General features: G+C 71.6%; 47 protein-coding genes and 1 pseudogene (2 of these 48 cut by a window edge). 28 read left to right on the forward strand and 20 right to left on the reverse strand.

What is annotated here, in order from left to right; genetic code table 11:
- Positions 1-490 carry the end of a ricin-type beta-trefoil lectin domain protein gene (locus ACIPYQ_RS07905; RefSeq protein WP_361770393.1) on the forward strand. It extends 1,013 nt beyond the left edge of the window, so 490 of the gene's 1,503 nt are visible here — the last part of the coding sequence; its start codon lies beyond the left edge, outside the window; the stop codon is at positions 488-490.
- A gap of 59 nt (positions 491-549) precedes the next feature.
- Here the strand turns inward: ACIPYQ_RS07905 and ACIPYQ_RS07910 are convergent, their stop codons facing one another.
- Entirely contained in the window at positions 550-1,317 is a 768-nt protein-coding gene (locus ACIPYQ_RS07910) for a glycerophosphodiester phosphodiesterase family protein (protein ID WP_361770396.1), read from the reverse strand.
- 53 nt (positions 1,318-1,370) lie between these two features.
- Between ACIPYQ_RS07910 and ACIPYQ_RS07915 the strand changes: the two genes are divergently transcribed.
- Positions 1,371-1,727 (forward strand): hypothetical protein, encoded by a 357-nt coding sequence (locus ACIPYQ_RS07915; protein ID WP_401247278.1) that lies wholly within the window; start codon positions 1,371-1,373, stop codon positions 1,725-1,727.
- On the opposite strand, the gene ACIPYQ_RS07920 is transcribed toward ACIPYQ_RS07915, so the two are convergent.
- Both ACIPYQ_RS07920 and ACIPYQ_RS07925 read right to left on the reverse strand, forming a co-directional pair.
- A complete protein-coding gene (locus ACIPYQ_RS07920; RefSeq protein WP_401247281.1) occupies positions 1,728-2,336 on the reverse strand; it encodes a hypothetical protein in 609 nt (202 codons plus the stop codon). It abuts the gene before it with no gap.
- A 138-nt stretch (positions 2,337-2,474) separates the two neighbouring features.
- Positions 2,475-4,139, reverse strand: coding sequence for a fumarate hydratase (locus tag ACIPYQ_RS07925; protein ID WP_401247284.1), 1,665 nt, complete (start codon positions 4,137-4,139; stop codon positions 2,475-2,477).
- A gap of 148 nt (positions 4,140-4,287) precedes the next feature.
- Here ACIPYQ_RS07925 and ACIPYQ_RS07930 point away from each other — a divergent pair, with 148 nt between their 5' ends.
- Both ACIPYQ_RS07930 and ACIPYQ_RS07935 read left to right on the forward strand, forming a co-directional pair.
- On the forward strand, positions 4,288-4,959 hold the full coding sequence (locus ACIPYQ_RS07930; protein WP_401247286.1) for a DUF1707 domain-containing protein: 672 nt from the start codon (positions 4,288-4,290) through the stop codon (positions 4,957-4,959).
- A 134-nt stretch (positions 4,960-5,093) separates the two neighbouring features.
- Positions 5,094-5,462 carry a WhiB family transcriptional regulator gene (locus ACIPYQ_RS07935; RefSeq protein ID WP_030713891.1) on the forward strand — a complete coding sequence of 123 codons (369 nt, stop codon included), beginning with the start codon at positions 5,094-5,096 and terminating at the stop codon, positions 5,460-5,462.
- A 155-nt stretch (positions 5,463-5,617) separates the two neighbouring features.
- Here the strand turns inward: ACIPYQ_RS07935 and glpX are convergent, their stop codons facing one another.
- Entirely contained in the window at positions 5,618-6,649 is a 1,032-nt protein-coding gene (gene glpX / locus ACIPYQ_RS07940) for a class II fructose-bisphosphatase (RefSeq protein ID WP_401247290.1), read from the reverse strand.
- A 238-nt stretch (positions 6,650-6,887) separates the two neighbouring features.
- On the opposite strand from glpX, the gene ACIPYQ_RS07945 reads away from it, so the two are divergent.
- A complete protein-coding gene (locus ACIPYQ_RS07945; RefSeq protein WP_401247713.1) occupies positions 6,888-7,406 on the forward strand; it encodes a DUF4245 domain-containing protein in 519 nt (172 codons plus the stop codon).
- A gap of 199 nt (positions 7,407-7,605) precedes the next feature.
- Here ACIPYQ_RS07945 and ACIPYQ_RS07950 read toward each other — a convergent pair whose 3' ends face one another.
- The 4 genes and pseudogenes from ACIPYQ_RS07950 to ACIPYQ_RS07965 all read right to left on the reverse strand — a co-directional run.
- Positions 7,606-8,196 (reverse strand): malonic semialdehyde reductase, encoded by a 591-nt coding sequence (locus ACIPYQ_RS07950; protein ID WP_327416096.1) that lies wholly within the window; start codon positions 8,194-8,196, stop codon positions 7,606-7,608.
- Positions 8,197-8,293: 97 nt separating this feature from the next.
- The gene (locus ACIPYQ_RS07955) at positions 8,294-8,512 is read right to left on the reverse strand and encodes an exodeoxyribonuclease VII small subunit (RefSeq protein WP_319723379.1); all 219 of its coding nucleotides are present in this window, start codon (positions 8,510-8,512) and stop codon (positions 8,294-8,296) included.
- Positions 8,513-8,607: 95 nt separating this feature from the next.
- Entirely contained in the window at positions 8,608-9,822 is a 1,215-nt protein-coding gene (gene xseA, locus ACIPYQ_RS07960; protein WP_361771137.1) for an exodeoxyribonuclease VII large subunit, read from the reverse strand.
- 582 nt (positions 9,823-10,404) lie between these two features.
- Positions 10,405-11,769, reverse strand: a pseudogene (locus ACIPYQ_RS07965) (APC family permease); the annotation flags it as partial.
- 86 nt (positions 11,770-11,855) lie between these two features.
- On the opposite strand from ACIPYQ_RS07965, the gene ACIPYQ_RS07970 reads away from it, so the two are divergent.
- Together ACIPYQ_RS07970 and ppgK are read left to right on the forward strand one after the other, a co-directional pair.
- Positions 11,856-12,848 carry a 4-hydroxy-3-methylbut-2-enyl diphosphate reductase gene (locus tag ACIPYQ_RS07970; RefSeq protein WP_401247294.1) on the forward strand — a complete coding sequence of 331 codons (993 nt, stop codon included), beginning with the start codon at positions 11,856-11,858 and terminating at the stop codon, positions 12,846-12,848.
- Positions 12,849-12,869: 21 nt separating this feature from the next.
- Complete coding sequence (ppgK, locus tag ACIPYQ_RS07975; RefSeq protein ID WP_401247297.1) at positions 12,870-13,619, forward strand: polyphosphate--glucose phosphotransferase; 750 nt, start codon at positions 12,870-12,872, stop codon at positions 13,617-13,619.
- On the opposite strand, the gene ACIPYQ_RS07980 is transcribed toward ppgK, so the two are convergent.
- Positions 13,616-14,014, reverse strand: a complete 399-nt coding sequence (locus tag ACIPYQ_RS07980) for a DUF6542 domain-containing protein (protein WP_361760492.1) — start codon at positions 14,012-14,014, stop codon at positions 13,616-13,618. The genes ppgK and ACIPYQ_RS07980 overlap by 4 nt on opposite strands.
- Positions 14,015-14,269: 255 nt before the next feature.
- Here ACIPYQ_RS07980 and ychF point away from each other — a divergent pair, with 255 nt between their 5' ends.
- Positions 14,270-15,358 (forward strand): redox-regulated ATPase YchF, encoded by a 1,089-nt coding sequence (gene ychF / locus ACIPYQ_RS07985; RefSeq protein ID WP_401247301.1) that lies wholly within the window; start codon positions 14,270-14,272, stop codon positions 15,356-15,358.
- An 84-nt stretch (positions 15,359-15,442) separates the two neighbouring features.
- Here the strand turns inward: ychF and ACIPYQ_RS07990 are convergent, their stop codons facing one another.
- From ACIPYQ_RS07990 to ACIPYQ_RS08000, 3 genes are all read right to left on the reverse strand, one after another.
- Positions 15,443-15,706, reverse strand: coding sequence for a type II toxin-antitoxin system RelE/ParE family toxin (locus tag ACIPYQ_RS07990; RefSeq protein ID WP_401247304.1), 264 nt, complete (start codon positions 15,704-15,706; stop codon positions 15,443-15,445).
- The gene (locus ACIPYQ_RS07995) at positions 15,699-15,968 is read right to left on the reverse strand and encodes a type II toxin-antitoxin system Phd/YefM family antitoxin (protein ID WP_060180502.1); all 270 of its coding nucleotides are present in this window, start codon (positions 15,966-15,968) and stop codon (positions 15,699-15,701) included. Before ACIPYQ_RS07995 ends, ACIPYQ_RS07990 begins: the two co-directional genes overlap by 8 nt.
- 269 nt (positions 15,969-16,237) lie before the next feature.
- Entirely contained in the window at positions 16,238-16,852 is a 615-nt protein-coding gene (locus tag ACIPYQ_RS08000) for an antibiotic biosynthesis monooxygenase (protein ID WP_401247307.1), read from the reverse strand.
- A 333-nt stretch (positions 16,853-17,185) separates the two neighbouring features.
- On the opposite strand from ACIPYQ_RS08000, the gene ACIPYQ_RS08005 reads away from it, so the two are divergent.
- The 3 genes from ACIPYQ_RS08005 to ACIPYQ_RS08015 all read left to right on the forward strand — a co-directional run bounded on the left by ACIPYQ_RS08005 (position 17,186) and on the right by ACIPYQ_RS08015 (position 18,208).
- Positions 17,186-17,332, forward strand: a complete 147-nt coding sequence (locus ACIPYQ_RS08005) for a hypothetical protein (RefSeq protein ID WP_401247310.1) — start codon at positions 17,186-17,188, stop codon at positions 17,330-17,332.
- Between the two features lie 343 nt (positions 17,333-17,675).
- Positions 17,676-17,957, forward strand: coding sequence for a type II toxin-antitoxin system Phd/YefM family antitoxin (locus ACIPYQ_RS08010; RefSeq protein ID WP_401247313.1), 282 nt, complete (start codon positions 17,676-17,678; stop codon positions 17,955-17,957).
- Positions 17,954-18,208: a Txe/YoeB family addiction module toxin gene (locus tag ACIPYQ_RS08015; RefSeq protein ID WP_401247316.1), complete on the forward strand. Its 255-nt coding sequence runs from the start codon at positions 17,954-17,956 to the stop codon at positions 18,206-18,208. Before ACIPYQ_RS08010 ends, ACIPYQ_RS08015 begins: the two co-directional genes overlap by 4 nt.
- A gap of 124 nt (positions 18,209-18,332) precedes the next feature.
- On the opposite strand, the gene ACIPYQ_RS08020 is transcribed toward ACIPYQ_RS08015, so the two are convergent.
- Positions 18,333-18,554, reverse strand: a complete 222-nt coding sequence (locus ACIPYQ_RS08020; protein ID WP_401247319.1) for a type II toxin-antitoxin system RelE/ParE family toxin — start codon at positions 18,552-18,554, stop codon at positions 18,333-18,335.
- Positions 18,555-18,787: 233 nt separating this feature from the next.
- On the opposite strand from ACIPYQ_RS08020, the gene ACIPYQ_RS08025 reads away from it, so the two are divergent.
- A complete protein-coding gene (locus ACIPYQ_RS08025) occupies positions 18,788-19,294 on the forward strand; it encodes a DinB family protein (RefSeq protein ID WP_362238952.1) in 507 nt (168 codons plus the stop codon).
- Between the two features lie 68 nt (positions 19,295-19,362).
- Here ACIPYQ_RS08025 and ACIPYQ_RS08030 read toward each other — a convergent pair whose 3' ends face one another.
- The 3 genes from ACIPYQ_RS08030 to gntD form a co-directional block, all read right to left on the reverse strand.
- A complete protein-coding gene (locus ACIPYQ_RS08030) occupies positions 19,363-20,823 on the reverse strand; it encodes a condensation domain-containing protein (protein WP_401247322.1) in 1,461 nt (486 codons plus the stop codon).
- Positions 20,820-24,008 (reverse strand): amino acid adenylation domain-containing protein, encoded by a 3,189-nt coding sequence (locus ACIPYQ_RS08035; protein ID WP_401247324.1) that lies wholly within the window; start codon positions 24,006-24,008, stop codon positions 20,820-20,822. Before ACIPYQ_RS08035 ends, ACIPYQ_RS08030 begins: the two co-directional genes overlap by 4 nt.
- Before the next feature lie 233 nt (positions 24,009-24,241).
- Positions 24,242-25,261 (reverse strand): guanitoxin biosynthesis L-enduracididine beta-hydroxylase GntD, encoded by a 1,020-nt coding sequence (gntD, locus tag ACIPYQ_RS08040; protein WP_401247327.1) that lies wholly within the window; start codon positions 25,259-25,261, stop codon positions 24,242-24,244.
- Between the two features lie 423 nt (positions 25,262-25,684).
- Between gntD and ACIPYQ_RS08045 the strand changes: the two genes are divergently transcribed.
- The 3 genes from ACIPYQ_RS08045 to ACIPYQ_RS08055 all read left to right on the forward strand — a co-directional run bounded on the left by ACIPYQ_RS08045 (position 25,685) and on the right by ACIPYQ_RS08055 (position 29,663).
- A complete protein-coding gene (locus ACIPYQ_RS08045; protein ID WP_361760443.1) occupies positions 25,685-26,998 on the forward strand; it encodes an MFS transporter in 1,314 nt (437 codons plus the stop codon).
- Positions 26,995-29,358: a M20/M25/M40 family metallo-hydrolase gene (locus tag ACIPYQ_RS08050; RefSeq protein ID WP_401247331.1), complete on the forward strand. Its 2,364-nt coding sequence runs from the start codon at positions 26,995-26,997 to the stop codon at positions 29,356-29,358. The genes ACIPYQ_RS08045 and ACIPYQ_RS08050 overlap by 4 nt, the downstream gene beginning before the upstream one ends.
- A 125-nt stretch (positions 29,359-29,483) precedes the next feature.
- Positions 29,484-29,663: an MbtH family NRPS accessory protein gene (locus tag ACIPYQ_RS08055; RefSeq protein WP_361760437.1), complete on the forward strand. Its 180-nt coding sequence runs from the start codon at positions 29,484-29,486 to the stop codon at positions 29,661-29,663.
- Positions 29,664-29,746: 83 nt separating this feature from the next.
- Here the strand turns inward: ACIPYQ_RS08055 and ACIPYQ_RS08060 are convergent, their stop codons facing one another.
- A complete protein-coding gene (locus tag ACIPYQ_RS08060) occupies positions 29,747-30,475 on the reverse strand; it encodes a hypothetical protein (RefSeq protein ID WP_401247335.1) in 729 nt (242 codons plus the stop codon).
- Between the two features lie 185 nt (positions 30,476-30,660).
- Here ACIPYQ_RS08060 and ACIPYQ_RS08065 point away from each other — a divergent pair, with 185 nt between their 5' ends.
- The 6 genes from ACIPYQ_RS08065 (at position 30,661) to ACIPYQ_RS08090 (ending at position 41,416) form a co-directional block, all read left to right on the forward strand.
- Positions 30,661-31,437 carry a 4'-phosphopantetheinyl transferase family protein gene (locus ACIPYQ_RS08065; protein ID WP_401247337.1) on the forward strand — a complete coding sequence of 259 codons (777 nt, stop codon included), beginning with the start codon at positions 30,661-30,663 and terminating at the stop codon, positions 31,435-31,437.
- A gap of 133 nt (positions 31,438-31,570) precedes the next feature.
- On the forward strand, positions 31,571-32,365 hold the full coding sequence (locus tag ACIPYQ_RS08070) for a thioesterase II family protein (protein ID WP_401247340.1): 795 nt from the start codon (positions 31,571-31,573) through the stop codon (positions 32,363-32,365).
- Positions 32,366-32,466: 101 nt separating this feature from the next.
- Positions 32,467-37,071: a condensation domain-containing protein gene (locus ACIPYQ_RS08075; protein WP_401247343.1), complete on the forward strand. Its 4,605-nt coding sequence runs from the start codon at positions 32,467-32,469 to the stop codon at positions 37,069-37,071.
- A gap of 5 nt (positions 37,072-37,076) precedes the next feature.
- Positions 37,077-39,395, forward strand: a complete 2,319-nt coding sequence (locus ACIPYQ_RS08080) for an amino acid adenylation domain-containing protein (protein WP_401247716.1) — start codon at positions 37,077-37,079, stop codon at positions 39,393-39,395.
- A 30-nt stretch (positions 39,396-39,425) separates the two neighbouring features.
- Positions 39,426-40,697: a cytochrome P450 gene (locus ACIPYQ_RS08085; RefSeq protein ID WP_361760422.1), complete on the forward strand. Its 1,272-nt coding sequence runs from the start codon at positions 39,426-39,428 to the stop codon at positions 40,695-40,697.
- Positions 40,694-41,416: a thioesterase II family protein gene (locus ACIPYQ_RS08090; protein WP_401247346.1), complete on the forward strand. Its 723-nt coding sequence runs from the start codon at positions 40,694-40,696 to the stop codon at positions 41,414-41,416. Before ACIPYQ_RS08085 ends, ACIPYQ_RS08090 begins: the two co-directional genes overlap by 4 nt.
- A gap of 303 nt (positions 41,417-41,719) precedes the next feature.
- Here ACIPYQ_RS08090 and ACIPYQ_RS08095 read toward each other — a convergent pair whose 3' ends face one another.
- The 3 genes from ACIPYQ_RS08095 to ACIPYQ_RS08105 form a co-directional block, all read right to left on the reverse strand.
- Complete coding sequence (locus ACIPYQ_RS08095; RefSeq protein WP_401247348.1) at positions 41,720-46,867, reverse strand: amino acid adenylation domain-containing protein; 5,148 nt, start codon at positions 46,865-46,867, stop codon at positions 41,720-41,722.
- A 456-nt stretch (positions 46,868-47,323) separates the two neighbouring features.
- Entirely contained in the window at positions 47,324-50,731 is a 3,408-nt protein-coding gene (locus ACIPYQ_RS08100) for an amino acid adenylation domain-containing protein (protein ID WP_401247351.1), read from the reverse strand.
- A gap of 98 nt (positions 50,732-50,829) precedes the next feature.
- Complete coding sequence (locus ACIPYQ_RS08105; protein ID WP_401247354.1) at positions 50,830-51,594, reverse strand: thioesterase II family protein; 765 nt, start codon at positions 51,592-51,594, stop codon at positions 50,830-50,832.
- 164 nt (positions 51,595-51,758) lie between these two features.
- On the opposite strand from ACIPYQ_RS08105, the gene ACIPYQ_RS08110 reads away from it, so the two are divergent.
- From ACIPYQ_RS08110 to ACIPYQ_RS08140, 7 genes are all read left to right on the forward strand, one after another.
- Entirely contained in the window at positions 51,759-51,896 is a 138-nt protein-coding gene (locus ACIPYQ_RS08110; protein ID WP_361760408.1) for a hypothetical protein, read from the forward strand.
- A gap of 405 nt (positions 51,897-52,301) precedes the next feature.
- The gene (locus ACIPYQ_RS08115; RefSeq protein WP_361760405.1) at positions 52,302-53,249 is read left to right on the forward strand and encodes a chlorinating enzyme; all 948 of its coding nucleotides are present in this window, start codon (positions 52,302-52,304) and stop codon (positions 53,247-53,249) included.
- Positions 53,250-53,351: 102 nt separating this feature from the next.
- Positions 53,352-53,621, forward strand: a complete 270-nt coding sequence (locus ACIPYQ_RS08120; RefSeq protein WP_361760402.1) for an acyl carrier protein — start codon at positions 53,352-53,354, stop codon at positions 53,619-53,621.
- 35 nt (positions 53,622-53,656) lie between these two features.
- Positions 53,657-54,406 (forward strand): thioesterase II family protein, encoded by a 750-nt coding sequence (locus ACIPYQ_RS08125; protein ID WP_401247358.1) that lies wholly within the window; start codon positions 53,657-53,659, stop codon positions 54,404-54,406.
- Positions 54,381-55,967, forward strand: coding sequence for an amino acid adenylation domain-containing protein (locus ACIPYQ_RS08130; protein WP_401247360.1), 1,587 nt, complete (start codon positions 54,381-54,383; stop codon positions 55,965-55,967). Before ACIPYQ_RS08125 ends, ACIPYQ_RS08130 begins: the two co-directional genes overlap by 26 nt.
- Positions 55,964-56,437 (forward strand): YbaK/EbsC family protein, encoded by a 474-nt coding sequence (locus tag ACIPYQ_RS08135; protein ID WP_401247363.1) that lies wholly within the window; start codon positions 55,964-55,966, stop codon positions 56,435-56,437. The genes ACIPYQ_RS08130 and ACIPYQ_RS08135 overlap by 4 nt, the downstream gene beginning before the upstream one ends.
- Positions 56,434-56,664, forward strand: partial view of an acyl-CoA dehydrogenase family protein gene (locus ACIPYQ_RS08140; RefSeq protein ID WP_401247366.1) — the beginning only. Its footprint extends 936 nt past the window's final position; only the first 231 of its 1,167 coding nucleotides appear in the window; it begins with the start codon at positions 56,434-56,436; its stop codon lies off the right edge, out of view. Before ACIPYQ_RS08135 ends, ACIPYQ_RS08140 begins: the two co-directional genes overlap by 4 nt.

Below are 56,664 nucleotides of genomic sequence, written 5' to 3' on the forward strand. Positions count from 1 at the left end.
CGCCTTCGCGTCCTGTCTGACCCAGCTCTACAACTCGGGCCTGCGCGAGGCCTCCTGCGCCGACCCGGCGAGCACCGGGACGCCCGTCCTGCAGGCCGGGGCCTGGGACGACAAGTTCAAGCCCCTGAAGAACGAGGCGACCGGCAACTGCCTCGACTCCTTCGGCGGCTCCAGCGCCAACGAGACGAAGATCGTGGGCTGGGACTGCCACGGCGGCCGGAACCAGGGCTGGTGGTACGACGCCGCCCGCAAGTCCGTCCACATCGAGCTGACCCAGGACCGCTGCCTCGACGCCCCCGGCGCCAACTACGGCTCCGGCACCGGCCTGATCATCTGGAACTGCCACGGCGGAGCGAACCAGCAGTTCGTCCGCGACGGCGCCACCCTGCGCCCCGCCGCCGCCCCGGGCCAGTGCCTCACGGTGGCCGCCGCCCACGAGCCGCTGCGCCTGCAGCCCTGCAACGGTTCCGCGAACCAGCGCTTCGTGTAATCCCGCCCCGATCCGCCCCTACGACCCCCCACGCCCGGCCGGCGCACCCCGGCCGGGTGTCACATGTCGCGCAGCAGCTTGCGCACCTCGCGCGGCCGGTTGGTGATCAGCGTGTCGACGCCGAGGCGCAGGCACAGCTCCACGTCCTCCGGCTCGTCCACGGTCCACACCCGTACGGACAGCCCCTTGGCCTTCAGCCGGGCCACCAGCCCCGGGTCCCGGCGCACGAGATCGATGCCCGGGCCCGCGTGCGTCGCGTACGGGGGCCGGACCGGGCGCAGCCGCCGCTCGATCAGGTAGACGGCGGGCAGGCCGGGCGCGAGCCGGTGCAGCCGGGTCAGCGCGCTCCGCGAGAAGCTCATCACCTCGACACGGCCGCTCGCTCCGTCGGCCAGCCCGTACTCCCGGAGCATCCGCACCAGTTCCGTCTCCAGGCGGCCGCCCGCGCGCGTCGGATGCTTGGTCTCGACGGCCAGCCCCACGGGCCGGGGTGCGGCCAGCGCCTCCCGGAGCAGGTCCTCGAAGAGGAGCACCCGGGCCCCGCGGTGCTCCTCGCCCTTCCACCCGCCGAAGTCGAGGGCGCGCAGTTCCTCGTACGTCATCTCCGAGACGACCCCGCGCCCGTCGGAGGTCCGCTCGACGCGCCGGTCGTGCACGCACACCAGCCGCTGATCGGCGGTGAGCCGCACATCGCACTCCAGCGCGTCGGCCCCGTCGGCGATGGCCTGCCGGTAGGCGGCGAGGGTGTGCTCGGGGTGCTCGTGGGAGGCCCCGCGATGGGCGATGACGCGCACGTCGCGGGCGGTGGGGGGCTGCATCTGCGTCATGCCCCAGACGTTATCCGGATGCGCGGGACGCCCCGGCACCGCATCCTGCCCTGATGGCCGAACAGCAGGTGTACGCGACCCTTCACTGCGAGCCGTGCGAGGAGTGCGTCCGGGAGGACTGGCAGTTCATCCGGGACGGCGAGCTGCAGTGGGCTGGGTTCTACCACTGTCCGCGGTACGAGATCTACGCCTGCGACGAAGGACGGGGCGTACCGCCGCCGTCGGTCCGGGAGCGCATCGTGGCCCGGGAGGGCACGGTCCACCTGCCGGTCGGCGGGCCCGACGGGGTGCCGATCGCGCTGCTGCGCCGGGTGTACCGGCTGACCATCGCCGAGGTGGCGGCCGCGCGGAAGACGGGGTACCGGGCCACCCCCGTTGAGGCCCGGTACCTGTTGTCTCCGACGCCGTGACTACGACTTCGGTTGCGGGGACAGCGGGGCGGGATTGACCTTGAAGCCGCCCTTGGTGACCTCCGTGAAGGGGGCCGGGGCCATGCAGGTGCCCACCGTGCCCTCGGCGACCGTGCCGTCCGGCTTCACGTCGACGTTGGCGATGTCCCAGGAGAACCCGACGCGGTCCGGCTCGCCGCGCCGGCCGTCCTGGACGCTGATGCCGATCCGCTTGCCGTCCCAGCCGACGTTCGAGCTCTTGACCACGGCGGTGAGCGTGGCGGTCTTGCCACCCGTGACCAGGCAGTCCACCTCCGCCTCGCCGGTCGCGGTGAAGTCGGTCTCCGTGTAGTGGTGGGAGATGGTCACCCGGCCCCGGGCGTCCGTCGGCAGGCCCTTCTCGCCTCCCGGGGCCGGGAACGGCCTGGTCCACGGGGTGGACTCGGCATCGACGGTGAAGCGGATGTCGTCCTTGGCGGAGTAGGGGTAGAAGATCGTGCCGCCCCCGTGCACGGAGGCGAGCTTCGGCGCGGCCGCAGGCGCGGCCGGGGCCGGAGCCGCAGCGATCAGCGTGGCCGCGAGGGCGGCGGCGGTTCCGGCGAGGATGAGGGCGCGCCTGCGGTTCTTCATCGTGAACTCCCGTGTTCCAAAGGCTGTTTGGTTACGGGGAAAGCCTCGCCGGGAGCCCGCCGTCCTGCCATCTGCCGATGGGCGGAGCTGCGCGAGGGCCCCTCCCCCGAACGGGGGAGGGGCCCTCGGTCGCACGCGCTACAGGCCCGGGCCGCGGACCGGGATGTGGGTGAACGTCGGCTCCGGGGCCGGGTTCTGGAAGAAGTCGTTGCCCTTGTCGTCGACGACGATGAAGGCCGGGAAGTCCTCGACCTCGATCTTCCAGACCGCCTCCATGCCGAGCTCCTCGTACTCCAGGACCTCGACCTTCTTGATGCAGTCCTGGGCCAGGCGCGCCGCCGGGCCGCCGATCGAGCCCAGGTAGAAGCCGCCGTGCGTGCCGCACGCGTCCGTCACCTGCTGGGAGCGGTTGCCCTTGGCCAGCATGACCTTGGAGCCGCCCGCCGCCTGGAACTGCTCCACGTAGGAGTCCATGCGGCCGGCCGTGGTCGGGCCGAAGGAACCGGAGGCGTAGCCCTCGGGGGTCTTCGCCGGGCCGGCGTAGTACACCGGGTGGTCCTTCAGGTACTGCGGCATCGGCGCGCCCGAGTCCAGCAGCTCCTTGATCTTGGCGTGCGCGATGTCGCGCGCCACGACCAGCGGGCCGGTCAGCGAGAGGCGGGTCTTGACCGGGTGCTTGGTCAGGGTCGCCAGGATCTCGTCCATCGGCTGGTTCAGGTCGATGGAGACCACGTCCGCGGACTCGTCGAGGTGCGAGTCCGTGGTGTCCGGCAGGAAGCGCGCCGGGTCCGTCTCCAGCTGCTCCAGGAAGACGCCCTCTGCGGTGATCTTCGCGGTCGCCTGGCGGTCGGCCGAGCAGGACACGGCGATCGCGACGGGCAGCGAGGCGCCGTGGCGGGGCAGGCGGACCACGCGGACGTCGTGGCAGAAGTACTTGCCGCCGAACTGCGCGCCGATGCCGATCTTCTGGGTCAGCTCGAAGACCTGCTGCTCCAGGGCCTCGTCGCGGAAGCCGTGGCCCAGCGGGGAGCCCTCGCGGGGCAGCTCGTCCAGGTAGTGCGCCGAGGCGTACTTGGCGGTCTTCAGCGCGTGCTCGGCGGAGGTGCCGCCGACGACGATCGCCAGGTGGTAGGGCGGGCAGGCCGCCGTACCGAGCGAGCGGATCTTCTCCTCCAGGAACTTCATCATGGAGGCCTCGTTGAGGACCGCCTTGGTCTCCTGGTAGAGGAAGGACTTGTTGGCGGAGCCGCCGCCCTTGGCCATGAAGAGGAACTTGTACGAGCCGCCGTCGGTCGCGTACAGCTCGATCTGCGCGGGCAGGTTCGAGCCGGTGTTCTTCTCTTCCCACATGGTGATGGGGGCCATCTGCGAGTAGCGCAGGTTCAGGCGGGTGTACGCGTCGTAGATGCCGCGCGACAGCGCCGCCTCGTCGCCGCCCTCGGTGAGCACGTTCTGGCCGCGCTTGCCCATCACGATCGCCGTGCCCGTGTCCTGGCACATCGGCAGGACGCCGGCCGCCGCGATGTTCGCGTTCTTGAGCAGGTCGAGCGCGACGAACTTGTCGTTCGAGGAGGCCTCGGGGTCGTCGATGATGCGGCGCAGCTGCGCGAGGTGCGCGGGGCGCAGGAAGTGCTGGATGTCGTGGATGGCCTCTTCGGCGAGCTTGCGCAGCGCCTCGGGCTCGACCTTGAGGAACGTACGGCCGTCCGCCTCGAAGGTGGACACGCCCTCGGCGGTCACCAGCCGGTACGGCGTGGTGTCCTCGCCCAGGGGCAGCAGGTCGGTGTAGGCGAACTCCGGCATCGTGTGGCCAATCCTCACTCGGCAGACAGCGCTGGCGACCATTTGGCAGCGCAGTCCTCCAGCGTAGAACCTCCCGCCGGGGACGTGTCTGTGAGGTAAGGCTCACTCGGTAGTATCGCGATCTATCGTGTCTCGCTATGCTGGGCCCGTGGACCTGGAAAAGCAACCCGCCGCCCCCGCAGCCGCAGCCTCTCCCGCCGAGCTGCGCGCCTCCGATGCCGACCGGGACCGGATCGCGCAGATCCTCGGCGACGCCCTCGCCGAAGGCCGGCTGACCTCCGACGAGCACTCCGAGCGCCTGGACTCGCTGTACGCCTTCAAGACGGTCGGCGAGCTGGAAGGCCTCGTACGGGATCTGCCCGCACCCGGCGGCTCCCATGCCCCGTTCGCGCCGGCGGGCCCCACCGGCCCGGCCGGCGCGGGGGTGCCCGCCGAGACGATCGTCGCCGTGTGCAGCAGCTCCGCCCGCAAGGGCCGCTGGCGGCCGGGCGCGCACACCCGCGCGGTCTCCGTGATGGGCGACATCAACATCGACCTCACCGAGGCCGTCTTCGAGCAGCAGGTCACCGAGATCAACGTGACCTGCGTCCTCGGCAACGTCGAGGTCCTGGTCCCGGAGAACGTCACCCTGCGCGGCTACGGCAGCGGGGTCCTCGGCAACTTCGAGGTGCGCGGCGAGGGCCGCGGGGAGAGCGACCCGCAGGCGCCGGTGGTGATCGTCCGGGGCTTCGCCCTGCTCGGCAACATCGAGGCACGGCCCAAGATGGGCGCCCGCCTGGTCGATCTGGCACGCAAACTGCGCAAGCGCCTGGACGGCTGAAAGCCGCTCACGGCGGGGGTCGCGTTTCGGACGAACCCCCGGCGCCCGGTGGCACCCGGTGCATAGGGGCGCGTGCAGCGGGTAGGGACAGGTGCATCGTCTCTCGCTCGCGTACCCGTCGTCAGGAGTAGACCGTGCCGCATCCGCCGCATCAGTCCCTGAAGGTTGCCGCCGTGCCGAAGCCGCGGGTGCCGGCGAGGGCTGAGGACGGCCCATGGCATGCGGAGGCGGTGTGCCGCAGGGACGAGGCGGGGCTGTTCTTCGCGCCCTCCAAAGAGCCCACGGCGGCCCGGCTCTCCCGCGAGGAGGCCGCCAAGCGCGTCTGTGCCCGCTGCCCGGTCATGGTCGCCTGCCGGGAGCACGCACTCCTCCAGCCCGAGCCGTACGGGGTCTGGGGCGGCCTCACCGCCGCCGAGCGCCGGGTGGTCCTGGCGCGCATGCGCCGCAGGTCGGCCGAGCTGCGCCAGGCTCCGGCGGCCGGCCCCGTCGCGGCCGCGGGCTAGCTCCCGCCTGCGGCCGGCCGGGGGCGCGCGCAGCCCCGTACGAGCCGCGTGGACACGGCAGGGCCGGCCGTGTGGACGCAGCGAGAGGGGCGGTCACCGCCGCACACGGTGACTGCCCCTCTCGCTGTGGACGCGCGCTTCGGCCTGCTGCAGGCCTACTGCGCGCGGTCGAAGTCGATCGCGCTGTACGCGCGCAGCTTCGACAGGCGGTGCGTGGAGTCGATCCGCCGGATCGTGCCCGACTTCGAGCGCATGACCAGCGAGGACGTCGTCGCGGTCTCCGAGCGGTAGTGGACGCCGCGCAGCAGCTCGCCGTCCGTGATGCCGGTGGCGACGAAGAAGACGTTCTCGCCGGACACCAGGTCGTTGGTGTGCAGGACGCGGTCCAGGTCGTGACCCGCGTCGATGGCCTTCTGGCGCTCGGCCTCGTCCTTCGGCCACAGCTTGCCCTGGATGGTGCCGCCGAGGCACTTTATGGCGCAGGCCGAGATGATGCCCTCGGGGGTGCCGCCGATGCCGAGGAGCAGGTCCACGCCGGTGCCCTCGCGCACCGCCATGACCGAGCCCGCGACGTCGCCGTCGGAGATGAACTTGATCCGGGCGCCGGTCTCGCGGATCTCCTTGACGATGCCCTCGTGGCGGGGGCGGTCCAGGATGATCACGGTGACGTCCTCGACGGCCATGTTCTTGGCCTTGGCGACGCGCCGGATGTTGACCGAAACGGGGGCGTTGATGTCGACGAAGTCGGCGGCCTCGGGACCGGTGACCAGCTTCTCCATGTAGAAGACCGCGGACGGGTCGAACATGGTGCCGCGGTCGGCGGCGGCGAGCACGGCGATGGCGTTCGGCATGCCCTTGGCGTTCAGGGTGGTGCCGTCGATCGGGTCCACGGCGATGTCGACCTCGGCACCGGTGCCGTCACCGACCCGCTCGCCGTTGAAGAGCATCGGGGCTTCGTCCTTCTCGCCCTCGCCGATGACGACGACGCCGTTCATCGAGACGGTGGAGATCAGGGTCCGCATCGCGTTGACCGCGGCGCCGTCGGCGCCGAGCTTGTCGCCGCGCCCGACCCACCGGCCCGCGGCCATGGCGGCGGCCTCGGTGACCCGGACGAGTTCCAGGGCGAGGTTGCGGTCGGGGGCCTCCGGAGAGACTTCGAGCTGGGGCGGCAGGTTGTGCTCGGTCATCGGAGCGCACCTTTCTGTACGGCGACGGCCGGGAAGTGAGGGTGCTGGAACTCTATCGGTACGTCGACATATTGAGCAGGGCGGGTCACGTATGAGCGGTATATCGGTCAGGCGTTTGTCCTGAGCGGACACCTTGCGGGCCCCGGTGGAATCTCCAGCGTCCGCCGTGCGGCGCGCCGGCGCGACCCCGGCGGTGATCGCCCCCCTGTCATGCGGGACGATGGGTGCCGTGGCAGGTATGAAAGGCAAGCAGACGGTCTGGGACATGGTCCGGTCGCTCGGGGTGATCGGCATCGTCGTCGCCGGGATCTACCTCTTCGTCCCCCATGACGAGGACGCCGATCCGATCCGCGCGGTCGACTACCGGGTGGAGACGATCACGGCCCGGCGCGCGGCCCCGTATCCGGTGGCGGCCCCCGTGGGGCTCCCGGAGCAGTGGCGGGCGACCTCGGTGACGTACGAGCGCAAGAAGGACAACGCCTGGCACCTGGGCTTCCTCGACCCGGAGAAGCAGTACGTGGCGGTGGAGCAGTCCACGGACACCTCGCCCAAGTACCTCGCCCGGGTCACCCAGCAGGCGGCGGCCACCGGGCAGACCCAGCAGGTCGGGGACACGGCCTGGGAGCGCTGGGACGGCGAGAAGTACGACGCCCTCGTCCGCCAGGGGCAGGGCCACGTCACGGTGGTGACGGGGACGGCCTCCTTCGAGCAGCTCGGCGCGATGGCGGCGGCGCTGGAGTTCAAGCAGGGCGCGTAGCGCTCCCGCCGGTCGGCTGCGCCGCTTGGGCGGGGCGCCGGGGTCGGGCGCACAGTCCAGCCTCGCCGGCGTTTGAGGCGCGGGGTCCGGGGCGGAGCCCCGATCTTTGAGTCGCACCCTCCAGCCGTGCCGCACCACAGCCGAAGGGCCGTGCCCCCGGGATTCCGGGGGCACGGCCCTTCTCGCGTGCGCGGCCTGCTCAGACCGTGGTGACGACCTCGTCGAACGCCAGGCGCGGGGAGCGCGGGAAGGCGGCGTCCTCGCCCGGCTTGCCGATGTTGACGACCATCAGCGGGGTGTGGTCGGCGTCCAGGAACTCCTTCTGGATGCCGCCGAAGTCGGCGCCGGTCATCGGGCCCGCGGCCAGACCGGCGGCGCGGACGCCGACGATGAAGTAGGCGGCCTGCAGGGCGGCGTTCAGCAGCGCGGACTGCTCGCGGACCGGGCGCTCGGCGAAGAACATGTCCTTGGCCTGCGGGAAGTGCGGCAGCAGCTGCGGGAGCTCCTCGTGGAACTCGTTGTCCGCGGAGAGGATCGCGACCAGCGGCGCGGTGGCGGTCTTCGCCGCGTTGCCCTCGGCCATGTGCTTGACGAGGCGCTCGCGGGCCTCGGGGGAGCGGACCAGGGTGATGCGCAGCGGCGTCTGGTTGAACGCGGTGGGGCCGAACTTCACCAGGTCGTAGATCGCCTGGACCTGCTCCTCGGTGACCGGCTCGTCCGAGAACGAGTTGGCCGTGCGGGCCTCGCGGAACAGCAGGTCCTGCGCGGCGGAGTCAAGAACGAGAGACATCGGAAAGCCTTCTTCCATACGGAGGTGAAGCGATGTCCCCGACTCTACGGCCGAAGTAGATGAATTTTCAACTAAATCCCCCTGGTGGTGACCGGGATCACTCCTCCTCGGCCGGCTCGCGCGCCGCCAGCGCGGAGTCCAGGCGGGCCCGGGCTCCCTCCAGCCAGTGCCGGCAGACCTTCGCCAGCTCCTCGCCGCGCTCCCAGAGCGCCAGCGAGTCCTCCAGCGAGGTGCCGCCCGCCTCCAGCTTGCGGACGACCTCGATGAGCTCGTCGCGGGCCTGCTCGTATCCCAGCGCGGTCTCGGCCTCTGCCATTCCCTTTTCCACCCTATGTGTGTAGTGCAACCAGTTGGTTGCGGCCGTGTGTCGTGTTTCCGGGCGCCGCTGCCCGCTGCCTGCCTGCCTGCCCGCTACTCGGGCGGAGCGACCCGTACGGAGAAGGTGCCCTCCGCCACCCGTGCGCGCAGCACCTCGTCCGCCGCGAGACCCTCCGGCGAACGCACCACGTGGCCGTCGGCCCGCTGCAGTACGGCGTACCCGCGCTCCAGGGTCGCGGCCGGGGACAGCGCCACCACCCGGGCGAGCGTGTGGGCGAGCTCCGAGTCGGCCCGGTCCAGCAGGTGCCCGAGCGTGCGCCGGCCGCGTGCCAGCAGCGCGTCCAGCTCGTCCTCCCGGATCTCCACCATCCGCTGCGGGTGGACGAAGACCGGCCGGCCGAGGGCGTGCGCGAGCCCCCGCTCCTCCCGGTCGAGCAGACCGGTCACCGCGCGCAGCCCCCGGGCCTGCAGCTGGCGCACGCGCTCCAGCTCCTCGCCCACGTCCGGGACCACCTTCTTCGCCGCGTCCGTGGGCGTGGAGGCCCGCACGTCCGCGACCAGGTCCAGCAGCGGGGAGTCGGGCTCGTGGCCGATCGCCGAGACCACGGGCGTACGGGCCGCCGCGACCGTGCGGACGACCTCCTCGTCGGAGAAGGGCAGCAGGTCCTCCACGCTGCCGCCGCCGCGCGCCACGATGATCACGTCGACCTCGTCCAGGGCGTCGAGCTCCTTGACCGCCTGGACCACCTGGGGCACCGCGTGCACCCCCTGGACGGCGACGTTGCGCACCTCGAAGCGGACGGCCGGCCAGCGGCGCCGGGCGTTCTCCAGTACGTCGCGCTCGGCCGCCGAGGCCCGCCCGACCACCAGCCCGATCAGCTGCGGCAGGAACGGCAGCGGCTTCTTGCGGTCCAGCGCGAAGAGCCCCTCGGCGGCGAGGGACCGCTTGAGCTTCTCCAGCCGGGCGAGGAGCTCGCCGATGCCGACGGGCCGTATCTCGGTGGCCCGCAGGGACAGCTGCCCGCGCGGGGCGTACCACTCCGGCTTGGCCAGCAGGACGACCCGCGCGCCCTCCGAGACCACGTCCGCGACCTCGTCGAAGACCTGGCGGAAGCAGGTCACGCTGACCGAGATGTCGTGCGAGGGGTCGCGCAGCGTCAGGAAGACCACCCCCGCCCCCGGCCGCCGCGAGAGCTGCGTGATCTGCCCTTCCACCCACACCTGACCGAGCCGCTCGATCCAGCCCCCGATGAGCCGGGACACCTGGCCTACCGGCAGCGGCGCCTCGGCCGACGTATTCAGACCCATGCACGCAGGCTAACGGGCTCCGCTGACAGCGTCTCAGGCTCCGGGTCGGGTGTCGGGCCCCGGGGCTCCTGAATCCGCGGGTCCGCCCGGTGCGGACGAGGTGCCGGGTGGGGGCGAGGCGCCGGGTGCGGGCGAGGCGTCGGGTGCGGGCGAGGCACCGGGGGTACGCGAGGCGCCGGGGGCGGGCGCGGCTCCAGGTGTACGCGGAGCGCCCGTACGCGCGGCCCCGGGTGCGCGGGAGGCCCCGGGTCTGCCGGGGGCGTCGGGTGCGGGCGAGGCCCCGGGTGCCGGCGAGGCTCCGGGGGCGGGCGAGGTTCCGGGGGCGGGCGAGGTTCCGGGGGTACGCGAGGCGCCCGTGCGCGAGGTGCCCGGTGCGCGCGAGGCTCCGGGGGCGGGCGCGGCTCTAGATGTACGCGGAGCGCCCGTACGCGCGGCCCCCGGTGCGCGCGAGGCCCCCGGTGCGCGCGAGGCTCCAGGTGTGCGCGGAGCGCCCGTACGCGAGGCCCCGGGTGTGCGCGAGGCGTCGGGGGTGCCGGGTGAGCCCGGTCCGTCGGGTGCGCCCGGGCCGTCCGGGCCGTCGGGCCGGCCGCGTTGGGCGAGGAGGACGCACAGGCCCACCGCCAGCCACACCGCCCCCACCACCTGGGCCGTCCAGGAGGCCTCCACGATCACCGCGACGGTCACCGCCGCGCCGAGCACCGGCATCACCAGGTGTTTCCACCAGACCGGCGGACCCTCCCGCCGCTTCACCACGAACCACCCCACCACCGACGCGTGCAGCAGGGTGAAGGCCACCAGTGCCCCGACGTCCACGACGGACACCAGGTGGTCCAGCCCGTCGTCGCGCCGGGCCGCCCACACGGCGGCGACCAGCGTGATGCCGGCCGCCACCAGCAGGGCGAGCCGCGGGGTGCCGTCCGAGGTCCGCGCGAGCGCCCGCGGCAGCCGCCGCTCCCGGGCCATCGCGAACACCAGCCGCCCGGCCGCCGCCTGCCCCGCCAGCGCCGCGAAGGCCGCCCCGATCGCCTTGCTGACCGCCACCAGGTCGTGCAGCCAGGTGCCGACCGAGGACTCCACCGCGTCGTAGAAGGCCGGCCCCTGCAGCCCAGGATCGGCCGCCAGTTCCGCCGCGGACACGGGCATGAGCAGCGCCGCCAGATAGCTCTGCACGACGAACAGCAGCCCGGCCAGCGCCAGGCAGAAGAGCACCGCCCGCGCCACGCGCTCCGAGCCGCCCGTCACCTCCTCGGCGAAGGAGGCGATCGCGTCGAAGCCGAGGTACGACAGCACCGCCACCGACACCGCGCCCAGCACCGCGGCCGTGCTGAAGCCGAGCGAGCCGTCACCGGTCAGCGGCGAGAGCCAGCCGCGCCGCGCCCCGCCCTGGGCCAGCACGGTCACCGCGGCGACCAGGAAGACGAGCAGGACGAGGATCTCCAGGGCCAGCACGGCGAAGCCCACGCGCGCGGCCGCCCGTACGCCCCACAGGTTGAGGAGGGTGGTGATCACGACGGCCAGCGCCGTCCACACCCACCGGGAGACCTCCGGCACCAGCGCGTTCATCGCGATCCCCGAGAAGAGGTACGCGACCGCCGGGATCAGCAGGTAGTCGAGCATCGCCATCCACCCGGCGATCAGCCCGGGCCCCTCGCCCAGGCCCTTGCGGGCGTACGTGAAGACCGAGCCGGCCTGCGGGGCGACCCGGACCATCTGGGCGTAGGAGAAGGCCGTGAAGGCCATCGCGACGGTCGCGGCGAGGTAGACGAGGGCGACCGCGCCGTGCGACTTGGCGTCCAGGGTGCCGAAGACCCCGACCGGGGCCATGGGGGCGATGAAGAGCAGCCCGTAGACGACCAGGTCCCGGAAGCCGAGGCTCCGCCGGAGCGGGCCGGCCGGGGCCCGCTCGGGTACCGGGGCCGCCGTACTGGGATCCGTACCCGACACCATCGGCCCTCCGAGGGATGCTGTGCACACGCTTGCGATCAAGTGTGGGACGGACGGGGGACGAACGGCCTGCTGGGGACCCCCGTACGATGGAGGGCATGACTGCTGCCGCTTCCCGCCGTGTCCTGCTCGCCGCCCCTCGCGGCTACTGCGCGGGCGTCGACCGAGCCGTGATCGCTGTCGAGAAGGCTCTCGAGCAGTACGGCGCGCCGGTCTACGTCCGCCACGAGATCGTGCACAACAAGTACGTCGTCCAGACGCTGGAGAAGAAGGGCGCCATCTTCGTCGAGCGGACGGAGGAGGTGCCCGAGGGCTCCATCGTGATGTTCTCCGCGCACGGCGTGGCGCCGGTGGTGCACGAGGAGGCGGCGCGCGGTAAGCTCGCGACGATCGACGCCACCTGCCCGCTGGTCACCAAGGTGCACAAGGAAGCCATCCGGTACGCGAACGAGGACTTCGACATCCTCCTCATCGGCCACGAGGGCCACGAGGAGGTCATCGGCACCTTCGGCGAGGCCCCGGACCACATCACGATCGTCGACGGCCCGGACGACGTCGCCAACGTCGAGGTGCGGGACGAGTCGAAGGTCGTCTGGCTGTCGCAGACCACCCTCTCGGTCGACGAGACGATGGAGACGGTCGACGCGCTGAAGACCAAGTTCCCGCTGCTGGTCTCGCCGCCCAGCGACGACATCTGCTACGCCACCTCGAACCGGCAGGCCGCCGTCAAGGTGATGGGCGCCGACTCCGACCTGGTCATCGTGGTCGGTTCCAAGAACTCCTCGAACTCCATCCGCCTCGTCGAGGTCGCGCTGGACGCCGGCGCGGGCGCCGCGCACCTCGTCGACTTCGCGAGCGAGATCGACGAGGCCTGGCTGGAGGGCGTCACCACCGTCGGCCTCACCTCGGGCGCCTCGGTGCCGGAGGTCCTGGTCGAGGAGGTCCTGGAGTGGCTCGCGGCGCGCGGTTACGCGGACGTGGAGATCGTCAAGACCGCCGAGGAGTCGATCGTCTTCTCGCTGCCCAAGGAACTCCGCCGGGACCTGCGCGCGGAGGCCGCCGAACTGGTCGCCGACAAGTAACTCCTTTCGTACGGTATGTCCATGCAGATCTTCGGCGTGGACATCGGCGGATCCGGGATCAAGGGCGCTCCCGTGGACCTGGACCGTGGCGACCTGGCGCAAGAGCGCCACAAAGTACTGACACCGCAGCCGGCCACCCCCGACGGGGTGGCCGGCTGCGTCGTCGAGGTGGTGCGCCACTTCGACTGGGACGGCCCGGTGGGGGTCACCTTCCCCGGGGTGGTCACCGGCGGCGTCACCCGTACGGCGGCCAACATGGACAAGGCGTGGATCGGCGTCGACACGGCGGACCTGCTGTCGGGGCGGCTGGGCGGCAGGCCGGTCACGGTCCTCAACGACGCGGACGCGGCGGGGATCGCGGAGATGACGTACGGGGCCGGGAAGGGGCGGGACGGCACGGTCCTCCTGCTCACGCTGGGCACGGGCATCGGGAGCGCCCTGTTCCGGGACGGGCGGCTGGTCCCGAACACGGAGCTCGGCCACCTGGAGCTGAAGGGCCACGACGCGGAGACGCGGGCCTCGGTGAAGGCCAAGGAGGACCACGGGCTCACTTGGGAGCGCTGGGCGCACCGGGTGCAGAGGTACCTGGAGCACGTGGAGATGCTCTTCTCCCCGGACCTCTTCATCATCGGCGGCGGCGTCAGCCGCAAGCCGGAGAAGTTCCTTCCGCTGATCGAGGGCGTCCGGGCCGAGATCGTGCCGGCGAAGCTGCAGAACAACGCGGGGATCGTGGGCGCGGCAATGGCGGCGAAGGGGCCCGCCGGGGGCTAGGAGGTCGAGGCGGTCCGGCGGGGGAGCCGCCTCTTCCCGATCAGCACCGCCTTGCGCACGATGACGATCAGCGCGGCGACCAGCGTGCCCGCGTACAGCCAGCCGGCGTGCAGGGACAGGGCGGACACCAGCCCCATCAGCTGCCCGCCGAAGCCGCCGGAGCCGCCCGAGATGGGCCACACCCCGGCGGCGAAGGCGATGGGGGCGCTGATCGGCGCGGTGATCAGGTCGGCGGGCCGTACCCAGAGCGCGGCGGCGGCCGCGACGGGCACGAAGAGCAGCCCGTAGACGAAGAGCGAGGAACCGAAGAGCAGCCAGCAGATCCCGGCGACGAGCACCATGCCGGCGCACGCGAAAAGCCCGCCGCCGAGCCCGGTCAGCCGGGGCCTGGGCATCCGCCGCGCCGGCACGGGCCGCGGGGCGCCGCCCTGGGCGGGCACGCCCGTCGGCGGCCGCCGACGCTGGGCCGGAGGTCGCTGCGGGTGAGGGGCCGGTCGCGTGCTGTATTGCTCCACCCCACCAAACTAGGCGGGGAGGCGGCCGGATCGGGCCCCGGACACGCGTACATCCACCGCCACTCATCGGAAAGTAAACTGTCCGGTGGCCCACCTCCGGGCCGCCGCCCCCTCCAGCTACGGGAAGTCGCCAACGTGTCGCTCACGATCGGAATCGTCGGCCTGCCGAATGTCGGCAAGTCGACCCTGTTCAACGCCCTGACCAAGAACGACGTGCTGGCGGCCAACTACCCGTTCGCCACGATCGAGCCGAACGTCGGCGTCGTCGGCGTCCCGGACCAGCGCCTCGGCGTGCTGGCCGGCATCTTCGGCTCGCAGCGCGTCCTCCCGGCGACGGTCGACTTCGTCGACATCGCGGGCATCGTCCGCGGCGCCTCCGAGGGCGAGGGCCTGGGCAACAAGTTCCTCGCGAACATCCGCGAGTCGGACGCCATCTGCCAGGTCATCCGCGCCTTCAAGGACGAGAACGTCGTCCACGTCGACGGCAAGGTCTCGCCGAAGGACGACATCGAGACGATCAACACCGAGCTGATCCTCGCCGACCTCCAGTCCATCGAGAAGGCGGTGCCGCGCCTGACGAAGGAGTCCCGCCTCCAGAAGGAGAAGGTCGCGGTCCTGGCCGCCGTCGAGAAGGCCCAGAAGATCCTGGAGGAGGGGCACACCCTCTTCTCCCGCGGCATCACCAAGGGCACGGAGCAGGGCGACCTCCTCCACGAGCTCCACCTCCTCACGACGAAGCCCTTCCTCTACGTCTTCAACGTGGACGAGGACGAGCTGACGGACGACGCGTTCAAGGCGGAGCAGTCCGCGCTGGTCGCCCCGGCGGAGGCGATCTTCCTGAACGCCAAGCTGGAGGCGGACCTGGTCGAGCTGGACGACGAGGAGGCCCTCGAACTCCTCCAGTCGGTCGGCCAGGACGAGCCGGGCATGGCCACCCTGGGCCGCGTCGGCTTCGCCACCCTGGGCCTGCAGACCTACCTGACGGCCGGCCCGAAGGAAACCCGCGCCTGGACCATCAAGCAGGGCGCCACCGCCCCCGAGGCCGCCGGCGTGATCCACACCGACTTCCAGCGCGGCTTCATCAAGGCCGAGGTCATCTCCTTCGCAGACCTGGTCGACTGCGGCTCGGTCGCCGAAGCCCGCTCCAAGGGCAAGGCCCGCATGGAGGGCAAGGACTACGTCATGCAGGACGGCGACGTGGTCGAGTTCCGCTTCAACGTCTGATCGCGTATCCAGATGCGGCCTGACCTGCGAGGATGCAGGTCAGGCCCTTCTGCTGTCCGCAACAGTCCGCAGAACCGGGAGCAGCTACGTCTCGTAGGCCGTGGAGCGGTGTCCGACGTGTACGACCCACACCACCAGCTCCCCGTTGTCGATCGTGTAGACGACACGGTAGTCGCCGACCCGTAGGCGGCGGCGCTCAGGCTGGGATACGAGTGCCGTGGTGTTGAAGCCGAAGGGGTCGCTCTCCAGCTCTGTCAGTTTGGCCAGGATGCGAAGCGCCATGTCACGCGGGATCTTGCGCAGCTCGGCCTGGGCCTCGGGCCGGAACACCGTGCGGTAGTCACTCACTGCGTGCCAGTGTCTCCCTCATCACGTCCTCGATCGGGACGCCGGCGGCCGGGCTCGCCATGCGCTCGTCGATGATGCGGTTGATCTCGCGCTCTTCCCACTCCTGGTACTTGCGCAGGACCTCGATGGAGACGACGGCGGCGACCTGCTTGCCGCGACGGGTGATGACGGTGGGCACGTCGTCGCGGTCGGCCCGTTCGACGACTTCGGCCAAGTGAGCGCGTACGTCGCGGATGGACTCTATGGGCAGCGGCTGAGTCATGCCTCAAGGGTACCGAGTGTGCCATGTGTACACAATCGGGGTTGCATGCACTCTTTGGGATGAGCCTCCGATTGGGTGGCTGATTCCGGGGACAGAGATCCCGCGGCCCTGCGGCGTGCAGGGGCCCCCGCGTACGAGCCACGCCCCCGGCCGATGGACTAATTGCGCAAGCATGCAGGTCAGAAGGGGCCGGATTCGTCGAGTTCGACCCGTTCTGCATGCTCATGCCGACTTGGTGCTGACTCGCGATCGCGGAACCGGAGGCAGGGTCAGGCCTGGGGTACCGCCGTGGCGAGGACCACCTCGAATTCCTCGAGGCTGCGGGTGGTTGCGCGAGCCTTCGCCGTGGCCTCTCCGCGGACCGCCGCGACGGCGCCACGGGATGCCACGAGTGCGTCGCGGTCGGCGTAGAGCGCGCCGACGGCGGCTCTGCCGCGGTCGCGATCGATGAGCAGGGAGATGCCGGCCAGTCCGGGAACCTTCTGGACCCTGGGCAGTGAGGTGTCGCGGAACGTGTCCACCAGCAGGTCGACGTCGGCCGGCTCGACGTCCATGTGGACCAGCCGGAACCCCGCGCCCGGCGCGAGTTCCTCGGCGCGCCGGGCGACCGCCGCTTCCCAGTTGTCGACCGTCACGGTCTGCGCGAAGGGCGCCATCATCTCGGCCCGCCGCTTGCTCAGGTTCTCGTAGCTGGCCTGTCGGGAGGCCTCGTCCTCCCACCACGATCCCACCAGGAGCTTGCCGAGCTCGCGGTCGGCGAACAGCCCCATCCCGCGAAAGCCCGGTTGCGCCGACAGCAGCGCACGCCCGTCGGTCCGGAGCGCCTCGGCGACCCCGTCGAGCTCGGCCGGATCACCCGTTGCATAGATGCTGCGAACGTACATAGCGCCCTTCCTGTCTTCCGGTGGCCCCGCGCGGGCTCGTGCTCCCACTCCATGCGATGACCGGGGCGGATGGGGGGCGACGCGGCAGGGGCATTCAGGTGAAGAGGTGAGCTGTTGGCCCCTGCTGTTTCCCGTGCTGGGATGGCGCTGGGGCATCTGATCATCCATCAGCCGTTCGGCCCGCCTGAAGGGCGCCGGTGCGCGGTCCAGCGGGGCGAGGAGACCGTGACGCTTCACGGTGCTGAGCCTGGCGCGCTACGGTCGAGTTCCTGGAGAGGGCTCTGAGGGAGACATTCCCGAACCCACGTTGCGCGGTGGCTCCGGGACTCCTTCGTGCCCGCACCGCACCTCGTCTGGTTCGCGAGCGGCCTCGCCGTGGCGAACGGCGAGCAGGACCCGTGGCCGCTGCCGGCCGAGGGTGGCGACGAAGACATCGCGGCCGAGCTGCGCAGGCACCTCGACTCCGTCGAGACCCCGTAGCCAGTCCGCAGACAGTCCGCAGGACACCCGTAAGCGACCGGCGGGCCCCAACGCACGCCAACAGGGAAATGCCTGGTCAGGGCGACGTGTGCGGCTCAGCCGCAGGTACAGGATCGGGCCGCAGACATTCCGCTTCAACGTCTGAGCACGTGAACTAGCGCCACGTTGCCCACCGGGCAAACCTGCAGGTCAGGCGGGCCCACCTCCTCGGAGGTGGGCCCTTGGCTTTTTCCCGTGCTGGGATGGCGCTGGCATGAGTGGCAGCCCGTCAGGCGCTTCTCCCTCCCGGGCGACGTTGAGAGTGGTACGTTATTAGGTACCACTTGAGGGGAGAGGTCAGGTCATGTCCATAACCGCGAGCGAAGCCCGCAAGGAACTCTTTCCGCTGATCAAGAAGGTCAACGAGAACCACGAGGCCATCGAGATCGTCTCGAAGCACGGCAATGCCGTGCTCGTCTCGGCCGAGGACTACTCGGCTCTGCGCGAGGGCTCGTACCTGCTGCGCTCTCCGGCGAACGCCCGTCGGCTGCTCAAGGCGTACGAGAACGCCCTGGCAAACATCAACGTGTCGGAGCGCGAGCTGATCGATCCGGACTCGGCGGGCGCGGGTGCGGGTGCCGCGTGAGGCTTGTCTTTGAGGATCAGGGCTGGGAGGACTACACGTCCTGGCTCAAGAACGACCGCAAGGTGCTCGCCCGGATCAACAAGCTCATCGAGGACGTCAGACGTGACCCGTTCTCAGGGATCGGCAAGCCCGAACCTTTGAAGTACCACCTGCCCGGCGCGTGGTCGCGGCGGATCGACGACGAGCACCGCCTCGTCTACTTGGTGACGGACAAGGAGGTCATCATCCTCGCAGCCCGGTACCACTACTGATCGGTGAGTGTTCGGTGTGTGCTGGGACGCCTCTCCCATGCTGCGATGACCTCCTCGAAACCTTCGTTTCCGCAGGTGGGAGCTCTGTGCTGACTGTTTCGCTTCAACGTGTAGTCGGCGGCGATCAGGTGTTGTGAACGGTGGGCCGGTGTCCCTCGTGAACGACCCGGACGACAAGTTCCCCGTTGTCGATCGTGTAGGCGACGCGGTAGTCGCCCACCCGCAGCCGGCGACGGTCTGGCGGGACACGCTCGGTGTGGTGGGGTGCCTCGGGGAGGCGGTCGAGGTCCTCCGCGAGGCACCCTTCCGCGCGCGGCGGGCGCATCCAGTCGGGCAGTGCGGCCATGGCTTCACGGTAGCGGCCCGCGGCTCAAGCCGGAGAGCCAACGAACGGCGAAGCCGCCCGGCCGAACTCGTCGATTTGAATGGGCGGTTCGATACTCCCGCCCGGCTCGACCCCCGGCCTGGTTGCGGGGCCTGCCGGAGGGGTGACGCATCGTCAATTTGTTGTCTTTCGGCCGAAAATCATCTCCGGGGATGCCTCGACATCGGTTGCGGTGATCGGGAATGCTTGGCGCAATGATCAGAATCGACGACACGCCGCCCGCGTGGGACGAGCGTGCCCAGCTCACCACGTTCCTCGACTACACCCGTGGCACCGCCCGCGCCAAGTGCGACGGCGTCTCCGCGGAGAACGCGCGCAAGGCGCTCCTGCCGGGCTCGCCGCTGATGACCATGAGCGGGCTGATCAACCACCTGCGCTGGGTCGAGTACTACTGGTTCCAGGTGGTCTTCCTCGGCGAGGAGGAGCAGGGGCCCTGGACCGAGGAGGACCCCGACCGCGAGATGCGCATCGCCGTCGACTTCCCGCTCGCGCAGTTGCTCGACGAGTACGCCGAACAAAGCGCCCGCTACCGCGAGCTGGTCGCCGGGAACAGCCTGGACACCCAGGCCAAGCGAGCCATCCGTGACGGCCTCCACGTCGACCTGCGCTGGATCCTCCTCCACCTCACCGAGGAGACCGCCCGCCACAACGGCCACCTGGACATCCTGCGCGAGATGCTCGACGGCGCGACCGGCGCCTAGATCCCGCCGCCGCAACCGGGCCTTGGCGAGGCCGTGACAGCGGCATCGCCAAGGCCGTCCTCGTCTCCTCAGGGGCGGGAGGGCGGGACCCGCAGCGTCGGTGCGTTGGGGCCGCCCTGGGCGTCGAAGACCTTGAAGCCGGGGTCGGCCGCGATCCGTTCCAGCAGGTCCCGGTAGTCGGCGGCGATGTCCCGTACGCGCTCAGGAGTGAAGGCGTCGGTCCGGTAGGTCACGATGACATGGGTGCCGGCGGTGCCGTGCGTGACCCGGAGCGTGAAGTCGCGCTCCGCCCGCCGCCAGGGCGGATCGGCGATCATTTCGGTGCGCAGGGCCGTCACGCCCTGGGGCGGGAGGCCCGGGTCGCTCTCCTCGGTGAACAGCGAGCGCAGCAGGGAGTGCGTGCCGGCCGTGGGCTCGTGGCCGAGCTCCGCCGTGAGTTCCCCGATCGGCAGCTCGTGGTGCTCGAAGTCCGCCGCGGTCCGCTCGCGGACCCGGCCCAGTACCTCCGTGAAGGTGGGGTCCCCGGACAGGTCCGCGCGCAGCACCAGGTAGTTCATGAACGCGCCGGCCAGGGAGTCGATCTCCGGCCGGTCCCGGTAGGTGTACGGAGAGGCGACCGCGCCGTCGCGCACCCCGGTGTACCAGGAGAGCAGCGTGTGGCAGGCGGCCAGCGTCACCATGAACAGGGTCGCATTGTGGGCGCTGCCCACGTTCCGCAGTGCCTGTACCGTCTCGGCGGGCACGGGGAGCTGGTAGGTGCGCCCCCAGGAGCCGGGCGCCGGCCGGGGCGGGGCATCCGTCGGCGGCACCACCCCGGTCGCCCCCTGCAGCGCCGGGAGCCAGTAGTCCAGCAGCCGCCGGCGGGATCCGCTCAGTCGCTGGTTCTGCCAGACGGCCACGTCCGCGACCTGGACGGGGAGCGGAGGCAGGGGAGAAGGGAGCCCGGCGGCGAAGGCGGCGTACAGCACTGCCAGCTCCGCGATGATGATCTCCATCGTGCGGCCGTCACTGACGATGTGATGCACCACGAGCAGCATGTGGTGTTCCTGCGGGCCCAGCCGCAGCACGTGCAGCCGGACCAGCAGGTCCTTTTCGAGGTCGAACGGCTCGTCGAGGATCGTGGCCATCGCCGCATCGGCGCCGTCCGGCGTCACTTCGGTGACCGGTACGGAGAGGAGGGCGGCGGCGGGTCGTACGGCCTGCACGGGATCGCCGTGCTCATCGGTGCCGAAGGACGTGCGCAGCGCCTCGTGCCGCTCGGTCACGGCGGTGAACGCCTGCTCGAGGACCGGGATGTCCAGCGGGCCGTACAGGCGGACGCCGCCGAGGGTCACCCAGGTGCCGCCGGCCGGGGAGTGGTGGTGGAGGTCCCACATCAGCCGCTGGGTGTGGGAGAGGGGGAACGTGTCCCCGCCTTCGGTCCTGGGAAGCCGCGGGATGCCGGTGGCCTTCTTCCTGGACCGGCGACGGGCCAGCAGGGCGGCCTCCAGCCTGGCCCGGGCGGCCAGATCCGCTTGTGTGGACGTCATGCCGACTCCTCTTCCGTGGCGGCCGCGTCCGGGTCCTGCGTTCCGTCATCGGCGAGCAGCATCTCGAAGACGTACTGCCCCACCGCGGCCACGGTGGGCTCGATCGTGAACAGCACCCGCAGGGGAACCTGCACGCCGAGTTCCTCGCTCACCTCGGAGAGCATGCGTACGGCGATCAGGGAGTGGCCGCCCAGATCGAAGAAGTTGTCGTGGACGCCGACCCGGTCGACGCCCAGCATGTCGGACCAGATCCGGGCGAGTTCTTCCTCGACGGGGGTGCGGGGAGCGGTGTACCCGGTGGACGTGGAGACCGCGGAGACCTCGGGCAGGGCGGCGCGGTCCACCTTTCCGTTCGCCGTCAGCGGCAGCTCCGGCAGCGGGACGTAGTGGCTGGGGACCATCCATTCGGGCAGCCTGCCGGCGAGGAACGCACGCAGCTGAGCGGGGTCTGCCGCGCCGTCCTCGGCGGGTACGAAATAGGCCACCAGCCGCATGGCGTTCAACGCGTCGGCCCGGGCCACCACGGCGCCGCCGGAGAGCCCGGGGTGCTGGGTGAGAACGGCTTCGACCTCCCCCGGCTCCACCCGGTAGCCCCGGATCTTGACCTGCTGATCGGCCCGCCCGACGAACTGCAGGGTGCCGTCCGTGCGGCGGCACACCACGTCTCCGGTGCGGTAGAGGCGGGCGCCGGGGGTCGTCGCGTACGGGTCGGGCAGGAAGCGTTCGGCGGTCAGTCCGGGGCGTGCGTGGTAGCCGCGGGCCACGGACGGGCCGCCCAGGTACAGCTCGGCGGCCACTCCCGCGGGCACGGGCTCCAGCCATTCGTCGAGTACGTACGCCCGGCAGTGCGGCAGCGGATGGCCGAGCGGCACGACGGCCTCCGCGATTCCGTCGTAGTCGACCGGCGCCACGATGGAGGTACAGGCGGCCTCGGTGACCCCGTAGACCTGCAGGAGCCGGCCCGGCCACTGCCGCCACGGCAGAAGACGGCCCAGCGCGGGAGCCGCCTCGCTCCCGAAGAGCAGGGTGCGCAAGGTGGGCGGCAGCGCGGCGCGTTCGGCCTCCGTGATGGCACTCAGCCGGGACGGGGTGGTCGACAGTGTCGTCGCGCCCGTCTCCCGCACGAGGTCCCACAGCTCATCGATGGCGATCGGCGGCTTGCCGTCGGGCAGCGCGACCGATCCGCCCGTCAGCAGGTGGGGGAACACCTCCTCCGCGACCACGTCGAAGCCCAGCGGCGCCAGTTGCAGGGCCCGGTCCTCGCTCGTGAGCCCGAGTGCGCCGGACATCGCGTGGGCGAAGCCGGCGACTCCGGCGTGGGTGTTCATCGCGCCCTTGGGATGCCCGGTCGAGCCGGAGGTGTAGATGAGGTACGCGAGGTGGTCCGGCGTGGTCCTGTCCGGCGGCGGGCCCATGTGCGAGGCCGGGCCGGCGGCGTCGAGGAGGACCGGCTCGCGGTCGCGCACGGCCGGCAGGGCGGCGTACTCGTCCGTGGTCACGACGTAGGACACACCGGAGTCGGACAGCATGTAGTCCAGGCGCTCGGCCGGATAGTCGGGGTCGAGCGGGAGGTAGTAGCCGCCGGCCTTGAGCACGCCGAGGTAGGCGGTGATCAGCTCGGGAGAGCGGGGGAGGAGGATGGCGACGGGTGTTTCGAGGTCGACGCCGCGCTCGCGCAACTGCCAGGCGAGCCGGTTCGCCGCGCCGTCCAGCTCTGCGTAACTGAGACTCCGGCTGCCGCAGACCACGGCGGTCGCCTCCGGCGTGGCAGCCGCCCGTCGGGCGAACTCCCGGTGCAGGCAGTCGGGTTGTCCGGTGGCCGTCGCGGCAGGCTGAGCGGTGGAGGCCAGCAGCTCCTCGCGCTCGTCGTCCTCCAGCAGCCGCAGCCGGGAGATCGGCGTGTGCGCGCTGGTGGCGATCGCGTCGAGCAGCGTCACGAGGTGACGGGCCATCCGCTCGATGGTGGCGGCGTCGAACAGCTCGGTGCTGTACTCGAGGGTGCCGTAGGAGACCTCCGGCCCGGGGATGATCTCCAGGGACAGGTCGAACTTGGCGGTGCGCGTGGCCACGGGCATCGCTTCGAAGGTCAGCCCGCCGGCGGACCAGCCGTCCTGCGGCAGGTTCTGCAGCGACAGCATCACCTGGGCCAGCGGTCCCCCCAGGCCCGCGTAGCGCGGCGGCCTGAGCTCCTCCACCAGCTTTTCGTACGGCAGGTCCTGGTGCGCGTACGCACCGAGGCAGACCTCGCGGCAGCGGGCGAGGAGCTCGATGAAGGTCGGGTCTCCGGAGCTGTCCACCCGCAGGGCCAGCGTGTTGACGAAGAACCCGATCAGGCCGGCCAGTTCGGAGCGGTTGCGCCCGGCGACCGGTGAGGCGACCGAGATGTCATGACTGCCGGAGTAGCGGGAGAGCAGCACGTTGAAGGCCGCGAGGAAGGTCATGAACGGCGTCACCTCGTGCTCCCGGGAGAGCCGGTCCAGCCGGGTGACGAGCGCCGTCGGGATGGTGAACGCGTGCACGGCTCCGGCCGACGAAGGTTCGGCGGGTCGTGGCCGGTCGGCGGGCAGCTGGAGCGGCTCGAGGCCGGTCAGCCGCTCGCGCCAGTAGTCGACCAGGCGGGACAGCCCCTCGCCCTGCAGCGTCTCGCGCTGCCAGATCGCGTAGTCCACGTACTGGAGGGGGAGCGGCTCCAGCTGCGCCTGCCGGCCGGCCGCGTGGGCCTCGTAGTGCAGCGAGAGCTCCCGCAGGAAGATGCCGGACGACCAGCCGTCCGTCACGATGTGATGCATGGTCAGGACGGCGATGTGCTCCTCGTCGGAGCGCCTCAGCAGCCGCATGCGTACCAGCGGCCCGGTCGTCAGGGAGAAGGGCCGCTCGACCTCGGCCAGGATGAGCTCGTCGACGTCCCGGTCCCCGATCTCGTCGACCGGCACTTCCATGCGCAGCTCGGGCAGAACGACCTGGAGGGGTACCACTCCGTCGAAGTGGAAGACCGTGCGCAGTGCTTCGTGCCGCTCGACGACACTGTCGAGTGCCCGGCGCAGTGCGGAGTGGTCCAGCCGCCCTCCGATGCGCACGGCTGCGAGCACGTTGTACGTGGGCTGCCCGGGGTCCGCCTGGTCCAGCAGCCACATGCTCTGCTGGGTGAAGGAGGTGTCGGCCATGAAGGAGTCGTCGTCGGTCATCTCATCGTCCGTTTCCGCGGGTCCGGGCTTCGGTACGGCGCCCATCACGTGTTCCCTGCTGCGTTCGGCTCCGTCCGGCGTCCGGACGGGAGCAAGGCGAGACGGCTGTCGGCCCGTGCCGGTTCACCGGCGCACGGGCCGACAGCTCCCGGGGCCCCTGTTCCCGAGGTCCCTCAGGTGGTGTCAGGTGTTCTCGGGGCCACCGGGTCCGGGGATCCCGGTTTCCCAGGTCCTCAGACCAGCGCTCGCCCGTGCGAGCCGTAGCGGCGGTCCTCGGAGTCCCGCAGGTTCGCCGTCACGTTGATGCGGCGCAGCCAGCGGTCCGTACCGTCGTAGCGGGCCTTGAACGGCTTGCGGCCGTGCACCGCACGCTTGTTGTCGATGATCAGCAGCTCGCCGGGGGTGATCACGACGTCACGGAGCCGGTTGTCGATGGCGTCGATGACGATCTCCAGCGCCTTCTCCGCGGCCGGGTCGTTCAGGGCCCGCTTCATGAACGCCGGGTCGAGCCGTACGAAGGGAGCCTCCTGCTTCCCGCTGAGGATCGAGGTGGGCCGCGGGCTGCTGTTCATCTCCGCGATCTGCTGGAACGCCTTGTCGGCCCACGCGTTGGTCTCGACACCGGTGGTCGTCTCGTTGAAGGCCGCGGTGTGGGACTCGTCCGGCAGGATGATGAACCGCTCTTCGAACAGGATCCGGCGTGTCGCCTCGTCCAGCTCGAGGTCCTGAACCGGCGCGAAGGTGGTCGGCACCTTGTCCGAGTTGCGCAGGCAGAACAGCATGATCCAGTCGGCGCGCATCGGGTGGAACGCGTCCTCGTTGTGCCATTCCAGGTTCACGGTCGAACTCGAACCCAGCTGGGAGTCCTCGTGGCCGCGTACCGGGAAGACGTCCAGCACGAGCCGACCGCGCTGCTGGGTCAGGTAGGAGATCGGGTCACCCATCAGGGAACCCATCAGGAGCAGAACGGCCGCCGCCCGGTCGGTCTCGCGGCTCTTCGGCTCGTCGGTGTAGCTCATCGGCGTCGGGCCGAGCGTGTCCTCGTCGACCGGGAGGTTGGACAGCACCAGGCCGCCGTACGGCCGGCCGGTGAGCCGGAAGTCCGTCAGGTGCTTGCGCACCCGTACGGGCATCTCGTGGGCCCGCACCGACAGCCGGCCGAGCTGGTCGTCGAGGGGGCGCTCCGGGTCCTCGTCGAGGAGGTCATCGGTGAGCTGACGGACCGCTGCGTTCTCGTCCCGGGTCAGCTCCAAGCACGGTACACCGTCAGACACTCGTATCCCGAGGCCTTCGGCTTCTTCAACATCCGCCAATCCCACGTTCAACCTCCTCTGAGAACAGCCTGAGCCAGACCGTTTGGGCACGAGGCTGACAGCCGTTCTCCTGCATCAGGCAGTCGGGGACTCCCCTGACAGGCCTTCGGCCACCTCGTGCCCGCCGGCCCGCAGGGCGGCGAAGGCACCGGCACGACGGGCCCCGGGCACCGGTACGGCGGGGCCGGGGCACCGGCACCGGATCGCTGTCGCGCATCACGGTGAGCCGCGCGGACGGCCGGGACGCCCACCGGCCGGTCCGCCGTCCGCTCGGTGGCATGGGGGATTCCCCCGACTCCTGTCCGGTGCGCTCCGCTGCCACCATCGGGGTGCTCTTTCGGCCTCAGGAAGGAGGCACCCGAGGTGGCCAAACCGACCATCGCTGCGACATCGCCGCGCCGCTTCGGGGCCGGATTCCTGCAACTGTGGTCTGCGACCTCGATGTCCGGGCTCGGGGACGGTGTCCGGATCATCGCGCTCTCCGTGTACGCCGCCACGGTCAGCAGCGATCCGGTCGCCGTATCGCTGGTCGCGGTGGCCGGGCAACTGCCCTGGGTCCTCGTCGGTCCGCTCACCGGCACGTTGATCGACCATCTCGACCGCTGGCGGATGCTGTGGATCTGCGACGTGGCCAGGGCCGTCGTACTGGCCTGCTTCGTCGCGGTGATCCTCGCGGACCGGGTCGGGATAGCCGCCCTGGCGATCACCGCGTTCCTGCTGAGCTCCATCGAGACGATGGCGGACAACCTGTCCCAGGCCGTCGTGCCCGATGTGGCCGGCTCCAGCTCGCTGGACTCGGCCAACAGCAGACTGCTGACCGGGCGCCTGATCACCATGGAGTTCCTGGGTGCTCCCGTGGGCACGGCGCTGTTCGCCGTCGCCCACGTGCTGCCCTTCGGTCTGGCGACGGTCTGCTTCGCGCTCTCCGCCCTGCTGATCTACGGCGTACGGGGCGTCGGCACCCGGACGCCCGGGCAGGGCCGCCCCCTCGACCTGCGGATGCTCACGGCCCAGACGGGTGAAGGGATCGCCTGGCTGTGGCGGCACCGGCTGCTGCGCACGGTCTGCCTGATGACGGGGATGCTCAACTTCGCGGTGCTCGCCGTGATGGGCGTCGCCGTGCTCTACGCCCTGCACGTTCTTCACGTCAGCGAGACGGAGTACGGCCTGCTCCTCCTCGTGATCGCGGGCGGCGGGCTGCTGGGCCTGATGCTCGCGCCCCGGCTCATCGCGGTGATGGGGCGCGGGGCGGTGCTCCAGCTCTCCTTCGCCTTGTGCCCGCTGGCCTTCGCCCTCGGCGGGGCAGCCGTACAGGCGCTGACCGCGGCGTTCGCCTTCGCCTTCGTGGGGATCAGCGTCGCGCTGGTCAACGTGGTCACCACCACGCTGCGCCAGGAGATCATTCCGCCGGACCGGTTCGGCAGCATCAACGGCGCGTACCGGCTGGTCATCAACGGCCTGGCGCCCTTGGGCGGCTTCTCCGGCGGGTTGATCGCCGACCACTTCACTCTGCGCGCCCCCTTCTTCCTCGCGGCCGGACTGCTCGCCGTGGTCACGCTCGTCTCGCTGCCGTTGCTGTCGAACCGCAGCATCGGGCAGCTGTCGGAGCAGTGCGACGTCTCACCGCACGCGGGCGCCGGGACAACGACCACCAGCACAGGAACGGCTGACCAGTGACCCTTCGCGAGAGCGTGACCCCCGATACGCCCACTCGGCCGCCGGCCGAGCCACCCGCGGTGCGGCGGCGCCTTCCCGGGCTGCTCCTGCTCGCCGTCGTCGCCCTGATCGCCGTGGCGGCGACCGTGACCAGCGCGGTGGCACCCCTCGACCCGCTGCCCGGCGATGCGCCCGCGAAGGAGTTCTCGGCCACCCGCGCACATGCCCACGTCGAGAAGATCGCCACCGAGCCGCACCCCATCGGAACGGCCTCGCACGACCGGGTCCGCGACTGGCTGCTGGGTGAGCTCACCCGGCTGGGACTCGAGCCCAAGACCGGCGAGTCGGTCGGTGTCGACCGCACCCCCGGCCACAACATGGCGGCACGGGTGCAGAACATCCAGGCCACCGTGCGCGGTACGGACCCGACCGGCCGGGTTCTGGTCGTGGCCCACTACGACTCCATAGAGAACGGCCCCGGCGCCACCGACGACGCACACGGCGTCGCGGTCCTGTTGGAGACCATCCGGGCCCTGCGCGAGGGGCCCGCGCCGCGCAACGACATCACCTTCCTGTTCTCGGACGGTGAGGAGCCCGGAACGATGGGGGCCCGCGCGTTCGCCGCCTCCGGCGTGGTGGGTGACGTGGACCGGACCGTCGTGCTCAACCTGGAGGCCAGGGGGACGTCCGGACGTGCCGTGATGTTCGAGACGGGTGCGCACAACGGGGCGCTCGTACCGGCGCTCGGTGACCACGTCCCGGTCACCACGTCGCTCGCGTACGAGGTGTACCGGCTGCTGCCCAACACCACCGACTTCACGGTCTTCCGCGAGGCAGGCCTGACCGGGATGAACTTCGCCAACATCGGCACGTCGGCGAATTACGACACCGCTCAGGACAACCTGGCCAACTCCAGCCGCGCCTCCCTGCAGGACATGGGCTCCACGGTGCTGGCCGCGACCCGGAAGCTCGCCGCCGCCGACATCCCGGCGATCTCGAAGAGCTCGAACGCCACCTACTTCTCCCTCGGCGGCCTGCTGCTGCGCTACCCGGGCGGCCTGGTCCTGCCCCTGGCCGGTCTTTCGGTGGCGGCCATCACGGCCGCCGTGTGGTTCGCGGTGCGCCGCCGGGCCGTCAGGGGCCGCTCGGTGGCGGTCGTGGCCGCGACCGTTCCGGCGCCGCTGCTCGCGGCGGTCGCCGTCGGCTGGACGGGCTGGCAGCTCATGACGCTCGTCCGTCCGCACTACACGGGCTTCGCCTTCGGGGACCCGTACCGGCCGGGGCCCGCCGCGTTCGGCCTGGCGGTGCTCACGGCGGTGGCGGTCTGGATCTGGGCCTCGCTGCTGCGGCGCCGGCACGGGGCTCTGGAACTGGGCGCGGCGGTCACCTGCTGGCTGACCGCGCTGGCCGTCCTCACCGCCGCCCTGGTACCCGGCGCCTCCTACCTCTTCGTGTGGCCCGCGCTGGCCGGCTCGGCGGGCCTGGCGCTCGCGGCCCGGCTGCCGCGGAGCTCGGCATGGCGGGAGCCGTTGTCGGCGCTGGCCGTGGTGCCCGGGGCCGCGTTGCTGGTCCCCATCGCGGCGCTGTTCTTCGACGCGCTGGGACTGGTCCTGGCCATGGTGCCGCTCGTCGTCGTGGCCCTCTTCGCGGCCCCGCTCGTGGCGCCGTTCGCCGGCCGCCTCCGCCGTCGGTCCTTCGTCGTGTGGACGTCCGTGGCGGCACTGGTCGGGACCGCCGTGTGCGGGTTCGGCCTGGCACGGGACGGCGTGGACAGCCGGCACCCCGCCCATGTCAGCCTCTTGTACGTGGTCGACGGGGACCGGAACAAGGCCAGCTGGGTGAGCGGGTTCGGCGTCCACCCCTGGATCGAACAGTACGTCGGCGACGACATGATGACCGTGGCCACGCAGTTCCCCTACTTGAAGGTGCCGGACGAATGGCGTTCGGGCCCCGCGCCGCTCGTCGACGCCCCGACGCCGGAGCTGCGGGTGCTGTCGGCCCAGAGCGGCGCCGGATCGAGGGAAGTCGTGGTGCGCATCAACGCCGTCGGCGCGGCCGCCAGCCAGCTGATGCTGTACGCCGACACGCAGGGCGGTTCCTCCGTGCAGGCCCTGACGATCGGCGGCGACAAGCTGCCCGGTGGCCACAACAGGCCAGGAGTCAAGGGCCGTTGGGGGTGGGGGTTCACCTATGCCGCACCACCGGCCGAGGGCGTCGAGCTGAAGCTGACGGTCCAAGGCGATGGACCGCTGAACCTGCGCCTGCTGGCGAAGTCCACCGGGTTCCCCGGCGGAGCGCTCAAAGACGAGCGCCCCGCGAACGTCACCTGGGCGTCATGGGACGCCGGATTCACCCTTGTCTCGAAGGAGTTCACCATCTGATGGCTGTACGCCAGGTGCCGCTGCCGCTCCGGCGGCCGGCGCCGGGGCGGCAATCGGCACACCGCACAGCAGGTCCGCGCACACACCGGCGCCCTTTCGAAGGCGCACCGATCGGGAGGTTCGTTATGGCAGAGACGCAGGAATTCCACGTAGTCGTCAACACCGAGGAGCAGTACTCAATCTGGCGGGCGGGCCGCGAGATCCCGGCCGGCTGGCGGGGGGAGGGCTTCAGCGGTTCCAAGGAGGACTGCCTGGCCCACATCGATGCCACCTGGACGGACATGCGTCCCGCCAGCGCTCGCTGACCGGTGAGCCACAGAGTCGCCGAGGGCCTGTCCCCCGCCCTGTCGAGGCGGGAGGCAGGCCCTCGGCGATTGCGCAGCCCTCGTCAGGCGCTCGCGTCTATGGCGATCCACAGGGCCGAGGCGTGGGCGAGCAGCCGGCCCTCGGCCGCGTCGTAGAGCGCGGTGAGATTGGTCGTCGTGCGCTCCTCGGTGTGCACCAGTCTGCCGACCACCACGTACTCCCGCCCGGCCACCGGGAGTTCGTCGATCTGGGCGGACATCCGTCCCAGCAGCCGGGGGCGCCGCACCGGATCGGTCGTCCAGCCGCCGGGGCAGTCCAGGGCGCTCCAGACGATCTCGGGGAGCACCACGCCCTGTTCATCGGCCAGCCCGGGCCCCGGAGTCCACAGGCAGGCGACCGTGTCCGGCTTGCCCTCGACCGCACCCGGCCGCAGGGCCAGACCGCCCTCGGCCCGCTCAGGGCCGCAGACGAAGCACGTGGGGAAGGGATGCCCGACGCCGGTGAAGGAGTCCTGCGCCGCCTTCGCCTCCGCCGCCGTCACCGGCTCCAGTACGGGAGGGGGACCGCTGCCCGCGGTGACGGAGGCGACCACGTCCTCACCGTGCCAGGCGTGCCCGCGCTTCCCGGCCGGCTGGTAGGAGAGCGGGGTGTCCAGGGGGACCGGGAGGTGCAGGGAGACGGCGACGGGGGCGGTCAGCTGCCCGCCGGCCGTGGCCAGCTCGGCCAGCCTGCCGCACGCGTAGCCGCCGTTGGCGCTGGTGGGGGGCCCGTTGAAGGCGCCGGCGATGGAGAAGGTGGATGTCGCGGTCAAGGAGGCTCCTCGGCAGGGCGAAGGGTCGTGTCAGCGACCTATGAACGTACCGACGACCGGCCTGCTCTTCGGCCGCCCGGATGTCAGGAGTGTTCCCGACTGTCAGTGCAGTTGCCGGGATTGCCAGTCTCTTCCAGGAACCACGGGTGTGACTTCGCAGCGCCCTCGGACAACAGGGGGTGGCGATGACCCGGATTCGCCCCGTGGCGGGGAGCAGGGCCGATCTGCACGCCGATGCCGCCGCCGGACGGGACCACGATCCGGCCGCGGAGCTGTCCGCCCCCCGGAACCTGCCCGCCGACACCGTCCACGTGTGGTGCCTGGACCTTGACGAGCTGGTGCTGCCGGACGGCGGCGACTGCCTGGATGCGCAGGAGCGACAGCGCGCCGCCCGGCTGCAGCACGCGGCGGACCGTCGGCGCCACCGGGCCGCGCACTGCGCGCTGCGGCACATCCTCGCCGGCTGTACGGGGCAGGAACCGGCAGCGCTGCGGACCGAGCGGCGCTGTCCGCGCTGCGGGCCGTCGCCGCACGGCAAGCCGGTATGGAGCGCAGGAGCGGGCCGGGCCGCTGTGGACGTCAACCTGAGCCACAGCGACCACATCGCGATGGTGGCCGTGGCGAGGGCGCCGCTGTCGGTGGGCATCGACGTGGAACGCGTCCGCGCCGGGATCCGATGGGCCACCGTGCTGGCCGACCCGGACGCCGGGAGCGGGCTGTCCGACCAGGACGGCACCCGGATCTGGACCCGCCTCGAAGCGGTGGGCAAGGCGGCCGGCACCGGAATGGCGGACCGGCCGGTCCTGGGCGGGGCACAGCCCGGCGGCTGGACCGCGGCGTCGGTCCCCGCTCTGGGCGGCGGCTGGTCCGTACGGGACCTCGCCGCCCCGCAGGGCTTCGTCGCCGCCCTGGCGGTCGACGCACTGCCCGCGAACCGCACGGTGACGGTGACGCTGTGCTGAGGTCGCGTGCGCGCGCCACCGGCTCGCGCCCGTCTGTCAGGAACTCCCCTGACTGCAACTCCCGGCCGCTGTCGTGAAGCTGGAATCCGGTGTCCGGCACGGCCGGACCCGCTGTGATGTGAAGGGGACTCCGATGACATGGCTGCGCGACTGGTCGCACAGCGAGCACGTCGCACTGCGGGTGCTCTGCCTCCCGGGCGCCGGGACCGCGGCCCATACGTTCCGCCGCTGGACCCGGCTGCTGCCGCCCGACATCGGGGTGGTCGCGGTGGAACTGCCCGGCCGGGGAAGCCGCTTCGGTGAGCCCGCGGTGCACTCGATGGAGGAGATCCTGCGCCCGCTCAGCGAGGAGGTGGCCGCGCTGGCCGACCGCCCGCTGGTGGTCTTCGGCCACAGCATGGGAGCCGTCGTCGGTGCCGAGCTGTGCCGCACCCTCGGCCGCGAGCGGGGCTTCACCCCCGACCTCGTGATCGCCGCGGCATGCGAGGCTCCGCGTCTGCCCCCGCGCAAGGACTACGCGCGGTGGCTCACCGATGAGGGGATCCTCCACTTCCTGCGGGAGATGGACGGCACTCCCCCCGAACTGCTCGCCGATGCGGACTACATGCGGATGCTGGTCCCCGCGGTGCGCGCGGACCTGACGGTCCTGGCGACCCGGCCGCCCGCCGAGGACAGGCCGCTGGGCTGCCCGGTGCGGGTCTACCTGGGGGACTCGGACACGGGCGTACACCCCGACCGGGCCGCGCACTGGCGCGCGGAGAGCAACGGTGATTTCGCCACCCACACCTTTGCCTCCGGGCACTTCTTCATCCAGGACAAGGTGACCGAGGTGGTGGAGCGGCTGCGCGCCGATGTGGCCGCCACGCTCGGTGCCGCCGCGCCTCCCCGGCCGGTTCACCGCCCCGAGTACCGCACACGACCGCTGTGAAGGCCGTGGGCCCGCCCCTTCCCGCGAGCGCGCCCACGGTCGTCACGGCCATCGAACCCGTCTTCTTCTCCACCGTCCCGTCACCGAAGAGTGAGGCGCCCATGCGACCGGTAACGCTGACAGCCGAACAGAGGGAACTGCTCAATCGTCTGGTGGACCTCCAGGTCCCGGCTGCCGCGAACAGCCGCATCACGACGTACGGCGGCGACCGCGATGCCATGCCGCTGTCCCCTGCCCAGCAGCGCATCTGGTTCTTCAGCCGGCTGCAGCCCGAGGCGACCCTCTACAACGTCTCGGGAGCCGCCCGGCTGCGCGGCCGGCTCGACGTGGAACTGCTGCACCGCTGCGTCGGCGAGATCGTCGGCCGGCACGAGGTGCTGCGCACCACTTACCACCAGGTCGACGGCGTGCCCGTACAGACCGTCCGCCCCTTCACCGGCATCGACCTTCCCCTGGTGGACCTGACGGACCTGCCCGCCGGAGCGCGGGAGGCGCAGGCGCAGCGTCACTGCCGGGCCGAGACCGACCGGCCCTTCGACCTCGAACGCGATCTGATGCTGCGGCCGGTCCTGCTGCGGCTGGCCGCGGACGAGCACCTGTTGCTGATCGTCCAGCACCACATCGCCACCGACGGCTGGTCGCTCGACGTCCTGATCCGCGAGCTGGGGGAGCGGTACGGCGCACATCTGCGCGGCGTCGCCCCGGAGCTGCCCGAACTCCCGATCCAGTACGGCGACTTCGCCGCCTGGCAGCGCGCGTGGATGGACGAGCCGGCCGTGCAGCGCCAGCTCGACTACTGGCGCGAGCAACTCGCCGCCACCCGGCTCGTGGACATCGCCACCGGCCTGCCCCGGCCGACCGAACTGACCTTCAAGGGCGGCACGCTCCAGTACCGGATTTCCCCGGAGATCGTCCGTCGGATCACGGACCTGGCCGACGCCGAGCGCGCCACCCCGTACATGGCGCTGATCGCGGCCCATTCGGTGGTGCTCTCGCGCTGGAGCGGCCAGGACGACATCATCATCGGCTGTGCCGTCGCGGGGCGCAGGCGTGCCGAGCTGGACAACCTCGTGGGCTGCTTCGTCAACGAGGTCGCCATGCGCATGGACACCTCCGGGGCGCCGACCTACCGCGAGCTGGTCCGGCAGGCCCGGAACGTGTGCCTGGGCGCCTACGACCACCAGGACGTGCCCTTCGAGCGGGTCGTCGAGGTCGTCGTCCCCGAGCGCGACACGCTCGCCAAGGTCCCTCTCGTCCGCCACCAGCTCGGCTTCCACAATGAGCGGCGTTCGAGCATCGAGTTGCCCGAACTCACCTTCTCCGTAGAGCCTTTGAGCACGAACACCGCGCGCTTCGACCTCGAAGTGGACCTCTCGCCCGACAGTGACGGCGGCATCAGCGGCACCGTGTACTTCTCCACCGACGTCTTCACCGAAGACATCGTGCTGCGCATGCTGGACTCCCTGCGCACGGTCCTCGACGGGGCGGGCAAGGAGCCGGACGTGCCCGTCACCGGCCTGCCGGTCCTCGGTGAGCGCGAGCTGGCCCTGCTGGCGGACGACAGCGGTGTGCGCCCGGCGCCGGCGGAGCCCCGCGCCACGGCTGTGGCGCTCGTGGAGGAACAGGCACGGCTGCGCCCCGACGCGCCCGCCGTCCGCCACCACAACGGCGGTCTCACCTTCCGGGAGCTCGACGAACGCGCCAACCGGCTCTCCTGGTGGCTGAAGGACCTGGGCGTGACCCCGGGGCAGCCCGTCGCGGTCTGCATGGCGCCCTCGGCCCACCTCGTCGTCTCCCTGCTCGCCGTGCTCAAGGCCGGCGCCCTGGCCGTACCCGTCAACCCCGGCTATCCGGTCGCCGACATCAACGAGGTGTTGCTGGACTGCTCCACCGGACTCGTCCTTCTCGACGGCGAGGGCCCGGCCGGGCTGGACTTCATGGTCAGCCCCGTCGATGTCACCGCGGATCTGGCGCAGTGGCCCGCCGACGGCCCGGCGGCCGTCCCGGCGCCGGAGCAGGGCGCCTTCGTCAACTACCTCCACACGCCGGACGCCACCCCGCGAGGCCTGGTCAACACCCATGCGGGCGTCGCCCACCGGCTCCGCTGGGCCGCCGCCACCTATCTGGACGGGGCGGGCGCGGACGGCGCGGAGCACACCGTGCTGTCCACCGGAGCCGGATTCGACCTCTCTCCGTGGGAGTTCCTGTGGGCCCCGGCGGCCGGGGCGTGCCTGGCCATCGGCGACGGCGGCGAGCCCGCCGTGCCGGCCGGGACCCCGTCCTTCGAAGGCGTCACCGTTCTGCGGTGCACCCCTTCGGAACTCGCCGCGCTGCTCGACGCCGGCGAGGTCCCCGCCGGCCTGCGCCAGGTCGTCCTGCAGGGCGAGCGCCCCTGGCCCGCCCTCACCGCCCGGTTGCGCGAGGCCGCCCCCGATTGCCGCCTGCACCTCCAGTACGGCCCCGCCCAGGCGGCGCTGGACGTCATCGCCCAGCGGTTCGTCGCCGAGAGCCGCTCCGAGGCCCTCACCTCGGCGGCCGGTGCGCCCGAGTCCGGCGCCACGCTGCGCATCCTGGACGCGGCGGGCCTGCCGGTACCGATCGGCGTTCCGGGTGAACTGTGGCTGGGCGGTGCCCCGCTGCCCGAGGGGTACCTCGGCAGGCCGCACGAGAACCGCTCGCTGCTGGCCGACGACCCGCTGGGCGAGGGCGACGCCCGCCTGGTGCGCACCCACCAGCGCGTCCGCCGTCTTCCCGACGGCACCCTGGACCCGCTCGGCGAGGACGTCCGCGTACGGACCCACCGCGTCGAGGCGAGCGAGGTCGAGGCGGCGCTGCACGGCGTGTCCGGCATCGAGCGGGCCATGCTGACCGCCCGCCCGGGCGACGAGGACCCCGACCTGATCGCCCACGTGTCCCTGCGCGCGGAGGACGACCTCGACGGCGCCGCCACGGACCGCGCGAGGTTCGCGGAGATCTACTCGACGCGCGCCGCCGAGGACGATCCGACGCTCAACGCGGGCGGCTGGAACAGCCCGCAGACCGGCGAGTACCTCACCGCCGCCGAAATGCGCGAATGGGCCGACACCACGTTCCGGCAGATCCTCGCGCTCGAGCCGGCCCACGTGCTCGAGATCGGCTGCAAGACCGGTGGGCTGCTGTTCCGGCTGGCGCCCCGCTGCGCCTCGTACACCGGTACGGACCTCTCGGCCCACGCGCTGCGCCACATCCGCGACCACCGCGACTGGCTCGCCAGCAAGGTCGACGACGTCGAGCTCCTGGAGCGTGCCGCCGACGACTACGACGGACTGGCCGAGGGCGGCTTCGACACCGTCGTGCTCAACTCGGTGATCCAGTACTTCCCCAACGCCCGCTACCTGGAGCGGGTCCTGGGCGGAGCCCTGCGGATGCTGCGCCCCGGCGGCCACATCTACCTCGGTTCCGTACGGAGCCTCCCGCTGCTGGGCGCCCTGCACCTGCCCGGACAGCTGGACCTCCTCCAAGCCGACGATCCCGCCGGCCAGCTGTCCCGGGCGGTGTCCGCCCGAGTCGGCCACGAAGAGGAACTGGCCCTGGATCCGCGGTACTTCACCGAACTGGCCGGGCGACTGCCCGGGATCGGGGCGGTGTACCTGCTCCCCAGGCTCGGACGCCACCGCAACGAACTGGGGGTGTACCGCTACGACGTGGTCCTGCGGGCCGGTGAGCCGGCGCGCCCCGGCGTCGCGGACCTCACCCTCGACTGGCAGACGGAGGGCCTGACGGCCGACGGCGTGAGCGAGCTCCTGCGCGAGCGGGCCCCCGGGCGGATGCGCCTCTCCGGCGTGCCGGACAGCCGTGTGCACAACCGGCTGCGCGCCTGCGCGGACCTGATGGCGGGACACACCACCACCGTCGCCGAGACCGCGGCGGCGCTCACGCCCCGCCGCGCGGAGCCCGGCGGGGCGGTGGACCCGTACCTGTTCACCGCACTGGCGGAGAAGGCCGGCTACACCGCCCTGGTCCTGTGCGCCGACGGCGCGGCCGACGGCGCCGTCGACGTGCTGTTCACCCGCGCGCAGGACACCGGCGCCGAGCACGCGGGCACCGCGGAGCTCCTGCCGGACGGTTTCGGCAGCGCCGTGGCGACCGCCGCGACGGCCCCGCACGGCACTCTGCACAACGACCCGCTGGCCCTCACCCGGGAACGTGCCGCGGTGACCAGGATGCGCCAGCACCTCCAGCAGCGGCTGCCCGCCCACGCGGTACCCGAGCACGTCATGGTGGTCCCCGGCTTCCCCGTCGGCCGCACGGGCGTGGCCGACCCCGCAGCCCTCCCGGACCCCGACCTCGCGGCCGTGGCGGCGGAGGCCCACCGGGAGCCCGCCACCGAGACCGAGAACAAGCTCACCATCATCTGGTCGGCGGCCCTCGGCGTGGACCGGGTCAGCGTCCACGACGACTTCTTCGCACTGGGCGGCCACTCGCTGCTCGGCTCCGAAGTCATGGACACCGTGCGCCAGGAGTACAAGGTCGACGTACCGCTCGGCCTGCTCTTCGAGTCGCCGACCATCGCCGCCGTCGCCGCTTACGTGGACGAGCAGCTGGCCAAGCCCGGCCCGTCCGCGGCCCCCATTCAGCGCGCCGACCGGTCCGCCCTGCGCCGTCGCCGTGGTGCGGCCCCGGCCGCCTCCGTCCCCGTCCCCGCCCCCGCCAAGGAGAACTCGTGACATCAATGATCGAATCGCAGGAGCGCGGGGCGAACGGTCCGCTGGGCGAAACGTTCGCCCAGGAGCCCGCGGCCGCCGTGGCGTGTGTGGTCGCGGTCCTGCACCGGTGCACGCTTCAGGAGACCGTACGGGTCGACTACCAGGACGCCGACACCGAAGGCCTGCTGTCCTTCGACCTGTCCCAGGACCCGACGCCGGCCGAGCTGACCGCCGAGGCGGTCGCGGCCCTGGCGGCGCTCGCCCGGGCCGGTGAGGACCTGGACGGTGAGGAGCCGGACCCGTCGGCCGTGGCCGACGTCCGGTTCGTATGGGACACCGAGCCCCAGGGGAGGCCGTCCGCGCTGACCGTCGAGGCGGGTGCCGCCCAGTGGCGGGTCACCGCGGGCCCCGGGCGGTACACCGCGGAGGACGCCGAGCGGTTGACCGGGATGCTGCGGACCGCGCACCGGGCCGCGTCCGCGGACTCGGCGGACGCGCCGCTGTCGGTCCTCCCGCTGGCCGGCGCCGAGGACCTGGCCCTGCTCGCCGCCCACGCCGGTACGGGCCGCGCTCCCGTGCCCGCCCGTCCGCTGCACCTGATGATCCAGGAGCAGGCGGAGCGTACGCCGGAAGCGGTCGCCGTCAGCTGCGCCGGAGCGGAGCTGACGTATCGCGGGCTCACCGCACGCGCCGACCGGCTCGCCCTGCGCCTCCAGGAGGAGGGCGCGGGCCCGGACCGGGTCGTCGGAGTCCTCGCCGAGCGGTCGCCCGAACTCATCGTCGCGCTGCTGGCCATCCTCAAGTGCGGCGCCGCCTACGCCGCGTTCGAGCCGGACCTCCCGGCCCAGCGGCTGCGCCAGCTGCTGGCCGACGCAGGGGTCGGCCACGTGCTGGCGCAGGACAGGTACGCCGGCTCGGTGCCGGCGGGCATCACCGTGCTGCCGCTGACGGCGGCCGAGCCGGAGGGCCCGGTGCCCACGGTCGGAGTCGAGGTGGCGCCCACCGCGGTGGCCTACGTCAGCTTCACCTCCGGATCGACCGGGGCCCCCAAGGGCGTCCGCGTTCCGCACGCCGCCGTCTCCCGGCTCGTCGTCGAGCCCGACTGGGCCGAGTTCGGCCCGGACGACGTCTTCCTGCAGCTCGCCCCGGTGGCCTTCGACGCCTCGACCCTCGAACTGTGGGCCCCGCTGGTCAACGGGGGGCGCCTGGTCGTCCACCCGCCGGGTCCGCTCTCCACCGAGCAGCTCGCCGCCACGCTCGTGGACGAGAAGGTGACCGTCGCCTGGATGACCGCGGGTCTCTTCCACCAGATGGTCAACCAGCACCTGGACGCGTTCGCCGGTCTGCGGCACGTGGTGGCCGGCGGTGACGTGCTCTCCGCAACGCACGTGAGGCGTCTGCTGACCGCCCGTCCGGGGCTCGTGTTCACCAACGGCTACGGGCCCACGGAGAACACCACCTTCACCACCTGCTGGACCTCCAGCGAGCCCCCGGCCGGGAACTTCGTCCCGCTGGGGAAGCCGATCAGCGGCACCCGGGCCCTGGTACTGGACCCGGATCTGTGGCCGGTGCCGGTCGGTGTGCCCGGCGAGCTGTACGCGGGCGGCGAGGGACTGGCCCACGGGTACGCGGGCCGGCCGGGTGCCACCGCGGAGCGCTTCGTGCCCGACCCGTTCGCGTCCGACCCCGGTGCGCGCCTGTACCGCACCGGTGACCTGGTGTCCCGCCGGCCCGACGGCACCCTGGAGTTCCTGGGCCGGGCCGACCGGCAGATCAAGGTGCAGGGCTACCGGGTGGAGCCGGGCGAGATCGAGGCCGTGCTCGACCGGCACGAGGACGTGCGCCAGTCCGTCGTCGTGGCCCAGAGCGACGGCGCGGTCGGCAAGCGGCTGCTCGCCTACATCACCGCCGAGCGGCCCGAGGACGACAGCCCGGCCGCGCTGGGACAGCGGCTGCGGGAGTGGCTGCGCGGCGAGCTGCCCGGCTACATGGTCCCGTGGGCGATCCTCACGCTGCCCGAGCTTCCCTTGAACCGCAACGGCAAGGTGGACCGGGCCGCGCTGCCCACCGCCCGCCGGACCGCCCGGTCGCTCGCCACCGAGTACGTGGCCGCGCGTACGGCCACGGAGACCGCCGTGGCCGAGGAGTGGGCCGACCTGCTGGGGGTCGAACCGGTGGGTGTGGACGACGACTTCTTCGAACTGGGCGGCCACTCGCTCATCGCGGCCGACCTGCTGGGGCGCCTCCAGGACCGCTTCGACGTGGAGCTGTCCGCACGCACGCTCTACCTGCGCCCCACCGTCGCCGAACTGGCCGAAGAGCTCGACAGCCAGACGACCGCCTGAATTGTCGTTGAGACAGGGAGACCATCCGAAATGAAGCTCAGCCAGCCAGTGGCCCCGGAGCTGATCGACCTCGATTCCGTCGATCTGACCGATGCCGTGCTGTACGGGGAGGGCGACCCCCACTCCATCTGGACCAACATGCGACAGCGCGACCCCGTGCGCTGGCAGCAGGTCGACGACACGCTCGGGTTCTGGTCGGTGACCAAGTTCGACGACGCCGACCTCGTGCTGCGCGACCACACGCTGTTCACCTCCCAGCGCGGCACCATGCTCTACCTGCTGGGCAAGGACGACCCGGCGCGCGGTCGGCAGATGGCCGCCACCGACCCGCCGCGGCACACCCGTATGCGCGTCCCCATGCAGCGGGCCCTGTCGGCCAAGCAGGTGGAGAAGTACCGGGAAGCGGTCACCAACGAGGTGCACCGGCTCCTGGAGCCCGCCCTGAGCGGGGAGCAGTTCGACTTCGCCGAGGCGATGATGTCGCTGCCGATGGCCACGGCCGGCACCATGATGGGCCTGCCGCGTGAGGACTGGACCCGGCTGACCCAGCTGACGACGATGTCGATCGCCCCGGACGACCCGGAGTTCGCGGGCCCCAACGGTGCCGAAGAGACGCTCCAGACGGCTCACCGGGAGCTGTTCGCCTACTTCCACGACATCCTGCGGGAGCGGCGCGGCAACCTGGGCGACGACCTCATCAGCCTGCTGCTGGGCATGGAGATCGACGGCCGGAGCCTGGAGACCGGTGCGGTCCTCTCCAACTGCTACAGCCTGATCCTCGGCGCCAACGTCACCACTCCGTTCGTCCCGACCGGCGCGATGGCCGAGATCGTCGGCACCCCGGTGCTGCACGAATGGCGCCAGGACCCCAAGCTGCTGAACACGGGGGTGGACGAGGCGCTGCGCTGGTCCTCGCCGACGAACCACTTCATGCGCTACGCCCTGCAGGACATCGAGCTGCGCGGCAAGAAGATCCGGGCGGGCGACGCGGTCGTGGTCTGGCTGGGCTCGGCCAACCGTGACGAGGAGGTCTTCGAGAACTCCTTCACCTTCGACATCCGGCGCAAGCCCAACCGCCACCTGGCCTTCGGCAGCGGTCCGCACTACTGCGTCGGTCACACCGTGGCCCGGATGAGCATGAAGATCCTGTTCACCGAGCTCTTCGAGAACTTCGACGACTTCGAGCTCGCGGGCGAGGTGGAGCACCTGCACTCCAACTTCGTCGCCGGCATCAAGCACATGCCGATGGTGGCCAAGGCCCGTGCAGGAGCGGCCCTTTCGCGTGTGGAGGCGGTCAAGTGAGCACCTCGAAGTGGTTCCTGCGCGAGCCGTCGCCGGAAAGCGCCTCGCGCCTGTTCTGCCTGCCCTACTCCGGGTGCGGGGCGAGCATGTACCGCAAGTGGCCGCGGTTCCTCGGTGACATGGAGATCGTCCCGGTCCAGCTCCCCGGGCGGGAGAACCGCTTCCGCGAGGAGGCGTACCAGACGTACGAGGCCCTCGCCGATGATCTCGTCGAGGTGCTGCACCCGTACCTGGACCGCCCGTTCGGGCTCTTCGGCCACTGCGGCTCCGCGCTGCCGGGCTACGAGACCGCGGTCCGGCTGCTGGAGCGGGGATACCCCACCCCGGCGCGGCTGTTCGTCTCCTCGCAGGTCGCTCCGCACCGTGGTCCGCACGGCCGTTTCCTGGAGATGTCCGACGCCGAACTGGCCGACGAGGTGCACGCGCTGATCGTGCAGCTGGGCGGCAAGCCGCGCCCCGACCTGGTCGATCTGAGCCTGGAGATCCTGCGGGCGGACGTGGAGACCAACAAGCGCTACCACCCGGACGAGCCCGTCCGTCTGCCCTGCCCCATCACCGCGCTGGGATGGGACCAGGACGTGGAGGTCGACTACCGGCTGATGGACTCCTGGGCGGACTGCGGCGAGACCACCTTCCGGGTCCTGGAAGGACCGCACTACCGGTTCATGGACGCGCCGGACGACCTGATGGACGCCTTCCTCGCGGATCTGAGCGCCTGACCCGGGACGAAGACGCGCGGTGACGAAGAAGCCCTGCCGGGGATCCCGGCAGGGCTTCCGCGTTTCCCCGGGCGGACGGTCACGGAAGGCTCCCGGCCGCGAGGGCGGATGATGCCCGCGGCCGCCGGCGGCCCCTGCCACGGGCGGCCCCTGCCACGGGCGGGCGCTGCTGCGGGCGGGCGCTGCCCCGCGCGGGTGTGCCACCCCCGGAACGGGCGAACCCACCGGCCCGGCCGTGTGGCACGACCAGCCCGGTGGGTTCGCCACCGCCTCCGACTTCCGGCGCCGGGAGGTTGTGCCCCCCTAGGACACGCCCTCACCGCCCGGCTCCTTGGCGAGCAACGCGGTGACCTCCTCGTCCGAGAGCCCGGACAGCCACCCGAGTACGTCGTCCACCTCGCCGTCGCCCGCCTCGGAAAGCTGCCTGCTCTGCACCATTGCCGCCATCCGCTCGATGGTCAGTGACCCGCTGAGCAGCTCACCGGCGGACAGGGTGACTCCGAACGCGTAGCGCACGCGCATCGCGACCCGGGTGGCCATCAGCGAGTGACCACCGAGCTGGAAGAAGTCGGCGGTGACCGACGGATCCGCTATCCCGAGCACCTCGCTCCAGATCTCGGCCACCTTGTGCTCCACGGGGTTGCGCGGCGGGACCATCTCCTCGGCTGCGGGCGTCCACAGCGTCGGATCCGGCAGCGCCCCGCGGTCGAGCTTGCCGTGCGGACTCACCGGGAGCTCCGCCATGACGGTCACCGCGTCCGGGACCAGGCCCGCCGGCAGTGCCTGTTCGAGGTGGTCGCGCAGCATCTCGGGGGAGGGGGACTCCGCCCCCGCGGGCACGACCCAGGCCAGCAGCCGCGGCCGGCCCGAGGTGTCGGGCCGTGCCTCCACGACCGCGACGCGCACGAGCGGATGCCGGTTCAGCACCGCCTCGATCTCGCCGGGCTCCACCCGCTGGCCGCGGATCTTGAGCTGGCGGTCGAGCCGGCCCAGGTACTCGAACGTCCCGTCGGGGTGCATCCGGGCCCGGTCACCGGTCCGGTACAGCCGTTCGCCGGAGTGGTAGGGGTCGGGCACGAACCGCTCGGCGGTCAGGCCGGGGCGGCCGAGGTAGCCGCGTGCCAGGGCGATCCCGCCGATGCAGAGCTCTCCCGGGGCCAGCGGCGGGGCGATCCCGCCCGATGAGTCGAGAACGTAGAGACGGGTGCCCGCGATCGCGCGCCCGATGGGAACGCGGAGCAGGCCCGCCTCCTTGGGGCCGACCTCCTGGGCCGTGACGTCGATCGCCGCCTCCGTCGGCCCGTACAGGTTGTGCAGCTCTACGCCGGGCAGCACCTCGGCGAAGCGCTCGGCCGACGAGGGGGGCAGCTCCTCGCCGATGGTCACGACCCGACGGAGCACGCGCGCGGTGAGCGCGGCATCGGGCTCCTCCAGGAAGGTCTGGAGCATCGACGGGACGAAGTGGCAGGTGGTGACGGAGTGCCGGACGATTACGTGGGCGAGGTAGTGCGGGTCGCGGTGCCCCTCCGGCCGGGCGAGGACCACCGTGGCCCCGGCGATGAGCGGCGCCAGCAGCTCCAGGCCGGCGACGTCGAAGCTCACCGGGGTCTTGAGCAGCACCGATTCCCCGGCTCCCAGGCCGTAAGAGCGCTGGAACCACACGAACTGGTTCACCAGGGAGGCGTGGGTCGTCATGACGGCCTTGGGCTCGCCCGTCGAGCCCGAGGTGAACAGGATGTTGGCGAGGTGGTCGGGCAGGACCTGCGCGGGCGTGAACGGGCCGGGCCCGCTCTCCTCGGGATCGACCAGCACGGTGCCCTCGGGAGGCGTGAGCCCCGGCGCGGATCCGATGAGGATCCGGGCCTGCGAGGCCGCGATCTGCCGCGTGAGGCGGTCCACCGGGTGAGCGGTGTCGAGGGGCAGGTAGGCGCCTCCGGCGAGGAGCACGGCGTACGCCGCGATGACCAGCTCGGGCGAGCGCGGCAGACAGATGGCGACCGGCTCGTCCTGGGTCACACCGAGCTCGTTCAGCCGGGCCGCCAGCCCCCGTGCCCGTGCGTCGAGGTCGCCGTAGGTGAGCGAACCGCCGTCCCATGCCACGGCCGTCGCATCGGGGGTCGACCGGGCGACGCGCTCGATGAGGTGGTGGACCAGCAGGTCGTCGAACGCCGCCGGGCCTCCGTCCGCGACGGTGCGCGCGATGCGCTCCGCCTCGGCGGGAGACAGCGTCGGCAGGTCGGCGACGGCGGTGGCCGGATCGGCGAGCGCCGCATCGAGCAGGACGGGCAGTCCGGCCAGCAGGGCGGCGACGGTCTGCTCCTCGAACAGGTCGGCCGCGTAGACGGCGTGGCCCGTCAGGGAGCCGTCGACCTCCGGACCGAGGTGCACGGCCAGTTCGAACTGTGCGCCGGGCGCCGGCAGTTCGAAGGGCTCGGCGCGTACGCCCCCGGCCTCCCAGGGCTCGGTCGGAAGGTTCTGGAGCGCCAGGAGGGCACGGACCAGCGGAGCGCGACCGTCGGCGGGCCGCTCGGTGGTCGCACGGACGATCTCCTCGAACGGAGGCCGCTCGTGGTCATAGGCCGCGAGGCACTGGGCCCGGACATCGTCGACGACGGCCGCGAAACTGGCCGAACGGGTCCGCACGCGCAGCGGCATGGTGTCGGCGAGCATCCCGATGGCGGTTTCCGTGCCGGGCTGGTCCCGGCCCGCCGCCACGGTGCCGACCATCAGGTCGTCCTGGCCGCTCCACCGGCCGAGGAGCACGCCGAAGGCCGCCATCAGCACCATGAAGGGGGTGGCTCCCCGGTCCGCGGCCACGGTCTGCAGTCTTGCGACCATGTCCGCGGGGATCCGTACGGGCAGGGACGCGCCGTGCCAGGTCGGCGCGGCCGGAACGGGAAGGTCGGTGTGGAGCTCCAGCGCCTGCGCCCCGTCGAGCCGGTCGCGCCAGGAGGTGAGGGCCTCCTCGGTCCACGGCGCGCGGGCCGGGATCGCCGACGGTACGGGCTCGACCTTCCCGTCCTTCCGGTAGGCGTCGCCGAGCCGCTGCAGCAGCAGGCCCATCGACCAGCCGTCGAGCACGGCGTGGTGCGCGGCGATGCCGAGCACCCAGTCCTGCGCGCTCCGCCGCAGCAGGAGCAGGCGTACGAGCGGGCCGGAGCCGAGATCGAACGGTTCGGCGGCCAGCGCGCGCAGCTCCTCGTCCACGCGGTCCTCGCCGGGCGCCGACACGTCGCGCAGCGGCAGCCGGAACACGTCGGCGGTGGGCAGGACGGACAGGGTCAGGGTGTCGTCCGCTCCGCGCAGGAACACCGAGCGCAGGAGCGGGACTTCGTCGAAGAGGCCGATGAGGCACCGCTCCAGCAGCCCCTGGTCGAGCGGACCGTGCAACCGGAGCCCGCCGGCGACGTGATAGGCGTCGCCCGCGCCCATCTGGTCGAGCAGCCACATCCGCTCCTGCTCGGGGCTGACGACCGGCGGCCCCTGGGGTGCGGCGCCGGCCGGCCGCGCGGGTTCGCCCGCCGGGAGCGCGGCGAGGTCCAGCGGTGTGAGGCCGTCCAGGAACCGGGTGAGCGGGACATCCACGCCGCGCGCGTCGAGGAGCGCCGCCTTGAGCCGGACGGCGCGCAGCGAGTCGAGCCCCTGGCCGACCAGCGGTGCGTCCGCGACGAGTGCGGAGGGGTCGGTGTCCAGTGCGGCGGCGACGAGCTCGGCCAGCTCGGCGGGGATCGCCGACGCCGGGCGGGCCCGCTCGGCCTTCGCCACCGGCTCGAGCGCTCCGGCGAGCCAGCGCGCGCGGGTCTCCGTACGCCGGACCTTGCCGCTGCTGGTGCGCGGGACCTTGCCGACCCGGACGAGGACGACGTCCGAGAGCGCGAGCCCGTGCTCGGCCGCCACGGCCTCGCGCACGGCCGCGACGACGAGGGGCGCGTCCTCCTCCCGGAACGTCCGGACCACCTCGTGCACGAGCACGACCTGCTCCGACGTCCCGTCGTCGACCGCGAACGCGGCGCCCCGGCCCGGGTTGAGGAGCGGGTGGGACCGCTCGGCCGTCAACTCGATGTCCGGCGGGTAGAGGTTGCGGCCGCGGACGATGATCAGGTCCTTGATCCGGCCGGTCACGTACAGTTCCGCTCCCTGCCGGAAGCCCAGGTCCCCGGTGCGCAGGAAGGCGTGTCCCGGGTGGCCCTGCGCCACGGCGTTGAAGGCGGCGGCCGTCTGCTCGGGCCGGTTCCAGTAGCCGTGGGCGACGGTCGGGCCGCTGACCCAGACCTCGCCGACGACGCCCGGGGGCAGCGGCTCGCCCGTGGCGGGATCGACGATCAGGGTGAGGTCTTCGTGGTGGGCCCAGCCGCAGCCGGTCAGCTCGGCGGCGGCCTCGTCGGGCGCGGCCGGGACCGCCCGGCCCGCGTCCAGGTCCGACCGCCGTACGCGCAGGACGGGGGGCTCGGCCGCCGGGTCGGCCCTGCCGGTGACGAACAGGGTGGCCTCGGCCATGCCGTAGCACGGGTAGAACACCGAGCGGCGGAAGCCCGCCGCGCGGAAGCCGTCGGTGAACGCGTCCATCGTGGCACCGCGCACCGGTTCCGCGCCGACGAGCGCGTGCCGCAGCGCCGACAGGTCGAGCTCGTCGCGCTCCTCGGCCTTGGAGCGGCGCAGCACCTCGGCGTAGGCGAAGTCGGGGGCGGCGGTGATGGTCGCCCGGGTCCGGCTGAGGGCCCGCAGCCAGCGCATCGGCTCGTGGATGAAGGTCAGCGGCGAGAGGAGCGTGCAGGGGAAGCCCGTGTGCACCGGCTGCAGGATGCCGCCGATCAGTCCCATGTCGTGGTAGGGCGGCAGCCAGCTGACACCGCGGCTGTTCTCGTCCAGACCGAGCGAGCGCCCGATCGTCGACGAGTTGTGCACGAGGTTGGCGTGGCTGAGCATGACGCCCTTCGGCGTCCCGGTGGAGCCCGATGTGTACTGGAGGAACGCCAGGTCGTCCGGGGACAGTTCCGGCTCCTGCCAGTCCTCCGGGGCCGTGGGTGCGTCGTCGGTGGTCGCCCACTCCAGGGCGGAGCCCAGTTCGAGCCGGTTGCCGCGGTCGTCGATCATGGCGAGCGTGTCGGTGTCGACCAGGGCCAGCACGGCGCCGGAGTCGGAGGCGATGGCCCGCACCCGCTCGAGGCCGTTCGCGCCGAGCGGCGGATAGACGGGGACGGCGACCGTCCCGGAGTACAGGCAGCCGAAGAACGCCGTCACGTAGTCGGGGCCGGGCTGGTGCAGGAGCAGGACCCGGTCGCCCCGGTCGGTGTGCTTCTGGATCAGCGCGGCGACCGCCCTGGCGCCCCGGTCGAGTTCGGCGTAGTCCAGTCCGCGGATCTCGGTCTCCGAGATCTCGAACTCCAGTGCAAGGCGATGAGGAGTGGTCTCGGCCCGCCGGCGGAGGGTCTCGATGAAGGTGGGGTCCATGTGAACTCCTCGAACGAAGGTCGGTCAGCAGTAGCGGACCAAGAGGTCGTGGAAGCGGCCGGCGCCGAAGCGCACGGCCTCGGCGGTGCCCGCTCGCTGTCGGCGTGCATCGCGTCGGGTGGCGGCTGCCCGCAGGGAGCGGCACCGGTACCCGGACGCAGCGGGGCGGTGCCGGGCCCGGCGAAGAGCCGGGCGCCGGCGGACGCCGGGGTGATCACGGGTGGCGGCAGCCCGGGGGCGCCGCGCACTACGGCGGTGATCGCGTCGAAAGGGCCACCGGAGGCCGGGGGCTGCTCCGGGCCGCCGTCCGGCAGGGACGGCGGCCCGTGATGCAGCCGGTACGACCGGGTCCCGACCGCCGTACGTCGCCGGTACCGCCCGCACGGCATGCGCAGTACCGGCGACGGCGGCCGCAACCCGGTCGTCGTTCACGATGACGGCGTGGCCGTCACCGGCTCATTCGGCGAGCTTCTCGGACACCTGGTCCGCATCCATGGCGCTCACCTGGAGGATCAGATCCGCCATGCGGTCGACGTCCACACCCGCTTCGGCCGCGGTCGAGCGGAGCCGGCCGGCCAGCCCGAGCACCGTGCCCGCGCCCATGAAGTCGCGGATCGAGAGGTCCACCCGGAACAGGTCGCGGATCTGGGAGACCGCCTGCGTCACGAGCAACGAGTGCCCGCCGAGGTCGAAGAAGTCGTCGGCCGCCCCCACCCGGTCCAGTTCGAGCACCTCGGCCCAGATTCCGGCGAGCACCCACTCCAGCGGGGTGCCGGGCTCGACGTAACTGCCCGACAGCTCGGGCCGGTCCGTGGCGGGATCGGGCAGTGCGGACCGGTCGAGCTTGCCGCTCGGCTGCAGGGGGAATTCCTCCAGCAGGACGAAGGCCGAGGGCACCATGTGGTCGGGCAGCCGGTCCAGCAGGTGCCGCCGCAGCTCGCCGACGCTCGGCGGCAGGGGGCCACGGGTGGTGAGGTAGGCCACCAGGCGCTGGTCGGAGCCCGCGCCGCGCAGGAGCACGACGCTGCGCTTGACGTCCTCGTGGGAGTTCAGCGCGGCCTCGATCTCACCCGGCTCGATCCGCAAGCCGCGCAGCTTCACCTGGTGGTCGAGCCTGCCCAGGAACTCCAGCTCGCCCGAGGAGCGCCAGCGCGCGCCGTCACCGGTGCGGTAGAGCCGGCCGGAGGGGTCGCTGTCGAACGGGTCGGGCACGAACCGCTCCGCCGACAGGCCCGGCCGCCGCCAATAGCCACGCCGCACGCCCGCGCCGCCGATGAAGAGCTCGCCCCGCACGCCGACGGGGACGGGTTCGCCGTGCGCGTCGAGGACGTACAGACGCTGGTTGGGCAGGGGTCGGCCCCACGGAATGCTGCCGGGGATCGGCTCGGGCCGTCGCACCAGGTGGTAGGTCGAGCAGTACGAGACCTCCGTCATGCCGGCGAGGTTGTAGAGCTGCAGGTCGGGCAGCAGCCCGCCGAGCCGCTCGGCGAGCCCCGGCGACGGCCGGTCGCCGCCGAGGACGGCCATGCGCAGCGCGGCGCCGTCGAGGCCGGGGCCGCCGTGGGCGTGGTTGACCAGGAGTTCGAGCAGCGCAGGCGCCGAACTCCACGTGGTGACCCGGGTGTCGATGAGGAGCCGGCGCAGCTGTTCCGGATCGGTGACTTCGAGGTCGGCGGGCGGGACGACCACGCAGGCGCCCGCGATCAGGCTGCCGAGGATCTCGTAGACCGACATGTCGTAGTTGAGGCTGGACACCGCCAGCATCCGGTCCGTCGGCTGGAGGCCGAGGGTCAGGTTGAGCCCGCCGAGCGTGTTCACCACGCCGCCGTGCTCGTTGGCCGAGCCCTTCGGCCGGCCGGTGGAGCCCGAGGTGTAGATGACGTATGCCAGGGTGCGCGCGTGGGCCTGCTCGGGCAGCGGTTCCACCGGGCCCTCGTCGCCGATGTCGTCCACGAGCACGAGCGTGGGGGCGGCGCCGGCATCGTCACCGTCCCCGCTTCCCCCGTTCAGCCGGCCGGTGGCGGCCACGGAGCGGTCGGTGACGATGAGCGAGACGCCCGAGTCGCGGACCATCAGATCGATCCGGCCCTGCGGATAGCCGGGGTCGAGCGGTACGTACGCCGCGCCCGCCTTGAGGATGCCGAGTACGGTCACCACCATGTCGGCCGAGCGGGGGAGGCAGACTCCGATGAGCTGCTCCGGTCCCGCACCCAGGGAGCGCAGCCGGTGCGCGAGCCGGTCGGCGCGCTCGGTCAACTCGCGGTAGGTGAGCACGGTGTCGCCGCACTCGACGGCCGGGGCGTCCGGCCGGAGCCCGGCCTGAGCCTCGACGAGGGCGTGCAGGCGGTCGGTGGCGTCGGCGGCGCTCGCGCCGCCGGTCCCGGAGAGCTCGCCGACGAGGTGGTCCCGCTCGTCCGCCGACAGCATGGGCAGCCGGTCGACGGGCTGGTCCGGGTCGGCCAGCGCGGCCTCCAGCACCTGGACGAACGCGCGGGCGATCCGCCCCGCGGTGGCCGCTTCGAAGAGGTCGGTGCTGAACTCGACCCGGGCGCGCAGCCCGCCGTCGTGCTCCGGGACCAGATCGAAGACGAGGTCGAACTTGCTGGCGTCCTGGCTCGTCGCCAGGTCCAGCTCCTCGACCTCCAGCCCGGCCAGTGCGGGCTCCTGCCCCGGCACGTCGCGCAGCGCGAGCATCACCTGCACCAGCGGCACGGGGCCGAGCGAGCGGTCCGGCCGCAGCGCCTGGACGAGCTTGCCGAAGGGGACGTCCTGATGGGCGTAGGCCTCGGTGCAGGTCTGCTTGACCTCGGAGAGCAGCGCCGCGAACGGCGACGCCGCCGGTACGTCCACGCGAAGCGGCAGGGTGTTGACGAAGAACCCGGCCAGCGGCTCCAGTTCGGGGTGGGAACGCCCGGCGAGCGGGGAGCCGATCACGACGTCCCGCTCGCCGCTCCACCGTGCGAGCACGACCGCGAACGCCGCCACCAGGACCATGTACGGGGTCGTCTTGCGCTCCTCGGCGAAGGACGCCACCCCCTTCCACAGTTCCGTGGGGAAGGCGAACGGCTCCGACGCGCCGCGCCAGGTGCGCGCCGCCGTGGGCGCGTGGTCCGCGGGCAGCTCCAGCACCGGGGCGCCGTCGAGGCGCTCCCGCCAGTAGCCGATCTGGCTGTCCAGCGGGCCGGTGGCGAGCCAGTCCCGCTGCCAGACGGCGTAGTCGGCGTACTGCGTCTCGAGCTCCGGCAGGGGCGAGGGCACACCGCGCCGGAAGGCGTCGTAGAGTGCGCCGAGCTCACCCAGGAGGACGCCGAGCGACCAGCCGTCGCCGGCGATGTGGTGGAGCCCGAGCAGGAGCACGTGGTGCTCGTCGGACAGGCGCAGCAGGCGCGCGCGCACCATGAGGTCGGACGTCAGGTCGAAGGGCGTGGTGGTCTCGTCCCGCAGCGCGGCGGCGACCTCGTCCTCGCTCCCCGCGTCCACCACGGGAAGCGGAACCGGCCGGGGCCGGCCGATCCGCTGCTCGGGGCGACCGCCCTGGTCGGGGAAGGTGGTGCGGAGCACCTCGTGCCGACGCACGATCTCGTCCAGGGCTGCGCCGAGGGCCCGTCGGTCCAGTGCGCCGCGAAGGCGCAGCGCGCCGGACATCACGTAGGCCGTAGATTCCGGGTCCGTCTGCGCCAGGAACCAGAGCCGCTCCTGCGCGTAGGAGAGCGGGAAGCTCGGCTCGGCGCCCTCGCGCGGCAGCCGGCGCGGCCTGAGCGCCGCGGCCTTGCGCCGGGCGAGCTCCAGGGTGAGCAGCGCCCTGCGCTCCTCCGAGAGTCCCTCCAGGGGGAGTTGGTTCGTCCGTCCGGCTGTCTCTCCCACCGTGCTGCTGTCCGCGTCACCTTCGTGCGCTTCGGATCTATCCGCCTTGACCATGCCTGCTCCTCCTGTTCGGCCTCGCCCACGTGCGCCTGAATCACTCACCCGGAACGCATGAGCCGGCCGCCGACCGCAGCGTTCGCGTCCTCGGCCAGCGCGGCCAGGACCGGCCCGACGGATTCCTGAACGAAGAAATGACCACCCGGGAAGCTGCGGGGCGGCTGCTCGCGCGTCGTGTGAGCGGCCCAGCCCCGCTCCGCCGGGAGTCCGTCGACCGTCGGGTCCTGCTCGCCGAGGTAGACGTGCAGCGGGCAGTCGAGCGGTGGCTGCGCGCGCTGCTCCCGGTGTGCGACGAGATCGAGATCGGCGCGCAGCGCCGGCAGCATCTCGGAGAGGAACTCCCGGCTGCCGAGCAGCTTCTCGGACGTGCCGCCGAGGTCGCGGAGCCAGGTCACCAGTTCCTCGTCCGAGGCGTCGGACGAGGTCTGCGACACCTTCCGCCGCTCGGGCGGCTCGCTCGCGGCGGCGACCAGGGCCACCGGACTCCACCCGCGCCGGGCACGCAGCTCGTAGGCGAGGTCGAGGGCGAGAACCGCCCCCATGCTGTGCCCGAAGAGCATCACCGGCCGCTCCAGCAGCGGTGTCGCAGCGTCGGCGAGCTCCGCGACGGCGTCCTCGAAGCTCGTGGCCGCGGGCTCCTCCAACCGGCCACCATGACCGGGCAGTTCGAGCGCGGCCACGCCAAGGCCCTCAGGCAGCAGCTCCGGCCAGTCCTTGAACAGCCGTGCACTGCCGCCGCCGGGTGGCAGGCAGAGCAGCCACATCCGGACCTCGTCCGCCTCCGACCACACCCGTAGCGCGTTCATGCAAGACCACACTGTTCCCGTCGAGTCAAACGATTGCTGCGAAGTTGGCTCGAGGCTCGCAGCAGGTACGGGTGCCGACCAGTCGGGGAGTTCCCTTACCCGTCGGGGGGCGGCAACTCCTCGGCCAGGGCGCTGTTTCGTGCCAGACTGCGGGACGCACCGGCATGGAGCGTGAAGGGGTGACGGTGATGGTGACCATGTGGTACGACCAGAACGGCCGGAGGTGCGACGTGCACGCCATCCTGCCCTTCGCCGAACTGCCGGACGGGGCCGCTGCCTTCCACGTCGTCGCGCTGTTCTAGCTCCTTCTCCGGGTCCGGCCGCCGGAGGTGAGCGCCCCGGCCGTGCGGCACCCGGCCGTCAGGACGGGCGCACGGGTCCGCGGTCCGGTCCGTCACACCGCCGGCTTCGCAACCGCCCTTGATTCCGCCCCGACCGGCTCCGGCCACCTCGGTGATATCGCCACGATCGCCGAATTGACCCGCCTCCATGGCACCGGCATGCCTCCGTCAGAGGCTCCGCGCATTTCGGAGCCCACGATTTTCACCGCCCCTTTCACCCAGTCCGACTGGTGTGATGAAATGCGTCCAGCTTGACCCCTGGGGGCGGCGCAGAATGGTAGTGCAGAAATCTATTGCCGAGCGATCGGCTTTGGGTCTCTGTGTTTTCCGGCTCTGTTTCAGCGTGTGTTCGGCGAAAGGTACGAAATGGAACAGCAGAATCTGAACTTCTCGCTCACAACCGAGGAGATAGAGCAGTTTCATCGCAATGGGTTCATAGGTCCGTTCGACCTGTACGAGCCCGAGGAGATGGAGAAGAACCTCCGCGCCCTGCGCCCCAAGCTGCTGAGTACGAAGAATGCCGTCTACAGCCAGGAAAAGGCTGCCTCCGGCAGCACGAACCTGGCCAACTACGACCGGCACCTCGACGTCGACTTCCTGGCGGAGCACATCGCCCGCCCCGAGATCGTCGACCGCGTCTCCAGCCTGCTGGGTCCGGACGTCCTGTGCTGGCGGAGCGAGTTCTTCCCCAAGTACCCCGGTGACGAGGGCACGGACTGGCACCAGGCCGACAACTTCTCGAACGTGGCCGGCTCCAAGCACCCGCAGATCGTCTGGCCCGAGGACGCCGAATTCGGTGGCACCATCACCGTATGGTCCGCATTCACCGAAGCGTCGGTCGAGAACGGCTGCCTGCAGTTCATCCCGGGCTCGCACAAGACGATGAACTACGACGAGTCGAAGACGATGACGTACGACGCCGACTCGATCAACCAGAAGGAAAAGGACGGTGTGCGGCGCGGCTTCTTCGGCTACGACTACCGTCAGCTGCAGAAGGACCCCGACTGGCGCCCGGACGAGGCGAAGGCCGAATCCCAGGTGATGCGACAGGGCCAGTTCATCATCTTCTGGTCGACGCTGATGCACGCGTCCCACCCGCACAGCGGTCTCACCGACCAGATGCGTCTCGGATTCGCCGGCCGGTACCTGCCGACGTCCGTGAAGGTCTACCCGCATTCCGACGCGCTCCAGGAATTCGGCGGTGCCGCGAGCCTCGACAAGTTCGGCAACGTGCTGGTCTCCGGCAAGGACGAATTCCACCACAACCGGTTCGTCGAGACCACGGTCAACGGGTACCGCTTCCCGGTCCGCTAGACCGCGCCCGGCCGGCGGACGCGCACCCGAGGCGTGTCCGCCCCCGGACCCCGGCACGTACAGGGGCCACAGCGCCCAAGCGCGAGAGGAGATGACGCAGCGATGAGCGCTTCCGACAAGCACGACGAGATCGAAAACTGGGTAGTCGAGACCTGCAAGGACATCGGACTGCCGGTCACGGACGCCGACAGTGACTTCTTCGAGGCCGGCGGTACCTCGCTGACCGCGATGAGGCTGATCGGCAAGGTGGAGGAGACCTACGGCGAGGACGCCCTTCCGCCGGACGACCTGTACGCCGAAAGCAGCCTGCGCGACATCGCGGCGTCGATCCGGCGCAACGGTTCGCTCGCGGGCGCGGCCGGCGAGAGCTAGGCGCCATGGTGCGGTCTGACAGCGACAGATGGGTGATGAAGCTCCGGGGAGCGTCCGAGGCGCCGGTCATCCGGTTGATCTGCTTCCCCTATGCGGGTGGGAGCCCCGATCTCTTCAGGGCCTGGGCGGACGGCCTGAGCCCCCACGTGGAGCTGCTCGCTGTCAGACTTCCCGGCAGGGGGCCGAGACTGGCCGACGGCCTCTACACCGAGTGGGAGCCGCTGATCGCGGACACCTACGCGGCACTGGCCCCCTACCTGAGCGAGCCCCACGCCTTCTACGGCCACAGCTTCGGGGCCCGACTCGCCTACGAACTGGCCCATGTGGCGGCAGCGGAGCACGGCGACCTCACCCGCCGGCTCTTCGTCTCCGGATCCCGCAGCCCCAACCACCCGCAACGCCGCCCGTACATGCACGAGTTGTCGCAGAGCGGGTTCCTCGACGCCCTGCGTGACATGGGCGGCACCCCGGCCGAAGTCCTGAACGACAAAGTCCTGATGAGGCTCTTCCTGCCGACGACGCGCGCCGAGATCCGGCTGGCCGAGTTGTGGGGCGACCGGCACGGCAAGGGCGTCGACGTCGCCGTCACGGCCCTGTACGGCCAGGACGACCCGATCGACGGGCACGAGTCCATGCGGGACTGGAAGCACTTCACCGAGCGGGACTGCGAGCTGCTCGACGTGGCGGGCGGGCACTTCTTCCTGGAGACGCACCGCCGGCCCTTGCTGGATGTCATCAACGCCCGATTGGGGGACGTCAGTGGAGAGTCTGGCCTGCACGGCTGAGGCGCTGTCGATCCACAAGGAGATCAACCGGACCGCCGCTCCCTTTCCCGACGGGGCCGGCGTCAAGGAACTCTTCGAGGACTGTGCGGCCCGGCACGTCGACGCGGTGGCCGTCGTCCACCGCGACCGCACGCTGACCTACGGCGAACTCAACGAACTCGCCAACGGTCTGGCGGACGTACTGCGGATGCGGGGCGTGCGCCCGGGAGACGCCGTCGGGGTCTGCATCGAGCGGTCCCCGGAACTGATCGTCGGCCTGCTCGCGGTGCTCAAGTGCGGAGCCGCCTACCTGCCCTTCGACGCCTCGTGGCCCGACGAGCGGCTGCGGATCCTGTTCGGCGAGGCGCACTGCCGCAGGGTGCTCACCGATCAGGATCCGGCACTGGCCGGGCGTTTTCCCGAGTACGAGGTCGTTCCGGCGGTGTACGCCGAGCCGCCTCGCGGCCGGACGAACCCGGACGTGCCCGTCGGACCCCTGGACATCGCCTACATCAACTTCACCTCGGGCTCCACCGGCAGGCCCAAGGGCGTCCGGATCGAGCACCGCGCGATCGCGCGGCTGGTGTTCGGTGCCGTGTACGCGCGCCTGGACGCGGACACCACGCTGCTGCAGCTGGCGCCCATCTCCTTCGACGCGGCGACGTTCGAGATCTGGGGCGCGCTGCTCCACGGGGGAACCTGCGTGCTGTACCCCGGCAAGCACGTACGCCTGTCCGAGCTGAAGCGGGTCCTGGACGATCACCGGGTCACCGTGCTGTTCTTGACCACGGCCCTGTTCAACACGGTCGTCGACGAGGCGCCCGAGACCCTCGGCGGCCTCGAGACCATTCTCACGGGCGGCGAGGCACACTCCCTCAGGCACATCGAGAAGGCGCTCCGGCACTACGGCCGGGACCGGTTGGTCAGCGTGTACGGCCCCACCGAGTGCACGACCTTCGCCACCTTCCACCCCGTCAGGGAACTGCGTCCGGAGGATCCGGCGCTCCCCATCGGCCGGCCGATCCAGAACACCCGCCTGTACGTCGTGGACGGCGACACGCTGTGCGCACCGGGCGAGACCGGCGAGGTACTGCTGGCGGGCGCGGGCCTTTCGCCGGGGTATCTGGGCATGCCCGACATCACCCGGGAGCGGTTCATCGACCGCGAGGTGGACGGGGTGCCCGAGCGCCTCTACCGCACGGGTGACCGCGCCTATCTGCGCGCCGACGGAGACCTGGTCTTCCAGGGGCGTCAGGACGACCAGGTGAAGGTCAGCGGGTTCCGCATAGAACTCGGGGAAGTGGCCCACCACATCGGAGCCCATCCCACGGTGAAGCAGAGCTACGTGACGGTCGCCGAGCGCGCGACGGGAGAGAAGGCACTCATCGCCTTCGTCGTGCCGCACGGCGAGGACATCACACCCGAGGGGCTGCGGACGCACCTCAGAGCACGGCTGCCGGGGTACATGGTTCCCTCCGGCATCCATCTCTGTACAGCGCTGCCCCTGACGGCGACCGGTAAGGTCGACCGCCGAGTACTGCTCTCATCTCACCTTCAGGCAACGGGAGTTATGCCGGTATGACCATCAGCAAGCGGGCGCAGCAGTTCCAAGAGGCCCTCCACGAGCGCGGTCTGGACCTGACCGTGGTCGAACTGCCCGACTCGACCCGCACCGCGGACGACGCGGCCAATGCCCTGGGCTGCCAGAAGTCGCAGATCGTGAAGTCCCTCGTGTTCCGCGTGGAATCGACGGGCGCGCCGGTGATGGTGCTCGCCAGCGGCCCGAACCGGGTGAACGAGAAGGCCATCGCGGCCCACGTCGGCGGGAAGATCGGCAAGGCGGACGCGGAGTTCGTCAAGCAGGCGACCGGGTACACCATCGGCGGCGTGCCGCCGCTGTGCCACCGCGAGCAGCTGACCCTGCTGGTCGACGAGGACCTGCTGGCCTTCGAGGAGACCTGGGCCGCCGCCGGCACGCCCCACGCGGTCTTCAAGATCACCGGAAAGATCACGGAGATCCTGGACGACCACACGGTGGTTTCCGTCAAGTGAGCCCGGACGCAGACTCGGCCATACGAGACCCGTACGCCTTCGCCGGGCACGGCGAGTTCAGGGAGCGGATCCGGCACCTTCTCGCGCAGTCGGTGCTGCCCCACGCGGACGACTGGGAGCGCAGTGCGCACATCCCGGCCAAGGGGTGGCGGGCGCTGGGCGAGCAGGGCCTGCTGGGGTTCGGGCACAGCGGCGAGGACTTCCTGCGCAGCGCGGTCTTCCTGGAG

Source organism: Streptomyces sp. NPDC090045 (assembly GCF_044747975.1).
Classification (GTDB): domain Bacteria; phylum Actinomycetota; class Actinomycetes; order Streptomycetales; family Streptomycetaceae; genus Streptomyces.

Excerpts from the sequence above, each read along its gene's own strand:
- ACIPYQ_RS08085 (WP_361760422.1), top strand. The coding sequence starts at position 39,426 with ATGAAGCTCAGCCAGCCAGTGGCCCCGGAGCTGATCGACCTCGATTCC.
- ACIPYQ_RS08110 (WP_361760408.1), top strand. The coding sequence starts at position 51,759 with ATGGAGCGTGAAGGGGTGACGGTGATGGTGACCATGTGGTACGACCAG.
- ACIPYQ_RS08055 (WP_361760437.1), top strand. The coding sequence starts at position 29,484 with ATGGCAGAGACGCAGGAATTCCACGTAGTCGTCAACACCGAGGAGCAG.
- ACIPYQ_RS08120 (WP_361760402.1), top strand. The coding sequence starts at position 53,352 with ATGAGCGCTTCCGACAAGCACGACGAGATCGAAAACTGGGTAGTCGAG.
- xseA (WP_361771137.1), bottom strand. The coding sequence starts at position 9,822 with ATGGGTCTGAATACGTCGGCCGAGGCGCCGCTGCCGGTAGGCCAGGTG.
- ACIPYQ_RS07920 (WP_401247281.1), bottom strand. The coding sequence starts at position 2,336 with ATGAAGAACCGCAGGCGCGCCCTCATCCTCGCCGGAACCGCCGCCGCC.
- ACIPYQ_RS07970 (WP_401247294.1), top strand. The coding sequence starts at position 11,856 with ATGGAGGGCATGACTGCTGCCGCTTCCCGCCGTGTCCTGCTCGCCGCC.
- ACIPYQ_RS07980 (WP_361760492.1), bottom strand. The coding sequence starts at position 14,014 with ATGCCCAGGCCCCGGCTGACCGGGCTCGGCGGCGGGCTTTTCGCGTGC.
- ACIPYQ_RS08020 (WP_401247319.1), bottom strand. The coding sequence starts at position 18,554 with ATGGCCGCACTGCCCGACTGGATGCGCCCGCCGCGCGCGGAAGGGTGC.
- ACIPYQ_RS08035 (WP_401247324.1), bottom strand. The coding sequence starts at position 24,008 with ATGACCGACGACGACTCCTTCATGGCCGACACCTCCTTCACCCAGCAG.
- ACIPYQ_RS07950 (WP_327416096.1), bottom strand. The coding sequence starts at position 8,196 with ATGTCTCTCGTTCTTGACTCCGCCGCGCAGGACCTGCTGTTCCGCGAG.
- ACIPYQ_RS07945 (WP_401247713.1), top strand. The coding sequence starts at position 6,888 with ATGAAAGGCAAGCAGACGGTCTGGGACATGGTCCGGTCGCTCGGGGTG.
- glpX (WP_401247290.1), bottom strand. The coding sequence starts at position 6,649 with ATGACCGAGCACAACCTGCCGCCCCAGCTCGAAGTCTCTCCGGAGGCC.
- ACIPYQ_RS08030 (WP_401247322.1), bottom strand. The coding sequence starts at position 20,823 with ATGACGTCCACACAAGCGGATCTGGCCGCCCGGGCCAGGCTGGAGGCC.
- ACIPYQ_RS08105 (WP_401247354.1), bottom strand. The coding sequence starts at position 51,594 with ATGAACGCGCTACGGGTGTGGTCGGAGGCGGACGAGGTCCGGATGTGG.
- ACIPYQ_RS08010 (WP_401247313.1), top strand. The coding sequence starts at position 17,676 with ATGTCCATAACCGCGAGCGAAGCCCGCAAGGAACTCTTTCCGCTGATC.
- ACIPYQ_RS08025 (WP_362238952.1), top strand. The coding sequence starts at position 18,788 with ATGATCAGAATCGACGACACGCCGCCCGCGTGGGACGAGCGTGCCCAG.
- ACIPYQ_RS08000 (WP_401247307.1), bottom strand. The coding sequence starts at position 16,852 with ATGTACGTTCGCAGCATCTATGCAACGGGTGATCCGGCCGAGCTCGAC.
- ppgK (WP_401247297.1), top strand. The coding sequence starts at position 12,870 with ATGCAGATCTTCGGCGTGGACATCGGCGGATCCGGGATCAAGGGCGCT.
- ACIPYQ_RS08065 (WP_401247337.1), top strand. The coding sequence starts at position 30,661 with ATGACCCGGATTCGCCCCGTGGCGGGGAGCAGGGCCGATCTGCACGCC.
- ACIPYQ_RS07925 (WP_401247284.1), bottom strand. The coding sequence starts at position 4,139 with ATGCCGGAGTTCGCCTACACCGACCTGCTGCCCCTGGGCGAGGACACC.
- ACIPYQ_RS08135 (WP_401247363.1), top strand. The coding sequence starts at position 55,964 with ATGACCATCAGCAAGCGGGCGCAGCAGTTCCAAGAGGCCCTCCACGAG.
- ACIPYQ_RS07915 (WP_401247278.1), top strand. The coding sequence starts at position 1,371 with ATGGCCGAACAGCAGGTGTACGCGACCCTTCACTGCGAGCCGTGCGAG.
- ACIPYQ_RS08075 (WP_401247343.1), top strand. The coding sequence starts at position 32,467 with ATGCGACCGGTAACGCTGACAGCCGAACAGAGGGAACTGCTCAATCGT.
- ACIPYQ_RS08125 (WP_401247358.1), top strand. The coding sequence starts at position 53,657 with ATGAAGCTCCGGGGAGCGTCCGAGGCGCCGGTCATCCGGTTGATCTGC.
- ACIPYQ_RS08080 (WP_401247716.1), top strand. The coding sequence starts at position 37,077 with ATGATCGAATCGCAGGAGCGCGGGGCGAACGGTCCGCTGGGCGAAACG.
- ACIPYQ_RS07955 (WP_319723379.1), bottom strand. The coding sequence starts at position 8,512 with ATGGCAGAGGCCGAGACCGCGCTGGGATACGAGCAGGCCCGCGACGAG.
- ACIPYQ_RS07910 (WP_361770396.1), bottom strand. The coding sequence starts at position 1,317 with ATGACGCAGATGCAGCCCCCCACCGCCCGCGACGTGCGCGTCATCGCC.
- ACIPYQ_RS08095 (WP_401247348.1), bottom strand. The coding sequence starts at position 46,867 with ATGGACCCCACCTTCATCGAGACCCTCCGCCGGCGGGCCGAGACCACT.
- ACIPYQ_RS08070 (WP_401247340.1), top strand. The coding sequence starts at position 31,571 with ATGACATGGCTGCGCGACTGGTCGCACAGCGAGCACGTCGCACTGCGG.
- ACIPYQ_RS08115 (WP_361760405.1), top strand. The coding sequence starts at position 52,302 with ATGGAACAGCAGAATCTGAACTTCTCGCTCACAACCGAGGAGATAGAG.
- ACIPYQ_RS07995 (WP_060180502.1), bottom strand. The coding sequence starts at position 15,968 with ATGACTCAGCCGCTGCCCATAGAGTCCATCCGCGACGTACGCGCTCAC.